At 37.9% G+C, this 43206-nt stretch carries 29 protein-coding genes and 2 pseudogenes (1 of these 31 running past the window's edge); 18 read left to right on the top strand and 13 right to left on the bottom strand.

Annotation, left to right across the window (positions count from 1 at the left end; translation table 11 throughout):
* Positions 1-205, bottom strand: a 205-nt coding sequence (locus tag BM121_RS16300; protein ID WP_175495466.1) for a transposase, incomplete at its 3' end; no start/stop codon positions are given.
* 473 nt (positions 206-678) lie between these two features.
* Positions 679-1302 (bottom strand): YesL family protein, encoded by a 624-nt coding sequence (locus tag BM121_RS16295; protein WP_091484717.1) that lies wholly within the window; start codon positions 1300-1302, stop codon positions 679-681.
* Positions 1303-1508: 206 nt separating this feature from the next.
* On the opposite strand from BM121_RS16295, the gene ade reads away from it, so the two are divergent.
* Entirely contained in the window at positions 1509-3269 is a 1761-nt protein-coding gene (gene ade, locus BM121_RS16290) for an adenine deaminase (RefSeq protein WP_091484715.1), read from the top strand.
* 624 nt (positions 3270-3893) lie between these two features.
* Here the strand turns inward: ade and BM121_RS16280 are convergent.
* From BM121_RS16280 to BM121_RS16260, 5 genes are all read right to left on the bottom strand, one after another.
* Positions 3894-4721, bottom strand: coding sequence for a carbohydrate ABC transporter permease (locus BM121_RS16280; RefSeq protein ID WP_091484713.1), 828 nt, complete (start codon positions 4719-4721; stop codon positions 3894-3896).
* Positions 4718-5626 (bottom strand): carbohydrate ABC transporter permease, encoded by a 909-nt coding sequence (locus BM121_RS16275; RefSeq protein WP_091484712.1) that lies wholly within the window; start codon positions 5624-5626, stop codon positions 4718-4720. Before BM121_RS16275 ends, BM121_RS16280 begins: the two co-directional genes overlap by 4 nt.
* 122 nt (positions 5627-5748) lie before the next feature.
* Positions 5749-7050 (bottom strand): ABC transporter substrate-binding protein, encoded by a 1302-nt coding sequence (locus BM121_RS16270; RefSeq protein WP_091484711.1) that lies wholly within the window; start codon positions 7048-7050, stop codon positions 5749-5751.
* Positions 7051-7245: 195 nt separating this feature from the next.
* Positions 7246-9009 carry a sensor histidine kinase gene (locus tag BM121_RS16265; protein WP_091484710.1) on the bottom strand — a complete coding sequence of 588 codons (1764 nt, stop codon included), beginning with the start codon at positions 9007-9009 and terminating at the stop codon, positions 7246-7248.
* A gap of 11 nt (positions 9010-9020) precedes the next feature.
* Positions 9021-10550, bottom strand: coding sequence for a response regulator transcription factor (locus BM121_RS16260; protein ID WP_091484727.1), 1530 nt, complete (start codon positions 10548-10550; stop codon positions 9021-9023).
* A 258-nt stretch (positions 10551-10808) separates the two neighbouring features.
* On the opposite strand from BM121_RS16260, the gene BM121_RS16255 reads away from it, so the two are divergent.
* From BM121_RS16255 to lacZ, 16 genes are all read left to right on the top strand, one after another.
* Entirely contained in the window at positions 10809-11666 is an 858-nt protein-coding gene (locus BM121_RS16255; RefSeq protein WP_091484709.1) for an NAD-dependent epimerase/dehydratase family protein, read from the top strand.
* Between the two features lie 13 nt (positions 11667-11679).
* Positions 11680-12663, top strand: coding sequence for an aldo/keto reductase (locus BM121_RS16250; protein WP_091484708.1), 984 nt, complete (start codon positions 11680-11682; stop codon positions 12661-12663).
* Positions 12664-12915: 252 nt separating this feature from the next.
* The gene (locus tag BM121_RS16245; RefSeq protein ID WP_091484707.1) at positions 12916-14484 is read left to right on the top strand and encodes an FMN-binding glutamate synthase family protein; all 1569 of its coding nucleotides are present in this window, start codon (positions 12916-12918) and stop codon (positions 14482-14484) included.
* Positions 14485-14527: 43 nt separating this feature from the next.
* Positions 14528-15718, top strand: coding sequence for an ROK family transcriptional regulator (locus tag BM121_RS16240; protein ID WP_091484706.1), 1191 nt, complete (start codon positions 14528-14530; stop codon positions 15716-15718).
* 93 nt (positions 15719-15811) lie between these two features.
* On the top strand, positions 15812-16651 hold the full coding sequence (locus BM121_RS16235; RefSeq protein WP_091484705.1) for a helix-turn-helix domain-containing protein: 840 nt from the start codon (positions 15812-15814) through the stop codon (positions 16649-16651).
* Between the two features lie 68 nt (positions 16652-16719).
* The gene (locus BM121_RS16230; protein WP_091484704.1) at positions 16720-17802 is read left to right on the top strand and encodes a DNA alkylation repair protein; all 1083 of its coding nucleotides are present in this window, start codon (positions 16720-16722) and stop codon (positions 17800-17802) included.
* A 286-nt stretch (positions 17803-18088) separates the two neighbouring features.
* Positions 18089-19390 carry a sugar ABC transporter substrate-binding protein gene (locus BM121_RS16225; RefSeq protein ID WP_091484703.1) on the top strand — a complete coding sequence of 434 codons (1302 nt, stop codon included), beginning with the start codon at positions 18089-18091 and terminating at the stop codon, positions 19388-19390.
* Positions 19391-19461: 71 nt separating this feature from the next.
* Positions 19462-20775: a carbohydrate ABC transporter permease gene (locus BM121_RS16220; RefSeq protein WP_091484702.1), complete on the top strand. Its 1314-nt coding sequence runs from the start codon at positions 19462-19464 to the stop codon at positions 20773-20775.
* On the top strand, positions 20775-21617 hold the full coding sequence (locus BM121_RS16215) for a sugar ABC transporter permease (RefSeq protein ID WP_091484701.1): 843 nt from the start codon (positions 20775-20777) through the stop codon (positions 21615-21617). Before BM121_RS16220 ends, BM121_RS16215 begins: the two co-directional genes overlap by 1 nt.
* Before the next feature lie 24 nt (positions 21618-21641).
* Positions 21642-22724: a glycoside hydrolase family 53 protein gene (locus BM121_RS16210; protein WP_091484700.1), complete on the top strand. Its 1083-nt coding sequence runs from the start codon at positions 21642-21644 to the stop codon at positions 22722-22724.
* A 4-nt stretch (positions 22725-22728) separates the two neighbouring features.
* Positions 22729-24780, top strand: coding sequence for a beta-galactosidase (locus tag BM121_RS16205; RefSeq protein WP_091484699.1), 2052 nt, complete (start codon positions 22729-22731; stop codon positions 24778-24780).
* A 726-nt stretch (positions 24781-25506) separates the two neighbouring features.
* The gene (locus BM121_RS16200) at positions 25507-26271 is read left to right on the top strand and encodes an IclR family transcriptional regulator (RefSeq protein ID WP_091484698.1); all 765 of its coding nucleotides are present in this window, start codon (positions 25507-25509) and stop codon (positions 26269-26271) included.
* 19 nt (positions 26272-26290) lie between these two features.
* Positions 26291-27439, top strand: a complete 1149-nt coding sequence (dgoD, locus tag BM121_RS16195; RefSeq protein ID WP_091484697.1) for a galactonate dehydratase — start codon at positions 26291-26293, stop codon at positions 27437-27439.
* An 11-nt stretch (positions 27440-27450) separates the two neighbouring features.
* Positions 27451-28404, top strand: coding sequence for a sugar kinase (locus BM121_RS16190; RefSeq protein ID WP_091484696.1), 954 nt, complete (start codon positions 27451-27453; stop codon positions 28402-28404).
* Between the two features lie 21 nt (positions 28405-28425).
* On the top strand, positions 28426-29052 hold the full coding sequence (locus BM121_RS16185; RefSeq protein ID WP_091484695.1) for a bifunctional 4-hydroxy-2-oxoglutarate aldolase/2-dehydro-3-deoxy-phosphogluconate aldolase: 627 nt from the start codon (positions 28426-28428) through the stop codon (positions 29050-29052).
* A 14-nt stretch (positions 29053-29066) separates the two neighbouring features.
* Entirely contained in the window at positions 29067-32189 is a 3123-nt protein-coding gene (lacZ, locus tag BM121_RS16180; RefSeq protein WP_091484694.1) for a beta-galactosidase, LacZ type, read from the top strand.
* 338 nt (positions 32190-32527) lie between these two features.
* Here the strand turns inward: lacZ and BM121_RS16175 are convergent.
* The 6 genes and pseudogenes from BM121_RS16175 to BM121_RS16150 form a co-directional block, all read right to left on the bottom strand.
* Positions 32528-34291: pseudogene (locus BM121_RS16175) on the bottom strand (vitamin B12-dependent ribonucleotide reductase); the annotation flags it as partial.
* Positions 34292-34753: 462 nt separating this feature from the next.
* A pseudogene (locus tag BM121_RS16170) lies at positions 34754-35548 on the bottom strand (ribonucleotide reductase N-terminal alpha domain-containing protein); the annotation flags it as partial.
* A gap of 176 nt (positions 35549-35724) precedes the next feature.
* Positions 35725-36771 carry an aldose epimerase family protein gene (locus tag BM121_RS16165; protein WP_091484691.1) on the bottom strand — a complete coding sequence of 349 codons (1047 nt, stop codon included), beginning with the start codon at positions 36769-36771 and terminating at the stop codon, positions 35725-35727.
* A 17-nt stretch (positions 36772-36788) separates the two neighbouring features.
* Positions 36789-38282: a UDP-glucose--hexose-1-phosphate uridylyltransferase gene (gene galT, locus BM121_RS16160; RefSeq protein WP_091484690.1), complete on the bottom strand. Its 1494-nt coding sequence runs from the start codon at positions 38280-38282 to the stop codon at positions 36789-36791.
* A 2-nt stretch (positions 38283-38284) separates the two neighbouring features.
* Positions 38285-39277, bottom strand: a complete 993-nt coding sequence (galE, locus tag BM121_RS16155) for a UDP-glucose 4-epimerase GalE (protein ID WP_091484689.1) — start codon at positions 39275-39277, stop codon at positions 38285-38287.
* Positions 39278-39775: 498 nt separating this feature from the next.
* Positions 39776-40939: a galactokinase gene (locus BM121_RS16150; protein ID WP_091484688.1), complete on the bottom strand. Its 1164-nt coding sequence runs from the start codon at positions 40937-40939 to the stop codon at positions 39776-39778.
* A 334-nt stretch (positions 40940-41273) separates the two neighbouring features.
* On the opposite strand from BM121_RS16150, the gene BM121_RS16145 reads away from it, so the two are divergent.
* Positions 41274-43206: the beginning of a 5'-nucleotidase C-terminal domain-containing protein gene (locus tag BM121_RS16145; RefSeq protein ID WP_091484687.1), read on the top strand. Its footprint extends 2747 nt past the window's final position; only the first 1933 of its 4680 coding nucleotides appear in the window; the start codon lies at positions 41274-41276; its stop codon lies off the right edge, out of view.

The raw sequence follows: 43206 nt of genomic DNA, 5'->3' as shown, positions 1-43206 counted from the left end.
AATGTCGGTCATAGTAGCCATTTCGTTGATCTTGACGTTCTTCTGATCGTTCATAATGATCTACTTTTAAATAGGCATCCCGTTCTTTTTTCATATACTCATTCAAAATCAGAACCATGGAGGACTTCACCACTGCCTCCATATTAGAGTTCATCACGGAATCTTTTAATTCCTCCATGTTTAGGTTAAAATGTAATTGGGTCATTATTAATTCCTCCTCTTTGTTTATCGTGGTTGAAAACATTGTATCATGAGGAATTAATAATGACTTTTCTTTTTACACAATTATATGGACTTAATCCGCCTCGTGCTGTTCCCATAGGAGTCTCCGTATTCTACCTCCGCTAATAATGAATTTCTGATGATTGAAAGGATAAAATCCATGGAATATACATCTCGTGGATTTCTTCTCACTTAATCAGAAAACCATACGAAGCTGCGGAAAAATACGACACTCCTGTGGGAAAGGAACAGTCTGAAGACCCCGCAGTGAGCGTTATTTGCTCGCGAGGAGGCTGAAGCGTTCCCCACGGAAAGGGAGTGTTTTTCCGCAGAGTTGGATTAGTACGCATCTCCAACAAAATGTTCAGATAAAACACAAAAGTTATTTCGCAATTTATGTTTTGTCTGAACATTTATATACATTTCTATTAAAAAACAATTGACCTGATGAAATGGTCAATTGTTTTTTGCTATTTGTTCTTTTTTTGTTTCAACTTTTTTAAAGGCATGATAGCACGTACCCATAATAATATATCCTGCTAAACTTCCGCCAAAGAAGAATAAAGAACCGGGAAACAACCACATTACATATATGACAGCTGCCGATCCAAGTACCATGGATATATTGTGAAACGGATGAATCATCATGACTAGAAATGCATTTTTCCAAACATCGATAAATCGTAGTTCAAAGTGAACATAAGTTGGTATGACATAAAGTAAAGTTAACGAAATCGCTAACATAAAAACATATAAAGGAATTTTTATAATGTCATAAAAACCACCCTGAGTCATGTCCATGAATTGGAGATTAATATAAAATAATAGACCAATAAGATAAAAAACCAATCCAAATAGGTTACTTCTTAAAAATTCCTTTTTATATGTATTCCAAAATGTTGCAAAAACAGGTTCTTCCGTATTACCTATAATCCATTGTCTTATCAAGGTAAACATTGCAACAGTTGCAGGAAAAAATCCAAAAATAACGAGCCCGACTATTGTAAAAGCCATCCATAAAATGTTGACATAAGCGAATCTGGTGATCCATTCTGTTGCTCCAAATAATGAATTGCGCATACTTTCTCCCCTAGCGTCATAGTATATTTACATTTTACCATACTGTCACACTGTTCAGAAAAGAAAAACATTGACTGTAAAACCGTTTCAGTCGTAAGATAGTGAAAACATGTATAAGTCCAAACCGTAGGGTATAAGCGCGACCGTAAATTGTGCGGTAATTTTGCCATATAGTAACTTTCAACATATAGAGAGGAGAATCGGTAATGAGTAGAGCATTATTGAGAAAAGTAGCACTAGGAGAGGCATATGCAGACCTAGTGATACAAAATGGAACATTAGTTAATGTGATGACTAGAGAATTACAAAACAATGTAGATATTGCGGTAAAAGGTGACCGGATTGCATCGATAGGGAAGACAGATCATTTAATCGGGCCTGGAACAAATGTAGTAGACGCAACAGGCAAATATGTGGCTCCAGGGTTGATGGATGGGCATATGCACGTGGAAAGTACCATGTTATCCGTTACTGAATTTGCCAAAGCTGCCTTAAAAAAAGGGACAACTGCGATAGTAATGGACCCACATGAAATTGCTAATGTACTCGGTACGGAAGGTGTAAGATTAATGCATGAAGAAGGCAAAAGGTTACCATTAAAGGTTTTTACTACTTTTCCTTCCTGTGTCCCTGCCACTAATGACCTCGAAGATGCCGGTGCAAATTTAAATGAGGAAGATATTGAAGAGGGATTAAAATGGGAAGACGTTATCGGCTTAGGTGAAGTAATGAACTTTCCTGGTGTTGTCTATAATGACTCGAAGATGATCAATGAAATAGAAGCAACGATGAAAGCCGACAAAATTGTAACCGGACACTTTCCAGATGGATCAAACGGCATGCTCCAAGCTTATATTGCTTCTGGTGTTGATTCCTGTCATGAAACGGTGGCAAAAGAACAAGCATTGGAAAAGGCCCGTTTAGGTATGCATATTATGATACGTGAAGGATCTGCTTGGCAGGATGTCAAAGAAGTAATCAAAATCATTACAGAAGAAGGAATTGATTCTTCTAATGTATCGTTGGTAACGGATGATATATATCCGGAAACCTTAGTAGAAAAAGGGCAGCTGAACCATGTTGTACGTCGTGCGATTGAAGAAGGCGTTGATCCTGTGGTAGCAATTCAAATGGCTACGATCAATGTAGCGCGTTATTTTCATATCGATAAGCAGTTTGGCAGCATTACACCAGGCAAAATAGCTGATATTATTTTGCTGGATGATTTAGCTGATGTTGATGCATCTACGGTGATAACGAATGGTGAAATGATTGTTTCCGATCAAGAGCTAGTAAAAGAAATACCAGCTTATAAATATCCTGAGCATGCTAGAGATACGGTGAAATTACAACGTGCATTACAGCCTGATGATTTTAATATATCTACAGAACAAAAAGGGCAGGTTGAGATTAACGGTATTCGGATTATGGAAAATAATGCACGAACAGCAAAAATGACAGCGACTTTGCCCGTAACAGATCATCTGATCAATACGGATTTAGAACAAGATATTGTACAGCTTGCTTGTGTTGAGCGTCATAATGGTACTGGTCAGATTTCATTAGCATTTGCTCAAGGTTTTGGTTTGAAGTCAGGTGCTGTTGCTTCAACAGTAGCACACGATAGCCATAATTTATTAGTGATGGGTGTTAATCAGCAAGATATGGCTTTTGCTGCCAATCAGCTAGCAGAATCAGGTGGTGGTATGATTGTCGTGGAAGATGGTGAAGTGTTGGCACATGTTCCGATGCCGATAGCGGGCTTAATGTCTGATCAACCAATTGAAATAGTAGTCGAACAAGTTAGAGCACTAGAAAAAGCGTGGCAGCAATTAGGTTGTACGATTCATGCCCCATTCATGACATTTTCACTTATTGCCTTACCAGTTATCCCGGAAATACGAATCTCCAACCGAGGTTTGGTCGATGTAACGAAATTTGAATTAATGGATGTAGTGAAAGGATAAGTAACCGGGACAGCATAACATGCGAAACAAGTATACAGTCATAGACGCCAACCAACCTCCGGTGATTGCTAAGGCGCAGGTTTTGAAGGCGGCCGGACGGTTGTACCAGGTATTAGTGAAGGATGGGAGATACACTGTATTCAATCTTCTCCAAGGTATTATCAAGGATAGACCAGTTTGTAATAGGACTAGGGCGAGAGCTAATACCATTAACCATTTTGATGGCAGAAAAGGCTTAATCATAACTTTGAAACTTTTAATTCTTGTTATATTTCTTAGGTGTTCTGGATTAATTATCAGTGATAGTTACTACATCAAATGAAAATGTGGATTTCACTGAAAACACGATTCTTCGTATAATTGTCATTGAAAGTGTTGGTATAAAAAAGGGGGCTTCTTCTATAAATATGTGAATCTGAGGAAGATATCTTTTTCTCTCGTACTAAAAAAGTCATTCAAAAAAGCATTCTCGTTAAAGAATGCTTTTTTTGATGTTTAAGAAAAAAACTAAATAATAATACATCCTCCGGACACCACTTTCGCTGCTACAATTTTTGCTACTATTGTGGCATCACCAGGTAATGGCTGGCTCCTTTGGCTGCATATTCCTATTGACTTTATTCTTTATCCTTTTACAGAGCCCATCATACCAGCAACAAAGTGTCTCTGCATTAAGAAGAACACAAGAGCTGTAGGGAGCGTAGCAATGACGATAGCTGTCATAATCACTCCATAGTCAGGCGTGTATCCTGCACCTAAGTTGGAAATCAACAACGGTATGGTTTGCTTTTCTGGTGATTGAAGTACAACTAATGGCCATAGATAGTTATTCCAGCTATTCATAAATGCAATAATAGCTGCTGCTGCATAGGTTGTTTTCATCGTAGGCATATAAATTCGGAAAAAGATGCCCCATTCACCCAAACCATCGATTCTCCCTGCCTCTACTAACTCTTTCGCAAACATTTTCGTATTCTGTCTGAAGAAGAAAATGAAAAATGCTGTAATAATGGTCGGTAGGAAGGCTGCTGCTAATGTATCCAAACCGATCAATGGGGCATCAGCAGATATCTGTCCGAACAAACGATACAATGGAATCATAATCGCAGCAAATGGAATCATCATCGACAAAATCAAAATATTAAATAATATATCTTTACCTTTTGATCGATAAATTTCAAAACCATATCCAGCTAAAGAACCAATTAATAGTGTTAAAACAGTCGTGATAACGGCTATTAAAAATGAATTCCATAACGCTATACCAATTTGTGTCTGATCCAGTAGTTTGTTTAAGTTCTCAATAAAATGAGTACCGGGAATCAATCGGCCACTTGTTACATCAACCGATTTGTTTGTCATACTTATTAACATCCATATAAAAGGAAAAATAGACACTAGAGCCGCTACACTTAAAAATAGGTAAGTAAAAACTCGTTTTATCTGTTTCAATCTCGATCACCTGCCACTCTAAATTGAATAAAGGATAGGATGACAACTAAGATCAAAATGACATAAGATACTGTAGCTGCATATCCAAAGTCTGGTGTATACTCAAACGATAAGTTATAAATATACATTGAAATAGTCATAGTGGCGTTACCAGGCCCACCACTTGTAATATTCATTACTTCATCAAATAACTGTAAAGTACCAATGGTTGATACTATGGAAGTAAATAAAATGATTGGTTTTAATAAAGGTATCGTAATAAAGAAAAACTGTTGTATAGCAGAAGCACCATCAATTTTGGATGCTTCATACATGGATTTATCAACATTCTGCAAAGCGGATAGATAGAAAATCATATTGTAACCGGTCCATCTCCATGTGATGGCTATAATGATGGTTATTTTGGCTAAGAATGGATCAGAAAGCCAATTGAGTGGTTCAGAAACCAAATTCATATTCAGCAAAAAATCATTAACTAAACCATCATTACCGAATAAATATTTAAAAATAACTGCATATGCTACAAGGGAAGTAACAGCCGGTAAAAAGATTGCAGTTCGGAAAAAACCTTTAAATTTCAATGTAGGATCATTTAATAACACGGAAAATATTAATGCTAAAACAATCATAACGGGGACTTGTATTAACAGATATAATATCGTATTTGTTAAAGCAGTAATAAAAGTCGGATCATTAAATAATCTTACATAGTTATCTAAACCGACGTACTCCAGGGTCGAGCCCATACCTGATTGTAAAGATAATAAAAGCGCCTGAACCATTGGGTAAAAATAAAAAAGAGAAATTCCCAATACAGATAAAATGATAAAAAGCCAACCAATATAGTTTTTTCTGAATTTTTGTGCAAATGTCCTTTGCTGTGTTGGGTTAGAAGTTTGACTCATGATAATCCCCCTCCTCATTAATGAGATTGTTCATTGCTAACTATTTCATAAGGAAGAAGAAAGCCCTGGGACAAGGGTTCACTCATGAAATGATGAGCTAGTTCCCAAGGGCTTTATTCTACTTACTTAAATTGGTTTTCTGCTTGTGCTTGTGAATCTGATAATACGTCTTCTAGGCTTTTGCCATCCAAGTATTGTTGAATTTCTGCTGATAAGATATCTTCAATACCATAAGTGTTCATGCCGTAATCAACTTGTGGGATTTCTTCCATCCATTGGGAGAAATCATGTACGACTTGTTGATTATTAAAGAATTCATTTTCGAATTGGTATGCATCTCCTTCAGATGCTGGAATGTAAGTACCAAGTGCTCCAACTTCTTGAACTAAGTCTTGATAAAAGTCCACATTAGAACCAAAAGTTCCACCTAAGAATTCAGCTGCTTTTTCTTTTCCATCAATATTCAATACATAGAAGGAACTACCACCTTGGTTTGATGCATTTACTGCACCTTCCATGTCTAATCGAGGTGTAGGAGCTACTCTCCATTGGCCAGCTTGAGATTCTTCTGCTTCCACACTAGGAGCAATCCAGTTACCAGCAGGAACGGATGCTACATCACCACTATTAAATGCTGCTAAATACTGACTCCAGTCAGAGTTTAATTTAACAACGTCATTTTCCATTAATTCTTTATAGTTTTCTAAAGCCAATTTTAATGGTTCATTACCTTCGAGTTGAATCGACCCATCTTCTGTTGTGTACCATGTACCGGTTGTTTGCATCATGACCCGCAGAATACCTAGATCGTTAGGGTCTAGAGAAAGCATCGCTTGACCTGTTTTTTCTTTTACATCTTTTGCAATTTCAACATATTTACTCCAAGTAATATCCACTAAGTCATCATGAGTATAGCCTGCTTCTTCAAGGTAATCTGTACGATAGAACAAACCTGTTACACCAGTATCGAATGGAAGTCCGTATTGTTTTCCATCATGGCTTGTTGGTACTAATTTGTACGAGGCAAAATCTTCTTTATTAAAATAGTCACCTATTGGATAGAAAGCATCTGGGTAAGATTGCAAAAAGCTTTGTGCACGTTGGTCTTCAATTAATACAATGTTTGGCATACCTTTCATTGTTCCTGAACTTAAGCCAGTATTAAGTTTCTGTACAATATCATCTTGGGCATTTTCGATGATTTCCATATTGAAATCATCTTTGTCATAATGTTCTTTAGCAAGTTCTAATGCTGCAATATTAAAGTTTGGATCCCAAGCCCATGCAGTAATACCTGCATCATCTCCTTCAGATGTATCATCACCGCTCTCTTCATCGTCACCACCGGAGCATGCTGCTAATACTAATGCTGTTAAAAGCGCTACCATCAAAAGCCATAACTTTGTAGATAATTTTTTTCTCACTTTAAAACCCCCTCAAAATTTTCGTAAGTGTGAAATCGTTTTCAGCACTGTAATGTAAGTGTAACAAAAAAGACTAAAGACCTCTTGGACGATCTTTAGTAAAAAATGAAACTATTTTTAGAATATACAATTCTAATGAAATTTATTATGAATTTATTTAGAATTTGTATTTTTTTTAGGTATTTGATATTTGGATTATGATTCTTTTACGGGTAACGTAATAATTACTTTAGTACCTTTTGCTGGTTCACTGTCTATTTCTACACCGTAATTTCTTCCATACAATAATTGAATTCTCTCATGGACATTTTTAACGCCAATTCCACTGAACAGTTGCCTTTTTTCTTTTGCTTTGATTGTTTTATTATCTAATCGTTCAGGTATCATGCCATCACCATTATCAATAATCTCACAGATTAGGGAATGTTCTTTTTGTGCAATTAGTATTTGGATAAAACCAGTTTTTTTCTTTGTAAAGGCATGGAAAAAAGCATTCTCAATAAAAGGTTGGATAACAAGCTTGGGTAAATAAAGCTGCAAACAGTCGGGTGCCACCAAATAATTAACTTGAATGCGGTCGCCATATCTTGCTTGATTAATCTGTACATAATTTTTAAGGTTTTCTATTTCTTGTTCAACTGTTATCGTTTCATCGATATTACTTAATGAATTTTGAATCAATGAAATAAAGGAATCAATGGTGTCAGATGCTTTCTCCTTTTTCTCCTGACGAATCATAAATTTAATAGAAGCTAGTGTATTATAGATAAAATGCGGATTGATTTGGTGCTGTAAGGTTTCTAATTCTGCTTTCCTTTGCTTTTCTTGTGTATTCATCAAAATTTGAACATAATCCTGCAGTTCATTCAGCATATAATTGAAGGCTTTTGCAATTTTTCTTGTTTCATATCCTCCTGTTTCTTTTAATGGCTTATTAAATTGATACCTGGCCATATCTGAAATTTGATGGACTAGCTGACTAATAGACACGGTCATCTTTCGTAATATTAAGAAGGTAACAAGAACTGCCAAGCTAACAATAGCAATACTAATCAATACTATTTCACTGGTATCAATGACATTATCAGCGATTACTTCCTGATCAATTAAATTAACAAGATAGATATCGAGGCTGGGAATATACTCGGAAAGGAGGATGTAGTTTTGGCCGAATATATCCACTTTGTGATATTGGGAATTTTCATTTTTAAACTTTTCTGCATAACCTAACAATTCTGGAGACGATTCTCCGATCATTTCTTCCTGATTACTAGAGATAATTTGACCGTTTGGTGTTACTAACAATACGTTATTTCCAGCACTAGTGTAACTTTCATAGAACTTTTTCAAATCTCTTTCCGTTAATGAAAAAAATAAATAACCGTATATATCGTCTGATCTTAATTTTAAAGCTTTAGAAGCAATAATCATCGGTACACCATTGGTAATCTCTGAATCTTCAAATTGATACACAATGTCATTAGGACTTTCTTTTACACGCTGTATCATTTCATGATTGGCTAATTTTTCTCCGGTGACTGGCCATTTGATATAATTCATATTAAATATATCCTGTTGGTTGCTCATGATGAGCATATTGGCATCATTAGGATCTACTTCCGCATAAATCTGTTCCATTTCACTGGTCATATGATAATAAAAAATCGATTGATTAATAGCATTTTCGTGCTCTTCCTGAAGCAACTGTTTTATCGTACCATTCGTATCGACCTCCAGTGAGGCTGATACAATCGAATCCGTAAACGAATTAAATCTTTCCGTGATTTGATTCATGATTTTTGAATTGGTAATGCTGAAGGTATCCATAAATAAATTACTCGACATACGAATACTGCTATAGGTGATGGATAGCGATACGGCGATGATACTGATTACCATAACCAAAAAAATCTTCATAAATAAATTGTTTGCTTGCACAATACGGATTAACTTCTTCATATAGAAAAGCCTCAATTCATCGGTTTGTTTTCTTTGCGGTAAGTGCTTGGCGATTTAGCCGTCAACTTTCTAAAGACTTTTGTAAAATAACTTGGGTCAGAATAACCTACTGCTTCACTAATAGTAGATATAGGCTTATCCGTTTCCTCCAACATCTTCATTGCGTTCTTGATACGCACATGATTCAAATACTCACTGAAACCCTCCTGATGATGTTTGCTAAAATAGCTGGACAAATAGGAAGGGTTAAAATGGAAATGATCCGCTAACGTACTTAATGTTAAATGACTATCATAATGATCCTCAATATAATCCAATAACAGCTGGATGTTAGAGATTGTATCTGCATCAGCAGGTAGCACTTTTTTCTCCACCTTGACTAAAACTGTATCGAATATCGAAATTGCTTCTCGTACATGAAAAGCTTCGTTGATTTCTGAGAAATAATGATATTTTTCTGCCTCGAGTTCCTGGATATCATACTTCATGTTGCCAAGTAGAACAATGATATTAAACATAATGTTTTCCAGCCATGATTTAAATTCAAAAACATCTGTTTCATATTGATTGGAAAGTAATCCTATATGTTCATTCAAGTAGATGAAAGCTTCCTGGAATTGTTTTCGTTTAAATAAATAAATCATATGATTTAAGTCAAACTCGGCTTTTTTTTCTGTTGCTTCAGGTAAGTTATCATAGTAAAGGAATGTACGATCTGGTAAATAAAAATGGTACTGTTGTATGATGAGATGGCTTGTTTCATAAATGGTTTTAAGTTCATCGATAGCCCGAAAAGGTGTACTGAGAATCCATTTTATACTAGATGAACCTGTTTCCGTATCACATGCATGAATAGCACTTTTTAATTTTGGTAGTTCGTCGGAAGCGAAATTTGTTAAAAACAACATACTATGTTCCTGTATTGGAATGTCATGGGTTACTATATTCGGTAGATGTTGTTGCAGTTGGTCTTTTATTGCTGTTTTTGATAATTTGCTATTTTCTTTTTTATTCCCAAATGCCTCTATTAAAACAAACGTATCGTATGGAAATTGTTTACGTGCAAAATCCATATCACGTATGGATTGATAACCTTCTATAATTTTTTTGCATATCTCTCTCATCGATGATTGACTATCGTTTATACTTGCTGACTTTTGTTGCTTTTGGGTAACATGATTTAATGTTTGCAATAATTCCTTAGTATTTAATTTTGGCTTAAGAATATAATCAGCTACGCCATTTTGAAATGTTTGTCTTACGTAATCAAAATTTTCAAAGCTGCTTAATACAATAACTTCGGTATCAGGATAGTTTTCCTTTACCTTCTTTACTAACTCAATACCATCCATTCCGGGCATCACGATATCGGTAATGATGATGTGAGGACGATATAATTCCATCAATTTTATTGCTTCCTCACCATTTGAGGCTTCACCAATAATTTTATATCCTTCACTTTCCCATTCAATATAATTTATAATTCCCTGTCTTATTAGCATTTCATCATCGACAATCAGTATTTTATAAAATTCTTTCATTAATGGCATAGTCCTCCCTTGGGAACGATTTGTAAATATTTTACCCATTTGATTAACTATTATATTTTCTATCATATCAAACAACAAGGTATTGTTCGATGATCAATGTTGTGAGGAGATTTTAAATGAGTATACACGATGATGTCTAGTAACAGGCGATCTAAGCGTTACGTATGAGCGGATTCTTTTTCATCTCTATTAAAAGTACGTATAATAATATGTGAAAACGCAAACAAAGTAGGGGAAGGTGGGATCAATATGGTTAAAGTTGTTATTACAGGTGGAAGTGGTTTATTAGGTCCTTCTGTTATTCAAGAATTTTTAGATCATGATTATGAAGTAGTAAATGTGGATCAGAAGCACCCTGAAGATCCAAAATGCAGAACGATTATTACTGATTTAACCAATCTTGGTGAAGTCTATGGTGTTCTGGAAGATGCAGATGCTGTCGTTCACTTAGCAGCGATACCGGTGGCCTATTCGCATCCAAACGAAGTAACATTTCAAAATAATGCGATGTCTACTTATAACATCTTAGAAGCAGCAGGCAGATTAGGCATCAAAAAAGCAGTGATTACTTCTAGTGAATCATCTTATGGATTTGTGTTCAGTAACCAAGACTTACAACCTTTATATGTACCTATCGATGAAGAACATCCACAAATGCCAGAGGATAGTTACGGTCTATCAAAAATAGTAAATGAAAAAACTGCAGAGATGGTTCATCAGCGTACAGGTATGCAAGTTGTATCGATGCGGGTTGGTAATGTAATTACACCAAAGATGTATGAAAACTTCCCTGAGTTTATACATAAACCGGAATTACGCAAGCCGATATTATGGAGTTATATTGATGCACGCGATGCCGGTGCAGCCTACCGGTTGGCAGTCGAAAAAGATGGACTGGGAACGGTAGCGTTAAACATTGCTGCTGATAATACCAGTATGGATATTAAAAGTGAAGAACTGATGACAACCTGTTTTCCGAATGTAGCAGACTTTCGTGAGCCGATAGAAGGGTATGAAACATTACTAAGTAATAAAAAGGCGAAAGAAGTATTAGGTTGGCAGCCTGTTCACAACTGGCGTGACTATGTGAAAACAAACGATAAATAAAAGGAGAGATATCATGCAATATCGTCAATTGGGAAAAACTGATATGAAAATAAGTGAGTTAAGCTTTGGTACCTGGGCAATAGGTGGTGCATGGGGGCAGACGAATGATAAAGAAGCATTAAACGGACTGGCTCGCGCAATGGATGCAGGGGTAAACTTCTTTGATACTGCTGATGTTTATGGTGACGGTCATAGCGAGGAATTACTTGCAAAAGCAACAAAAGGAAAAGAAGATAAGATTCATATTGCAACAAAATTTTGTCGTGCTGGAGATGTACATGATCATAAGACTTATTCAGAAAAATCGGTAACTAACTATGTAGAAAACAGTTTAAAAAGACTACAACGTGAACAATTAGATTTGGTTCAAATTCATTGTCCACCAATTGAAATTATTCGTGATGGTGCAGTGTTTGAAGTATTAGACAAATTACAGCAACAAGGAAAAATTCGTCACTATGGTGTAAGTGTGGAGACAGTTGAAGAAGGGTTACTTGCAATGGAAAATCCTAATGTAGCAGCTTTACAAGTGATCTTTAACATTTTCCGTCAGAAGCCAATCACAGAATTATTCCCAATTGCACAAGAGAAGAATGTTGGTATATTAGCAAGAGTGCCATTAGCTAGTGGGTTGTTAACCGGTAAATTCTCCGCTGCTCACCAGTTTGAAGACGATGATCATCGTAAGTTTAATCAAAATGGTGAAGCATTTAATGTAGGGGAGACCTTCGCTGGTTTAGCTTTTGACAAAGGGGTAGATTTAAGTAAACAATTGGAATGGATTGCAGAAGACAGAGGCAATATGACGAGAGCAGCATTGAAATGGATCTTAAGCCATGAAGCTATTTCTTCCGTGATTCCAGGTTTTAAAACGGTAAAACAAGTAGAAGATAACCTGGCCGCAGTTGATGTCCCTGAATTCTCAGAACAAGAGTTAGACAAGTTGCGAAGCTTTTATAAAAATGAAGTGCACGATCATATTCGTGGCGTCTATTAATACAATGAGGTATGGAAAAATTTTTTCCATACCTTTTCATTTGGGTACCAAAAAAACTAAATCATCATGCACAAAATCGAAAAACTGCGCCGTAACTGTGGCATGACTTTCCTTCACTTTTATTGGGAAGAGTGTTCATTCAAGGCAGCGGCAAGATTTGTTGAATAAATCAAGATAATCAACAAATCTATCAAGAAAGCACCAAGGTTTGTCATACATATTCTTAAAGAAATAATAGAATGGAGGGGGAATATGGCGGATATCGCTGCAATTATTTTATTAACGGCTGTATTGGTTGTTTTAATTATTCCAGGAGTACTTATGTTAATCGGCTTTTTGGCAGACCGAAGCCAAAAAAGACACGCGGTCTTACGTAATTATCCCTTAATAGGAAGAGTCCGTTACTTTCTAGAAAGTATTGGACCGGAATTGAGACAGTACCTTTTTACAGACGATGATACGGGGAAACCTTTCTCAAGGAAAGATTATCTTAATGTTGTCATGCCAGCAAAGTATAAAAAAAGATTAGAAGGATTCGGCTCCAAACGAGATTTTGACCAGCCAGGTTATTATATTAAGAATACTATGTTTCCGAGATTAACAGAGGAACTATCTATTGATCATGAACCAAGAGTGGATACAAAAATATATCACATTGATAAGGAAAACCTTTTTTCTAGAAAAGAACACCATGAAGCAAAGCAGGTATCTCCCTATTTATTGGGAAAAGAACATGCAATAGTTATTGGACCTAATACGAAAAATCCTTTTCATGTTAGAGGATTAATTGGTATGTCCGGGATGAGTTTTGGTGCACTTGGTGAAAGAGCGATAACCGCACTCTCAATCGGATTGGGCCGTGCTGGTGGTACATGGATGAATACTGGTGAAGGTGGCTTATCTTCCTATCATTTAAAAGGTAATGTGGACCTTGTCGTACAAATTGGTCCAGGTTTATATGGTGTCCGTACACCAGATGGGGAAATGTCCTGGGAGGAATTAAAAAAGAAGGCAGCTACAGATCAAGTAAAAGCTTTTGAACTTAAACTGGCACAAGGCGCGAAGACGCGTGGTGGTCACCTTGAAGCAGAAAAGGTAACAGAAGAGATTGCAGAGGATCGAGGGATTGTACCATTTCAATCAAACGATAGCCCCAATCGATTTCATCAATTTTCAGATGTTTATGGTTTGCTCGATTTTGTCGAAGAGATCCGTGATGTAGCAGAAAAACCTGTTGGCATTAAAATAGTTGTCGGGCAAGAAAGTGATGTACAGCAATTAGCTGAAGCAATCAAAGAAACAGGGAAGAAACCAGATTTTATTTCGGTAGATGGTGGAGAAGGTGGAACAGGTGCTACTTATCAAGAGTTAACGGATAGTGTAGGGCTTCCAATCAAATCTGCTATTCCCATATTACATCAAGCATTACTTCAAGCTGGTGTTCGTGATCAAGTGAAAATTATTGCATCGGGTAAACTGTTTACGCCAGACCGAATTGCTTTCGCTTTAGCACTGGGAGCAGATTTGGTACAGGTAGCCCGAGCATTCATGATCACAACGGGATGTATTATGGCACAAGTTTGCCATACTAATCATTGCCCAGTCGGTGTTGCAACTACAGATCCGAAACTGCAAAAAGGATTGGATATTGAAGAGAAATCTTATCGTGTGTCCAATTATGTAATATCAACTAGAGAAGGGCTGTATAATATAGCGGCAGCTGCTGGTTTAGAATCCCCAACACAATTACTAGAAAAGCATGTTGCTTACAAAGATCTATACGATGTAGTATATGAGAATCACTTAATGACGAATAAATAATGTGATATACTTATTTAAGTATATTAAGAAAGTTGGGGAAAACATGCAACGTGGAAGCTTTCAATGGATGAAATCAATCAATAAATCGATTATTTTAAATAAAATACGCACGGAAGGATCTATATCACGTGCGCAAATTGCTAAAGAAACACAGTTAACACCACCAACTGTTGGAACGATTGTGAAAGAACTGTTAGAGCAAGGGTTAGTAAAAGAAAGTCAGCTCGGTGTATCACATGGTGGAAGGAAACCAACGATGTTAGTGCTTAATAAGAAAGGTTTTCATATTATCGGTATTGACGTAGGTCCAAGTGATATTCGTTTTATTATTTCAGATCTTTCAGGGGAAATTGTAGATGAAATGGAACAAGAGATAATACAAGAACTACATAAAGACAATTTTTTAAACATGCTGACAACAGGAGTAGAGCAATTAATAACCGATAATTCAACCTTGCAATTTATTGGAATTGGTGTAGCCATGCATGGTGTAGTAGATTCAGAGCAAGGTATTTCGATATTTGCACCTAATTTAAACTTACGTGATATACCTATAAAAAATCATTTAGAAGCAACATTTGATATGGATGTAAAAGTAGAAAATGATGCGAAAGCCTTAGCATTGGGAGAAGCATGGTTTAATAATCAAATGTCGAATAAGAGTATGATTGCGGTTAATGTGGGTCGAGGTATCGGTGCTGGTCTCGTCATTGACGGCAAATTATATAGTGGAGAACATGGTATTGCAGGGGAAATCGGTCATATGACATTGGATTTGCATGGTAAACCATGTACATGCGGGAATAATGGATGCCTACAGACTGTCGCTTCGGGGCCTGCTATTGGAGAAAAAGCTTTAGAATTACTGGAGCAAGGCCGTAATACCAGCTTATCTGGGTATAATGAAACAATAACAGCTGAAGTGGTACATCGAGCGGCAATCAAAGGAGATCCATTAGCCCAAAATGTATTAAAGGAAGCGGGGAATTATTTAGGAATTGCTCTGACAAATTTAATTCATGTCTGTAATCCTAGTACGATTATTATTGGCGGTGGTGTTTCAAAAGCGAATGCCTTTATTCTTGATCCAATAATTGAAACAATCAAAACAAGAACCATCTCGGAACGAGCTCAGGCGACACCAGTATATCTATCTAAGTTAGGAGAATATGGTTCCTCACTTGGGGCAGTAGCACTAATTTTGAGTGAATTATTCGTGCCGATAGTAGAATAAAAAGGTGTATCTAAAACTTTGGGGATTTTTGAGTATCAGTTTATAGTATAATAGCAGGTATAAAGAACTATACATGAAGAAAGTTGTGATAATGTGGCTGAGAAAAAACGATTTACTTTTTCCGTTTCTGAAAACCCTCTACCCTTATATATTGAAAGTATTGGCTATAATCCTTATGAACTGGATTTTAATCGACCGGAAGGATATCCCTATTATCATTGGTTACAAACGATGAAGGGAGAGGGGATCATTGAATTAGCAAATCAATCCTTTTCTATACCACCAGGCAAAGGCATTTTGTTAACGCCATACACACCTCATAAATATTACTCCGATCATGATGCAAATGTCCATTGGGAAACATATTATATTACTTTTACAGGAGCAGCGATAGCCCCGATTTTGAATGCATTAGATATGAACTATTCTGCTTTCTATGAGGAGAATAAAAATATTTCTTTTAACAGACATATGGAGAAAATTATCAGTAAATTGGAAGAATACCAGGATCCGCATCATTTAGCGCATGAAATTTCGGCTGACCTCTATCAATTTTTAATGCACTTGAAAAAATATGGTCAAATGAATAACAAACTGTCTGTCTTGCAATCTTTTGAAAAAATAAGAGGTATTGTTGAATGGTTGGAGCAGGTCTATCCACAAGACATAGGTTTATTGGAAATGTCAGAAAAAGCACAAGTAAGTTCTCAACATTTAAATACGATGTTTCATGATACATTTGGTATTAGCCCCTATTCTTTCCTTGTACAATTGCGTATTCGGGAAGCAAAACGTATTCTAATCACTATACCCGATTTGTCTTTGAAAGAGATTGCCAAACAAGTTGGATTTAATGGTGTCAGTCACTTTGTAACAACATTTAAAAAGCGTGAAGGTATCACACCTTCCACTTATCGGAACCTGCATCAATAATGGTGCGGGTTTTGTTGGAATATGGAAGTGTGTCAATACAATAAAACAGCGAAAGGAAAACTGTAATCATGTCCACACCTTTAAAAGATATGTATAGCTCAGAGTTTTTTGAAAGATTTACTGCTAAGGTAAAATCACATTATCCATTATTTGATAAAACAAGATTTATCGAAACTATCTTCGATGAAAACTGGAAAGGTCTTGAGTTAAAGCAAAGGATGCGGCATATATCAATAGCCATTTTTGAGACTTTTCCACCGTCCTATGAAGAAGCAGTTCAATTGTTAATGAACATGGCACCTCAGTGTCGTGGGTTCGAGTATTTATTTTTTCCTGATTTCGTCGAAAGGTATGGGATAGAATATTGGGATACTTCAATGACTGCACTAGAGGAGTTTACCAAGTATTCTAGTTCCGAATTTGCAGTAAGGCCGTTTATTATTAAAAATCCATCGAAAATGATGGAACAAATGCTAGATTGGTCCAGACATGAAGATGAGCATGTTAGAAGGTTAGCAAGTGAAGGGTGTCGACCGAAACTTCCATGGGCAGCACCTTTGAAAAGATTCCAAAATGATCCGAGTGAGATTATTCCAATATTAGAAGAATTGAAACAAGATCCTTCTAAATATGTACAAAAAAGCGTTGCGAATAACCTGAATGATATCTCCAAAGATCATCCGGCATTAGTGAAGCAAATTGTACATAAATGGAGCGGTAACGATTCCGTCACAGACTGGATTCTGAAACATGGAAGTCGTAGTTTATTAAAAAAAGGAGATGTCGAAGCACTTCGTCTTTTCGGCTACGTGTCAGCTAAGGAGATTACTGTCGAAGATCTAGTATTGTCACAAGAGCAATTTTCGCTTGGTGATACGATGGAATTTAGTTTTCAGATAAGAAATGAATCAACTCAACCCATCAAATTAAGAATTGAATATGCAATCGATTTTGTAAAGGCAAATGGAAAACAAAACAGGAAAATATTTAAACTCTCTGACAAACATTATTCGGATGAAACCGTAAGCATCCTAAGGAAACATGCATGGAAAGATCTATCAACAAGAAAACACTATAGTGGAGTACATACAGTAACGATTGTAGTAAATGGAGAAGAAAAGGCTAGTACAGAGTTTGTATTGCAAACATGAGTTATAAGTAGAAACGTGGACAGTAGATGAATCCCACAGATCCATCTGCTGTCCATTATTGTGTATATATCACGGTGCTAATCGTTCGTAAAACCCTCACTTTATACTTATGACAACCAAGATTAAAATAATATGTGAATAAATAACAGCTAATCTCTAACTTTTAAAGTCCATGTTTCATTATTTGAAAGTAATATAGAATAATTTGATATATAAATCATGATGAAATCGCTTTATAATGAAGTTTGTAGAGATAATTAAGTTAATTTATTAAGGAGGTCATGAATTGTTTAAAAAGAAAACTTTATGGGGTTTGTTATTGATGGTAGGATTCATACTTTTACTTGCAGCATGTGCTCCAGAGCGTGAAGGTGCCGAAGAAGCTACCGGTAATGACGAAGGATCAGACGGAACAGAAGAAGCAGAAGGTACAGAAGAGACAGATAAGCCAGAAGAGCTAGTAGTATGGATTAATGATGAAGATATTGCTGAAGATATTTCAGTAGAACTGTTTGAGAAATATACTGAAGAAACAGGGATTGAAATTTCTTACCGGAGGGTTCCGATGCCTGATCAGGTAGAAGAATTAGCATTAGCTGGTCCTACTGGTGACGGTCCGGATTTATTCTTCCAGCCTCAAGATCGTTTAGGTGATGTTATCGCTCAAGGTTTAGCAATGCCGATCGATTATTCGGAGGAAGAAATGAATGGGTTTACAGACGTTGCAATTGACGCATTTACCTATGATGGAGATGTTTACGGTACTCCAGTAGCAGTAGAAACATATTTCGCTTTTTACAATAAAAGTATTGTTGATAGTGCTCCAGAAACTATTGATGAGGTAATGGAAATGTCCAAAGAAGTAACGGACGCCAGCAATGATAAATATGGCTTTTTAGTATCACCAGAATTTTATTATTTGTACTCATTTATGAATGCTTATGATGGGTATGTATTTGGTGAAGAAGATGGTGTATATGATCCAACTGATATTGGCTTAGATAATGAGGGGTCAATTGAAGGTTTATCCAAATATCAAGAATTTATTAACGAGGGCTTAATTCCAAAGACATTAACAGTAGACGTATTAGATGGTCTGTTTGTTGAAGGTAAGGTTGGTATGGTATTTAGTGGACCTTGGAATATGCCAATTTATAAAGAAGCACTTGGTGATGATGTTGCAACAGCACCACTTCCATCCATGAATGGTGAAATTGCTCCATCCTTTATCGGGGTAAAATCATGGTTAGTGTCCTATTATAGTGATCACCCGAAATGGGCAGAAGATTTAGCTAAATTTATGACGAACGACGAAAATTCTCAAACTTACTTTGATGTAACTGGTGAATTACCACCAAGACCAGAAATTCTCGATGCAGTAGATGATCCACTGTATAAAGGATATACAGAACAAGTGCCAAATGGTACTCCAATGCCTAATATCCCACAAATGGCTCAAGTTTGGGATATGGATATTGCGATTGAACTGATTAATAACGGTGCAGATGTCGAAGAAGCGGTAACAGACACTGTTCAAAATATTAAAGATAATATTGATGTATCTGGTGGTTCATCAGCCGATGAATAAACTACTTAGAGTGGAAAAGTTCAACTTTTCCACTCTCCATTTAGTACTTATTTTAGAAAGAGGTGGTATCTATGCCCCAACATCAAGAACAAAAGCAACTAACCAATAATCAGAAAAAGTTTAATCCAAATGTAGCGATGGTACTCTCCATTTTACTTGCAGGTTTAGGTCAAATCTATAACAAGCGCTATATGAAGGGAATTTCTTTTATTATATTGGAAATTGCCTTTATCCTAGCGACTTTTGATTTTCTTTGGTTAGGGCTTTGGGGAATTATGACGCTAGGAACGATCCCGGGTGTCGATCACTCGATATATTTACTCGTATATGGAATTGTTTCCTTAATTATAATAGCTTTCGCAGTAACCTTGTATGTATTTAATGTACGGGATGCGCACAAGCAAGCAATCTTATTAAACAATGGAAAGCAACCGCCATCGTTTAAACAAGCTATAAGAAATGGGTATGATAAAGCATTTCCGTATATTATGACAGCTCCTGGTTTAGTGTTGTTAATTTTTACAGTTGTTTTTCCACTATTATTTGCGGTTGCCTTAGCGTTTACAAACTATGATCTTTATAATTCTCCACCGCGAAATCTGGTAGAGTGGATCGGATTTAATAATTTTAAAGACTTAGCAACCATTCCAATTTGGCAGGATACGTTTATTAGTGTATTTAGTTGGACGATCATCTGGACTCTTGTTGCTACTTCCTTCCAGATCGTTGTTGGCTTGGTTTTAGCTGTTTTAGTGAATGACAAGCGTGTGAAATTCAAGAAAACTATACGTACGATCCTAATTTTACCATGGGCAGTACCAGGATTTGTTTCAATTTTAATCTTTGCAGCAATGTTTAATGATGAATTTGGTGCGATCAACCGAGATATTATTATACCGTTGATTGGCGGGGACGGGCTGCCGTGGTTAACAGATCCAACCTACACTAAGATTGTATTGATTATGATCCAAACGTGGTTAGGATATCCATTCGTATTCGCACTGTTTTCAGGGGTGCTTCAGAGTGTTTCGTCTGAATGGTATGAAGCAGCCGAAGTAGATGGGGCAACACGTTGGCAGAAATTCAGAAACATTACCTTGCCACACGTACTATTTGCAACGGCGCCATTGTTAATTATTCAATATACGACTAATTTTAATAATTTTAATATTATTTATCTCTTTAATGAAGGTGGACCAGCAGTTCAAGGGCAAAATGCAGGTGGTACAGATATCTTGATTTCATGGGTATATAAATTAACCTTTGATACGAACAATTACAGCATGGCTGCAGCGATATCCTTAATTATTGGTTTAATTGTTTCGATATTTGCCTTCTTCCAATTCAGACGTACAAACTCATTTAAAGAGGAGGGGAACATCTAATGAGTCCAAAATTAAGGTCAGCACTGGAGTTAACAGGAATATATGCTATTTTTGCGTTTATGACAGTTATTATCCTTTACCCGATTGTTTGGGCTATTGGAATGTCATTAAACCCTGGACAAAGTCTTTACTCCTCATCTATTATTCCAGAAAACTGGTCATTAGAGCATTACAAATGGTTGTTTACCGACCCAAGAAGTAATTATGTAACATGGTATAAGAACAGTATGATTGTTTCAGGCTGTGCAGCCTTGTTCTCTGTCATTATCACGTCGGTTGTCGCATTTTCATTTTCCAGATATAAATTCGCTGGGAGAACATCTGCCTTATATACATTCTTAATCTTGCAAATGTTCCCTGTAATGATGGCAATGGTAGCTTTGTATATTTTCTTACACTTGGTAGGATTACTAGATTCGTTAACAGGCCTAATTCTGATTTATGTTGGAAGTCAGATTCCTTTTAACGCTTGGCTTGTTAAAGGGTACTTAGACACGATCCCGAGAGAATTAGATGAAGCGGCTCGTATTGATGGAGCAGGTCACTTTACTGTATTTTGGCGAATTGTGCTGCCACTGGCGAAACCGATTCTTGCCGTTGTTGCATTATTCAACTTTATGACACCACTATTTGATTTTATTTTACCGTCCATTGTATTAAACAGTCCGGAGAATTATACAATTGCATTAGGGTTATTCAACTTTATTAATGATCAATTCTCTAATAACTTTACAAGATTTACAGCTGGTGCCATTTTAATTGCGATACCAGTAGCGGTTGTCTATTTATTTTTACAGCGTTATTTGATATCAGGTTTAACAGCAGGTGGAACGAAAGGATAATGAACAATTTTGGGGGATTTATATATGACACAGAAAGATTTTATAAAGGGTGTCGATTTGTCATTTGTCGATGAAGTTGAGACAGAAGGCGGTCAGTATTATGAAGATGGTAAAGCAGATGATGTGATAAAAATATTACATCGCGCCGGAGTTAATGCTGTTCGTTTACGATTATGGCATACACCCACTGGGGGATATTGTAATTTAGATAGAACGTTAAAGATGGCAAAAAGAATCAAAGCCTACAACATGGATTTTTTGTTAGACTTCCATTATTCCGACTATTGGGCAGATCCGGGTAAACAGACAAAACCGATAGCCTGGGAGAATCTAAGTTTTGACGAGCTTGTTGAAGCAGTATACAGTTATACCAAAGAAGTGATCGAAGCATTTAAATCAGAAGATGTATTACCAGACATGGTTCAGATTGGTAATGAAATCACGAATGGCATGTTGTGGGAAGAAGGCAAGATATATAAAGAAGAGAATATCGGGGAAGTTGAAATTTGGGACGGTATTATTCCGCTTATAAAAGCGGGACTTGATGGTGTGAAAGCTGTGACAACAGAAGCTGATCAAATAAAAACAATGATTCATATTGACCGAGGGGGAGATAATCCAGGCTCGCGCAAATTCTACGATCAAATGGCAATATATCAGCTTGATTATGATGTGATCGGTCTGTCCTATTACCCTTGGTGGCATGGTCCTTACGAGGATTTTGAAGCAAATATGGAAGATGTCGCAACTCGTTATCAGAAAGAAATAATAGTGGTGGAAGTTGCCTATCCGTGGATTGTGCCAGGTGAGATTCCGGAGGTAGATGATGCACCGGATTTCCGGGAACATCTTGTACCGGGATATCCAGCCACGCCCGAGGGTCAAAAAGCTTATTTGGAGAAGTTAATCGAAACAGTGAAGCAAACGCCAGACAATTTTGGTAAAGGAATTTATTATTGGGAGCCTTGTTGGATTCCTTCCAAACAGGAATGGTCAGTCGGCCATGAAAATAACTGGTCTCATTTAACCTTATTTGATTATGAAGGAAACAAATTAACAGGATTGGAAGCCTTTCAAGAAAGTACTAACACAGAGGAAGATAGGTGATAACATGAAATTCGAGCCAGTAAGTGAACAAATACCAAAAATGCTACATGGGGCAGATTATAATCCGGAGCAATGGGAGAAGTATCCGGAAGTTTTAGCAGAAGATATCCGTTTAATGAAGCTTGCGAATTGTAATGTGATGTCAGTCGGCATCTTTTCTTGGGCAAAATTAGAGCCGGAGGAAGGGACATTTACATTTGAGTGGATGGATAAATTGCTTGATACTTTTCATGAAAATGGCATTTATGCTTTTCTGGCAACTCCAAGTGGAGCAAGGCCGGCGTGGATGTCTGAAAAGTATCCGGAAGTATTACGAGTAGGGGCAAACCGTGTACGTAATCTGCACGGTATGCGCCATAATCACTGCTTCACATCGCCTGTATATCGTGAAAAAGTAGAGATTATGAATAGTAAATTAGCTGAACGTTATGCCGATCACCCAGCAGTTATTGGTTGGCATGTGTCTAATGAATATGGTGGTGAGTGCCATTGTGATTACTGCCAAGAAGCATTTCGTGGATGGTTAAAGACAAAATATCAAACATTAGATGCACTAAATGCTGCGTGGTGGACAACGTTTTGGAGTCATACGTATTCGAGCTGGACTCAAGTTGAATCTCCTGCACCACACGGAGAAACAATGGTTCATGGACAAAACCTGGATTGGAAACGTTTTGTCACCGATCAAACATTAGATTTTTATCGTCATGAGGTGAAACCGTTAAAAGCAGTTAAACCAGATATGCCGGCAATAGCAAACTTCATGGAAACGTTTGAAGGATTAAACTATGCGAAATTTTCTGATGACATAGATGTGATTTCATGGGATTCGTATCCGACATGGCATGATCAACAAGATGACTCCTATCTTGCCGCTTATACGGCGATGAATCATGACTGGTTCCGTTCTTTAAAAGATGGTAAGCCATTTTTACTAATGGAAAGTACGCCGAGTTTAACGAATTGGCAGCCAATCAGTAAACTGAAAAAGCCGGGGATGCATGTATTATCATCTCTACAAGCGGTAGCGCATGGCTCTGACTCTGTACAATACTTCCAATGGCGTAAAAGTCGTGGTTCCAGTGAGAAATTTCATGGTGCGGTTGTCGACCATGCAGGGCATGAGCATACACGTGTCTTCCAAGAGGTCACAGAGCTTGGCGAAGGTTTAGCTAAATTAGATGAAGTAGTAGGAACAACGGTTGACGCAGAAGTGGCGATTATTTTTGATACCGAAAATCGCTGGGCAGTAAAAGATGCCCAAGGACCGCGTAATGCTGGTGTTCATTATGAGCGTACAGTTACAGAGCACTATCAGGCATTTTGGGAGCAAGGTATTGCCGTTGATGTTATTGATTCTGAAAAAGACCTTTCCAAATATAAATTAGTGGTTGCGCCGATGCTTTATATGGTGAGACCTGGAGTTGGCGAAAATATTGATAAATTTGTCCGAAATGGCGGGACTTTCGTCACAACATACTGGTCTGGGATTGTTGATGACAATGACCTTTGTTTCCTTGGTGGATTCCCTGGACCACTGCGTAAGACGTTAGGAATCTGGTCAGAAGAAATCGACAGCTTATATGATGGCGAAACAAATCGTATCAAAGTAGTAGGCAATAATGAGTTAGGCTTACGTAGTGAATATGATGCAAAAGAATTGTGTGACCTGATCCATTTAGAAGGTGCACAAGCTTTAGCACAATATGGAAGTGACTTTTATGCGGGCAGACCTGCATTAACAGTTAATCACTATGGTGATGGAAAAGCTTATTATATCGCCTCCAGAAATGATCAGGCGTTCCATCAAGCCTTTTTTGAAAAGTTAGCAGATCAGCTATCATTGAAACGGGCAACAGGTGGTTTATTACCAAAAGACGTCAGTGCACAAGTCCGTACAGATGGCGAAAATGAATTTTTGTTTTTAATGAACTTTTCGAATGAGCCAAAAGATATTAAGCTAATCGGTCAAACCTATCAAGATTTAATAACAGAAAGTGAAGTATCAGAACTTGTTTCATTAACTGGATTCGATGTCAAAGTATTAAAAAAATAAACGTGAAAAAAGGGTATTCCTAGATGAGGAATACCCTTTTTAAGTAATTAAAGAAAGTATAAAATCCTTGGTATAACAGCGTTTTGAAATGTATAGAGTGCTGGGCACAGCTCCGGAAAAATGCTTCGCTTTCCGCGGGCATGGCTTCAGCTAATTTTTTAAAATAAAATGGATCTTCAGCTCATGCATTCTAGCGCCGTGAGTCTTCGCATTTTTCCTACGCTTTAAGGATAGGCTCTACACCTATGGTGACAGCTAATATGTTGGCTTTTTATAGCGATAGAAAATAGGGTTCTACATGATGCAGTAAACGCAAAAATGATGCTATATAATAAGTTGTAGAACATAACAATAGAGCAGGCCGACCGTTTCGACTCCTGGGGAATTAGCGTGTTCTGAAGATCCACTTTGAAAAGCGTTTTTCTTTTCAAAGTTAGCTGAAGAGCATGCCCCCGGAAAGCGAACCGTCAGCCGAAGCGGTTGCCGTAGCAGATGAAAACATTTCATCATTTCTAACTTTTCGGGGTCACCTTACTTTCCCGGTTTTTCTTAAGAAGTAAAAAACATGATTCACTTATGTTGCATTGAATCGGTAAATCACGTCCATAGCTCATTATTAGATAACTGCTTGACGAATAGGGAACTACACGGGTAAAATAAAAGTATTCCACAAAGAAGAATATAATTCCACAATACGGAACGAAGGAAGGGTTAGGTGAAGAAATTATGTCCCAAGTTCAATCAGTAGAACGCACCTTTTCTATATTAGAAATATTATCAAAATATCCAGAGGGTTTGAGCATAGGAAAGTTATCAAAGGATTTAGAACTGGCAAAAAGCACTGTGCATCGTCTTTTAAGCACATTAATGGCAAAAGGCTATGTACAGCAAGACGAGCAAAGTGGTCATTATCGTCTCGGTATCCAATGCCTTGTTTTAGCAGGCTCGTTATTAAATCAATTAGATATCAGAACAGTTGCTAAAGAAGCATTACATACTTTAGCGAAAAGCTCAGGAGAGGTGGTTCATCTTTGCATTCATGACAAAAATGAAGTCGTTTACATTGATAAGGTGGAAAGCGATCAAACATTAAGAATGTATTCCCAAATAGGAAGAAGAGCTTTAATGCATTGTACAGGTGTTGGAAAAGCCTTACTCTCAGGCTTCACACAAGAACAATTAGAGGAGTTGATTGTAGAAAAAGGACTACCTGAATTTACAGAGACCACGATTACAGAGCAAGCCGATCTCGATAATGAATTAAGAACAATTAAAGCAAGAGGATATGCGATTGATGAACAGGAACATGAAAAAGGTATTCGCTGTATTGCAGCACCCATTTATGATCATGACTCTAAAGTTGTTGCTGCTATCAGTATTGCAGGACCTGCTGATCGAGTGACAATGGAAAGGGTTAAAGGCGATTTAGCACAAGCGATGTTAGATCAAAGTAAACATATATCTGCAAAATTAGGTTATATCAACAATTAATGGAAAGGTGTGTTGGAGGATGAAAGTAACCAATATCGAAACATTTGTTGTAGCGCCGAGGTGGTGTTTTGTAAAAGTCGAAACAGACGAAGGTATAACAGGATGGGGAGAGCCTGTTGTGGAGGGAAAAGCAGCCACTGTTGAAACAGCAGTTCATGAGCTGTCTGACTTTTTAATAGGGAAAGACCCTATGAAGATTGAGGATCACTGGAATGTTATGTATCGTGCCGGCTTTTATCGAGGGGGTCCGATCTTAATGAGTGCTATCGCTGGTCTGGATCAAGCACTATGGGATATTAAAGGAAAGTACTTTGATGCACCTGTTTATCAACTGTTAGGTGGGGCTTGTCGCGATTCGATTCGAGTTTATTCCTGGATTGGCGGTGATCGGCCAAGTGATGTTGGAGCAGCTGCTCAAAAAGTAGTAGAGGCCGGTTTTACCGCAGTGAAAATGAATGGAACTGAAGAACTGCAATATGTTGACAGTTATGAAAAAATTGATAACGTTGTCGAACGAATTGCATCTGTACGTGAAGCAGTTGGTGATTATATCGGTATTGGTATTGATTTTCATGGAAGGGTTCACAAACCAATGGCTAAAATACTGGCAAAGGAATTGGAACCATTTCGTCCGATGTTTATCGAAGAACCGGTTTTACCTGAAAACAATGAAGCATTAGCGGAAATAACGAAGCATACATGTATTCCGATTGCGACTGGTGAGCGGATGTATTCTCGTTGGGATTTTAAGCCGTTATTCGAATCTGGCCATGCGGACATTATTCAACCAGACATATCACATGCAGGTGGGATTACCGAAGTGAAAAAGATAGCTTCGATGGCAGAAGCGTATGATGTCGCTGTTGCCCCACATTGTCCACTAGGACCGATTGCTTTAGCTGCTTGTTTACAAATGGATGCAACCGCTCACAACGCATTTATTCAAGAGCAAAGTTTAGGGATTCATTATAATAAAGGAAATGACTTATTAGATTACATTACAGATAAATCAGTATTCGCATATGAGGATGGTCATGTCAAAATTCCTCAGGGTGCAGGTTTAGGTATAGAGATCAACGAAGAGAAAGTAAAAGAAATGGCAAAAGAAGGACACAGATGGAGAAATCCTGTTTGGCGTCATCAGGATGGAACCGTTGCAGAATGGTAAGGAGGATTCCGATGGATGTCGTAACAATTGGGGAAACAATGGCATTATTGACACCTGAAACTACAGGAAAGATGAGATATGCATCTCATTTTTCGAGAAAGTTTGCTGGTGCAGAGACAAATGTGGCAATTGGTGTTACAAGACTCGGTTTTCAGGCTGGATGGATCAGTCGAGTTGGTGAAGACGAATTAGGGAAGGCTATGAGCTCTTTTGTTCGTGGTGAAGGAGTAGATACTTCTCAAGTGAAAACAGATTCGCAAGCACAGACAGGGCTTTATTTCAAAGAATTGCGCAGGGAGCAAGACGTACGTGTCTATTACTACCGAGCGGGTTCTGCCGCTAGTAAGCTAGGGCCGGAGGATATGGAGGAAGACTATATTGCAAGCGCCAAATATCTGCATATAACCGGTATTACACCTGCTCTAAGCGAAACCTGCTACCAGGCAGTCAGACAAGCGATCGAATATGCCAAGAAACATAAGGTAACAATTATCTTTGATCCAAATATTCGTGAAAAATTATGGGAATCTAAAGAAAAGGCAAAACAAGTGTTATTGGAAATTGCGGCAGAAGCAGATATCGTTTTGCCTGGAGTAAGTGAAGCGAAGTATTTATTTGGTGAGCATGACCTTGAGCGTTATGCCAGTCTTTTTATCGAAAATGGTGCGGAAGTCGTCATACTGAAAGAAGGCAGTAAAGGGGCATCCTATTTCACAAAAGAGGAACATGGATTTGTACCTAGCTATCAGATCGATCGAGTTGTTGATCCCATTGGTGCAGGAGATGGATTTGCTGCAGGGGTGATATCAGGGTTATTAGAAAATCTCTCTCTTGAAAAAACAATTGCAAGAGCTAATGCAATAGGTGCTATGGTTACCATGGTAAATGGTGATGTGGAAGGATTACCAGAAATGGAAGAGATGGAACGATTTGTTCAGGATACAAAAGAAGATGTTAGCAGGTAATACGAAAGGAGTTCACATTCTATGGAGATATTGCAAAACATTTATCAGCATAAATTAGTAGCGATTATTCGCGGTGTACCGACAGAACATATCCTTAATGTGGCAGATGCACTTCATCAAGGAGGAATCAGAACATTAGAGATTACGATGGATACGCCTAACGTGTTGGGAGCAATAGAGCAGGTAAGGAAAGAATTTGATGGAGAATTGATAGTTGGTGCTGGCACCGTATTAGATGCAGAAACAGCTCGGGCGGCAATTATGGCCGGTTCGCAATTTATCTTTTCTCCAACCGTTGATGTTAACACGATTAAGCTAACCAAAAGGTATGGCGTTGTTAGCATTCCAGGAGCGATGACCCCGACAGAAATAGTAACAGCCTATGAAACTGGTGGTGATCTTATCAAAATCTTTCCTGCTACTAGATTGGGACCGACTTATATCAAGGATATTAAAGGCCCTTTACCACATATTCCATTAATGCCAACAGGTGGAGTAAATCTCGATAATATATCCGAATATTTTCAGGTAGGAGCCGTGGCAGCAGGACTGGGCAGTTCTTTAGTCAAGAAACAGCAGAACTACTCTAAAGAGGATTTACAAGCGTTAAAACAAAGAGCAGAACAATTTGTAGCGAAAGTTAGATGAATGGAGTGAGCAAGATGACAAAAGATTGGGAAACACTGTCTGTATTACAGCGAAACCGGGAAAGCGCCCGGTCATCCTATATTCCTTTTACTAATCCAGAAGCAGCATGGACTAATCAAAGAACCCATTCCGATCGCGTTCAGTTGTTGAATGGTACATGGAAATTCACTTATTTTGACACTCCCCAACAAGTGCCGGATGATATTTGCGAAGGGGATGTCAGTGATTGGGATGAATTGATTGTACCATCTAACTGGCAAATGAACGGTTACGGGATTCCGCATTATACAAACAAGCAATATCCATTCCCGATTGATCCACCGAAAATCCCGACGGAAAATCCAACAGGTATTTACCGTCGAAATTTTTATATTAATCCATCTTGGGACAAGCAGCATATATTTCTCCGCTTTGAAGGCGTAGACAGTGCTTTTCACCTTTTCATCAATGGCAAGGAAGTAGGATACAGCCAAGGGAGTCGTATTCCTGCAGAGTTTAATGTGACTGATTACGTGCAATCTGGAGAGAATTCGATTGCTGTGAAAGTATATCAATGGTCAGATGCCAGCTACATTGAGGATCAGGATATGTGGTGGCTCAGTGGAATTTTCCGTGATGTTTATATACTGGCACGTTCACCCTATCATGTACAGGATTTTTTTATTCAAACGGAGTTGGATGAAGATTATCGCAATGCAACCTTAAAACTAGAAACCGTTCTAAATGAACAGCCGGCAGAAAACTACAACATAGAATTTCAGTTATTTGATCGAAATCGGTCATTGGTTGAGAAGGCAGAGGCTACTATCGATCAACAGAAAAGCGAGAAAATAGTAGAAATAGAAGCTCCATTGAAATGGAGTGCAGAAAATCCATCCTTATATCAATTGTTAATTATATTAAAAAAAGAGGATCAAATCATAGAAGTGATTCCGGTAAAAGTCGGTTTTCGCTCGATAGAATTAAAAAAAGGTTTACTGCTGGTTAACGGAAAAGCGATCAAATTAAAAGGGGTGAACCGTCATGATCATCACCCAGATTTCGGCAAAGCAGTCCCGTTTGACTGGATGGTCGAAGATATAAAAATGATGAAACGGCATAATATCAATGCCGTGAGGACGGCCCATTATCCAAATGATCCACGTTTTTACGCCTTGTGTGATGAGTATGGATTGTACGTCATAGATGAAGCAGATCTGGAGTGTCACGGTTTTGAATATATTGGCAATCCTCATTTGATAAGTGATGATCCAGAATGGCAGGAAGCCTATCTTGACCGAATGATTCGGATGGTTGAACGGGATAAAAATCATCCATCAATTATCATGTGGTCATTAGGAAATGAATCAGGCTACGGTCAAAATCATGATGCAATGTATCAGTGGACAAAGATGCGCGATCCGTCACGTCTTGTTCATTATGAGGGTGAATGTCGTACCATTATGAATGGCAGTAATATGGATCCAGAAAAAGACCCGATATCTTCTGACGTTTTTACAACGATGTATACAGATATTAAAGTTTTAGAACAGTTAGGAAAGAAAGATTTTCTGCAAACACCTCATATTCTTTGTGAGTACGCCCATGCGATGGGGAATAGCCCTGGTGCCTTAAAAGAATACTGGGAAACATTTTACCGTTATCCAAGACTGCAGGGCGCTTTTGTATGGGAATGGATGGATCACGGCATTCGTAACACGACAGAGGATGGGGAAGAATATTTTGCCTATGGCGGAGATTTTGGCGATGAGCCGAATGATTCCAATTTTGTGATGGATGGTTTAGTCATGTCTGACCATACACCATCCCCAGCATTAATCGAATATAAAAAAGTATTAGAGCCGGTGAAGATAGGGTCTGTTGATTGGGATGCGAAGACAATTCGCGTAACAAATCGCTATGATTTCATCGACTTAGATCATCTTCAATTAGTATGGACAGTTGAAGCGGATGGCAAAATAGCAGAAAGTGGATCGGAAGCTCTTTCTGGGATTAAGCCTGAAGAAACGAAGGAAATTCCTATCGATTTTTCTGAACCTGAAAATGTACTTGCAAATACAGATTATAGTCTCCATGTAAAAGCAGTATTAGCAAAGGATATCGAATGGGGGCATGTTGGTTATGAAGTTGCATTTTCACAATTTGAGATGCCTGTGAAAGCAATACAACCAGCAGTGGAACGACTGCAATCAGGTACATTGGTTATAAATGATCACCGGAATCAGTTAGATGTACGGGGAAATGATTTCGTTCTTTCTTTTAGCAAAATTACCGGACTTATGGAGCAATGGAGCTTTCTTGGTGAAAAAGTCATTGAAAGTACACCGAAATTAAATTTTTGGCGTGCACTGATTGATAATGATATGTACGAAACAAAACAATGGAAACCAGTAAGCAATAAAATATACTGGAAAAAATATGGTTTGCACTGGTTACAGCACCGACTTGACGATTTTAACTTTCAGGTTTCTGATGATAAAAAACAAGTACAGGTCATAGCAAAAGTAAGAATGGCACCACCTAAATTAGCGTGGGCTATCTTAACAACCTATACTTATGATGTCTATGCCTCTGGAGATGTACAGGTTACGGTTAATGGTCAATTAGATGGGGAGGCACCGGATACATTCCCACGTATTGGCTTGCAAATGAAAGTACCAGACGCACTCGATCATCTAAAGTGGAATGGCAGAGGACCTGGTGAAGCTTATGTCGATAGTAAAGAGGCTAATCGGTTTGGAGTCTGGCAAGGCAAAGTCGATCAGCTATTTACAAATTATTCTGTACCACAAGAAAATGGTAATCGCCATCAGGTGAAATGGATGTCCCTTTACAAAGAATCAGGTGCAGGACTTCTAGTAACAGGGAAGCCAACCTTTGATTTTAGTGTCCATCGTTATGATATGGAAAATATCGATCAGGCAAGACATACACATGAATTGATCAAGCAGGATAGTCTCACCCTAAATCTTGACTATAAACAGCATGGCTTAGGTTCTGCAAGCTGTGGTCCAGATGTTTTAGAGAAATATGAATTACGTGCACAGGACTTTGCATTTGCAGTTCGACTTGTTCCTTTTTCATCTAATGAGGATCCGTTACATGTAGCCAAAACTACATTGCGTAAGAGATTATAATTTTTCTGGACACTTTCAGTGGTTATTTGGATACTTTTATGTATTTACTGGTAATTAAAGAAAGTATAAAATCCTTGGTATAACAGCGTTTTGTCTTATAGAAGCGACATAAATAAAGAGTGTTTTGAAATGTATAGAATGCTGGGCACAGCTCCAGAAAGCGAAACGGTCAGCCGAAGCGGTTGCCGTAGCAGATAAAAACATTTCATCATTTCTAACTTGGTTAGAGTACATTATCCTGGTTTATAAATCTTACGTTTTTTAGAATAATCTGGACACTTACACAAAAACCCGCTTCTAGATCTAATGATCTCGAAGCGGGTTCATTTATTTCACTTTTACAAGCCACATTTAAGCTGTGCACCACAATTAGTACAAGTATTACATCCACCAATATCTTCGACGCTACCTTTACGGCAGACAGGGCATGTTTCGCCAACTTCAGAGCCGATCGACATGTCTGTTTTATCTAATTCGTTTACTGTATCCACGATAACTACTTTCTTTTCTTCATCTTCAAATAGTTCTGTTTGTTCTGAAAAGGTATTTTCCTCTGCTTTTAGTGTTAAGACTTGGGAATCACGGCTTCCATCCACATAAACCGTACCACCTTTTGCACCACCGCGGTATAAGCGACGATAAACTTGCTCCACTTGTTCGACTTTATATCCTTTTGGTGCATTTACAGTCTTGGAAATAGAGCTGTCTACCCAGCGCTGAATCACGCATTGTGTATCTGCGTGTGCCTCTGGTGGTAAACTCATAGCTGTTACAAACCATTTAGGTAAATGATCTGGATCTTGTTCTGGATTGTTGTCTAAATATTCTCGAACAATATCTGCTTTTACTTCGATAAATTTACCTAATCTTCCGCTTCGATAGTAGGTGAAAGAGAAGTAAGGTTCAAGTCCGGTAGAAACACCAACCATGGTACCAGTTGAACCTGTTGGCGCAACGGTTAATAAGTGTGAGTTACGAATACCGTACTTTAAAACCCCTTCTCGAATATCTTCTGGCATACCTTGCATATAACCAGTAGAGATAAAGTTTTCACGTAAGCTTCGTGTTTCCTCTTCTGTCTCACCAACTAAGAATGGGAAGCTACCTTTTTCTTTTGCTAATTCAATGGAAGTACGATAAGCGGTTGTCGCAATTGTTTCGAATACCTTATCTACTAATTCATCACCTTCTTTTGAGCCATACTCTGATTCACAATAAATCAGTAAGTCATGAAGCCCCATGACACCTAAACCGACACGACGCTCGCCTAGTGCTTGTACACGATTTTCTTCAAGGAAGTAAGGTGTTGAATCAATAACGTTATCTTGCATGCGCACGCCGATTTCAACCGTTTGTTTTAATTTATCAAAGTCTGGTGCTTTCTTTTCTTTGTCCGCTACATTCGCTAAGTTAACGGCAGCTAAATTGCAGACAGAAAACGGAGCGAGTGGTTGTTCCCCACATGGATTTGTTGCTACTACTTTTTGTCCATACGCAGTTGCGTTTGTTTGCTTATTGGCATTATCAATAAAGAAAATACCAGGTTCAGCAGAGTAAGTGGCACAAACATTAATTAAGTCCCATAATTCTTTTGCTTTGATGCGCTTATAAACTTTCACACCAAACCCTAATTTTTCCCACTCTCTAACATCGCCGACTTCATGCCAATGCTTGTTATAGTATTCCATTTCTTCTGCCGTATAATTTTCTACATCAGGGAAGCGTAAGTCGTATTCAAGGTCTTGCTCAACAGCCTCCATAAATTCATCGGTAATACAAACAGAAATATTCGCACCTGTTAAAAAGTCACGGTTGTGAACAGAATAGGATCCACCATTGTGTAATTCTGCTTCTGCTTTTTCAATATTGGCATCGGAGAATCCACCTTGACCTGGCATGTTTTTAAAATTGACAATACCTTGGTATAGTTGTACCTCTTCAGCAGAAAGTGGTGTGAAATTTAATTTATCACTTGCCAATTGCTGAATGATTTCGTCTTCGGTATTTTCAATTAAATAACGTAATATTCTTGGATTTTGCATCTTCGAGATGATAAATTCAATCACATCAGGGTGCCAATCGTTTAACATAATCATTTGAGCCATATAAAATGTTGCGTTGATTCGTTACATCAACTCTCTAAGTCACCTTAGAGTTCAGACCATATCTTGTATCTTTAGATACCCTCGCGCTTCGGAAGTACTTACTTCCTACTCTACTCCCTTCCACGAAAAACGTGTGGTTTCGATGGTCGTTGAACCTTCTCCATTTTACAGGAGCTTGGCTGCTGATTGTCTTTTTTGACTTGTTATTTTTGAGCATTCACGTTTACCGTTTCCGGTTACGTTGTAGCCAACAAGTTTTGTATAATGCTTTTCACATAATCAAAGTTGTTTATTATGAGATATTTTATATTCACACAGTTTACAACTCTGATTATTTTTAGCATCATACATTTTCATGATAATCTCCCTTGTTATAAGTTAAGGTCTCAATTACCATTTATAACTTAAAGAGTTCCCAGCAATTCACGAGGTTTTTTTATAGACGAGGCACTCAAATTTACCACGTCTTGATCCGCCTTGCTCAACAAGGTGTGTCAATTTGGCGATATCGTCCAGCCAAGAGACAGAGCCGGATGATTTACCATTTACACCTCTAGCTAACGCATTTCGAGGACGAAGTGTTGATCCGTTGGTACCAACACCGCCACCACGAGACATGATCTCCATTACTTGCTTACGATGATCACTGATACCTTCTCGGGAATCTCTTACAAAAGGCATTACATAGCAATTGAAATACGTTACATCTGTATGCGATCCTGCTCCGTATAGGACACGTCCTGCTGGAACAAAGTTTAAGCTAGACAGTTCCTGATAGAAATGTTCGAATGATTGATCTTGTTTTTCTTTGGTTGTTTCTACTTCTGCAAGACCTGTTGCATTACGTTTTGCAATTTGTTCGTAATAGACTTCTAACGGTTTATCTATAATGCTTAAAGAACGTTCAATCACACCAGTTTCACGCTCTGCATCTTTTTCTAACACATGAACATAATCTTTATCTATTTGAATACGGGCTTTGCGGTTTGTTTCATTAATTTCTAAAATAGTACCAGTACCTCTTGCAGGGAATTTAGGGTCTTCTTTAATAGTTAAGACGACAAAGTCTCCTATTTTTAAAGTCTTTTTTTCTGTATCTTTGAATGCATATCGGTCCAGCATAACAAGTCGTGATACACCCTTATGTGTTGTATGCATGTCAGGTGTAATCGGGTGAACTTGTGGAAATGTTTTAATATCCTCGTTCAGCTGTTCCACATTGATTGCCAATGACTGGTCTTTCGTTGATTGCATTGGGTGATAGCCTCCTTTATCTATATATGTGAAAAATGATAACTAAATTAAATCTATTATATCGTATCAGAATCGATACGTTTTCTCAATATATAGTGTTTTTTAACAATTCACATTACTATATATTGAAAAAGGCGTAAAAAAGACACTCTCTAGGTAAAAGAGTGTCTTTTTCCTTATTCTATTATATCAAAAATGAAAGTAGTTTTGGCAAAATATTTTTCATCCTTATCTAACCAGATGGATGGAAACCCTTCATGATGTATTGATGCAGGTGAACCTTGTGTTTCAAGACATAGGCCCAAATATCTTACCGATTCACGTTCACGTAATGTTAATCCTTCAGGCAGATTATTAGATGTATACATAACAACACCAGGTTGGTCGGTAATGACCGTTAACCGGCGACCGCTTTCTTTCTCTCGAACAACAGCACTTTCCTGTTTGGAGTGGTCAAAGATAAAATAATGATCATAGCCATGATTCGCCACAAGATTTTGCTTAAAGTCGGATGTAATACCATCCTTCATCAAACGGCCATTACGGAAATCATAAACTGTATCATTTACATCTAGAATGTTGCCAGTTGGAATTAACTCTTCATCCAATTCAACGAATTTACTGCTGTCTAAAGTAATTTCATGATCTGTAATATCTGATTGCAAATTACCGCTAAGGTTAAAATAAGAATGGTTGGTACTTGTTAAAACGGTTTTTTGATCGGACATCCCCTCATAGGTAATGGTAAAAGCATTATCATTATTCAAGGTGTACGTTACAGTCATGTTTAGTTTTCCAGGATAACCATTCTCACCATCTTCACTTTGTAATGTCAATGTTAATCCTGCTTCCTCATTATTTTCAAAAGGAACAACCTTCCAGATCGAATTATGAAAACCTGGTGAACCACCGTGTAAATGGTGTGTTCCTTCATTTTTTGGCAATGTATAGGTCTTGTCATCGACTTCAAACTGTGCATTTTCAATTCGCCCAGCCACACGGCCGACCAAGGCACCGAAAAAGCCTGGATTTTCAAGATAACTTTCATAGTTTTTAAACCCAACGACGACATTTTCCAGCTTTCCATCACGATCTGGTGCAAGAATCTTTGTAATGATACCACCAAAATCAAGAATGGAAATAGCCATGCCATTATCATTGAGTAAAGTAAACTCTTTCCATTGCTGGTCTTTCACTTTGACTACATCTGTTTTTACTTCCATAACCCGTATCCTCCTACTTATCCTACATTTAAGTGTGACAAAAATCGTTTTAATGCATCTCTTCCGATCTGATCTGTTTTATAGACACCAGCATCTTCCAAGACACGAGCGAATTTTTGTCCTAATGCATCTTCTACTATTTTGTTTACGTTGTCTTGTGTAATATTGGAATGTTTATCTTTAATAGATTGTACCCAATCCTGATGATAATCTGCAACCGTTACCTGTTCATTAAGAAGATGATTTTTGATTGATTCCAGTTCATCTTTTAAGCGGGGAGGAAGTACTGCAAGCCCCATTACTTCGATTAGCCCAATGTTTTCTTTCTTGATATGGTGTACATCCTCGTGTGGATGGAAGAGACCCATTGGATGTTCTTCTGTCGTACGATTGTTACGTAATACAAGGTCGATTTCGAATAATTCCCCCCGTCTGCGAGCGATTGGTGTGATGGTATTATGTGGCGTGTCATCTGTATATGCAAGGATATCTGCATCAGGATCACTGTATTCTCGCCATTTTTGTAAAATGTAATCAGAAGCATCTACCAGTTTGTTACGATCAGCATGACGGAGGCGAATGACCGATAAAGGCCATTTGACCACAACTGCTTCAACATCTGAAAAAGCATTCAGTGTAAAGCTGAATTCTTCTTCAGCATTTGTCATGGCAAATGTGTAATGACCGCCCTGATAATGGTCGTGTGATAAAATACTTCCTCCGACAATCGGTAAATCAGCATTTGAACCAATGAAATAATGCGGGAACTTTTCTACAAATGCCGTGAGGCGAGAAAATAAATCCCGGTTAATTTTCATTGGGCGGTGTTCTTTTGCGAACAGAATACTATGCTCATTGTAATAGACATACGGAGAATATTGTAAAAACCAATCTTCTCCTTCTAATGGAACCTCAATGATCCGGTGATTGGAGCGAGCAGGATGACCGATACGTCCTACATAGCCTTCATTTTCTGCACATAATAAACACTTCGGATATGCGACATCCTTTTTCATTTCTTTTTCGCGCTTAATTTGTTCCGGATCCTTTTCAGGTTTTGACAGGTTTATTGTAATATCTAAATCTCCATAGTCTGATGATGATTTGAAATGAATATTATGAGCAATTCGTTTGGTTTGAATATAATTGCTATCTTTACTCAATTGATAGAAATAGTCCGTCGCTTTTTCTGGTGACTCTTGGTATTTTAGATAAAAAATTTGGTTTACTTCCGAAGGCTTTGACATAAAAACATCCATTATTTTGGCTGTTAATTGTTCTCGTTCATCCAATAAGCCTTCGATTAACCCTTTTTTTACGGCTTGGTCCGCTAATTCTTCTAGCATATCCGGAATATCTAGGTTAAGCAGTTCAGCGTCTTCCTGATAGTTTGCTTCATTGAGAAGTCCTAACACCTGGTTCCGTGTATAAATTCGGTCTCTAGTTTGGATCAAATCTTTCTCAATGGCTTTATTGACTAATGCGTTAACTAAGCTTGAGATGTTGGACATGATTAATCCTCCTTGTAGCCTGTTGGGTTCGCTTGATGCCAATTCCACGCGTCGGTTATGATGCGATCAATATCTGTTCTTGTTGGGTTCCAGCCAAGAATACGTTTGGCTTTATCTGATGCGGCAATTAACGTACTAGGATCGCCAGCTCTTCTCGGTGCAACTTCTGCCGGAATCGGATGATCTGTTACTTTTCGTGATGCATCAATGATCTCTTTTACAGAGAAGCCTTGACTGCTTCCAAGGTTAAAGACATTACTATCTCCACCTTCTTTTAAATATTTAAGTGCCAATATGTGAGCATCTATTAAATCTTCGACATGAATGTAGTCGCGAATACATGTACCATCCGGTGTATCGTAGTCCTCACCGAAGATAGAAATGTGATCTCTTTGGTCTAATGCTACTTGTAAGACAATGGGGATCAAGTGTGTTTCAGGGCGGTGGTCTTCACCAATTTCTCCTGTACTGCGAGCGCCGGCAACATTAAAGTAACGAAGTGATACAAAACGGATATCGTGTGCTGCTTGGGTCCATTTCATCATTTTTTCCATCGTTAATTTTGTTTCTCCATACGTATTTGTAGGGTTTGTTACCATTGTTTCTGTAATTGGAACTTGCTCAGGTTCCCCGTATGTTGCGGCGGTGGAAGAGAAGACAATATGTTTGATATCGAATTCTGTCATTGCCTGTAGTAATACCTGGGTACCGTAAACATTGTTATCGAAATATTTTAGTGGATCCTCCATAGATTCTCCTACTAAAGAGTTCGCTGAAAAATGGAGTGCTCCATCGATTTTTTCGTGTGTAAATACTTCACGCAAGAATTCAATATCACGAATATCACCATTATAAAAAGTAGCGTCAGGATGAACCGCTCCACTGTGGCCTGTTAACAAGTTATCAATCACCACTACCTCATACCCTTGATCAATTAATTGATATACGGCGTGCGAACCAATATATCCTGCTCCACCTAAAACTAACACACGCATTTGTCATCATCCTTTCTAATTTTAAAATAGTAACCATTCACCAAAAACATAAACTATGAAATTATACTTTTTAGACTTGCTTTCATCCATTCTTTTATTGATGAGTGCTTGATCGTCACTGCGGAAAAATACCCCCTTTCACCCAAGGGTACAAGTGCAACATCTACTCAAACAAAAATCGCTTTCTTAGTGTTTTCTATGCCGGGGCTCAGGCTTTGAGCTAACTTGGTAAAGAAAAAGCACTTTACAAGTGTATCTTCATCGCTTAAGTTCCTTCAGGAGTGTCGCATTTTTCCGCAGTTCAGAATAGTGTTCTGATAAAGTGACAGGAAATAAAAAGAATACATATCCATGGGTTCTGTTCTTTCAATAATCACAACACTAAATTAAGCGCAGTATTCTGCCGGAGCATTTCCAAACACTCATCATTAATCAGAATGGGAGGAAGCTATACTTAGTTCGCAGTTTGTATCTACCAGTAAGAAGGGTGGGTTAAGCCTAAAGTGTAATTTCCTTGGCTCCGTCTCCGATGGCTGCTACATAAAAGGTTGGCGCATAGCCTACTTTTTCCTGATAGGCTTTGTCAATTGCTGCTTTTACAGGTTCTACTTCAGATTTTTCTACGATAGCTATCGCACATCCACCAAATCCAGCACCTGTCATGCGGGCACCAAGGACTCCTTTTTGTTGCCAGGCTGTTTCTGCAATAGTATCGAGTTCTATACCTGTAACTTCATAGTCATCCCGTAATGAAATATGGGATTGATTCACTAACTCACCAAATGTTTTTAGCTCACCAGCTTTTAATTTTTTCAATGCATCGATGGTTCTGGCATTTTCGTATACGGCATGTTTGGCACGTTTTTGATTCGATTCATCTCTAATCAATGAACGATTTTCCTCGAATTGCTTCGGTGTTAACTCGCCAAGGTTGCTAATATGAAGCTCTTTTTGCAAGTCGGCTAGTGCCGCTTCACATTGATTGCGACGTTCATTATATTTTGAATCCGCCAATTCTCGTCTTTTGTTCGTGTTGATAATAATGATATCATGATTTTCCAATTTTATTGGTGCATATTCATAATGTAATGTATCACAGTCTAATAACATGGCGTGATCTTCTTTTCCCATACCAATTGCAAATTGATCCATAATACCACTGTTGACACCGATATAATCGTTTTCTACTTTTTGCCCGATTTGGACCATGCGAATACGGTCTATATCCAGCCGATAAATATTTTCTAATAATACACCGGTTACAAGTTCAATCGAAGCGGAAGAGGAAAGACCAGCACCGTTTGGAATATTTCCATAAAATAATACATCAAACCCTGTATCAATGTTAAATCCTTCTTCCTGAAAGTAAAGAATCATTCCTTTGGGGAAATTCGTCCAATCGTCTTCTTTTTTGTAAGCAAGGTCATCAAGTGACACTTCCTTTATCCCCTTATCAGGGAAGTTATCTGAATAGAGACGTAACGTTTTATCTTGTCTCGGTATTGCTAATGCATACGTACCGAAGGAAATAGCAGCAGGGAAGACATGCCCGCCATTATAATCTGTGTGTTCACCTATCAAGTTAATTCTGCCTGGTGCAAAAAATGTTCTGGGTTGTTCATTTGTTTGGAAAATATCCTGGAACTTTTCGACTAAATTCATTTTATTTATCACCCTTTGAAATATTTTGTCGACTTAATTAAATTAATTTATTAACTATATTGTACGTGATTTTAGTCAGAGATACAAGAATAACAATGTAAATAATTTATCTCGGTGAATAACACCATTTCAAAACTTCGAAGAATCAAGGAAGTATATAGCAAAAACTCATACTAAAAATCAATAAGAGACGAAGATATTCCCGTTAAGGTCTCGCTTTATTCATGAATTTACAAAAGTTAACACAGACTTTACCGTGAGTTTAATTAATTCATATTTTCAATTGTTAGAATTAAGTAGGTGAGATACATAATCTAATAGAGGAGGAAAATTGATGAATGAGCATTCAAGAATAAAAATAACGAGTTTGTTCTTAGCATTTTTACTTGTTTTTACTCAGCTATCCAGTGCATTTGTACCATTAGTAGAAGTGAATGCACAAGAGACAGAGGCACTTTCTGTAACGGAGGCTTTGTCAGAAAGTCATGATACAGAAGTAATAATGGAAGGGTATATCGTTGCCCCTTTTAATAGTCAGTATGCAATTAAAGTAGCGGAAGAAAATAATCAGGATGCAACGTCTCTGATTGTAAAGTTAGAAACAGATCAACGAGATCAATTTAGTCCAGAGTTAAATGAAGCAGCATTAGGACAAAAAATTATCGTAACAGGAACAAGGGATGTCTACTCTAATCAGGAATCCATTGAATCTGTAACAAGTATTGAGTTTGTGGATGGTGACGTAATAGAGGATGAAGATCCGAGTGAACTGGCGATAGAAGATGCTCGCCAGCAAACAACAGGCAGTGTCGTAACCATTGAAGGAGTGGTAACGTCTAGTAATCTATCAGATCCAAATAGTGACCAATTATCCACTTATATACAAGATGAAACAGCAGGTATTAACCTTTTTGCTTTTGATGAAACTGCTTTCCCGACACTTAATGAAGGGGATCGTGTCAAAGTAACAGGTGAAATAGATGTTTATAATGGATTAATAGAGATTATACCAAATGATATGGAAGTTCTAGCAAGTGGTGAAGCATTACCATTCCCAACAGCTATCACGCTAGCAGACTTAAATGATGAAGCAGCAGCTGAGCCGTTAGAAGGCCAACTAGTTTCTGTTTCAGGATACATTCAAAGCATTCCGTCTGATCCTGCTGGTGGCGGCTATAACATTTCTTTACTAGACAGTGATTTTAATAGTACGACATTAAGAGTAATGGAAGGAACATTAGATGTCACGACATTAGAAGAAGGAAATTGGTATGATATTACAGCTGTTTTAAGTCAATACAATAGCTATCAAATTTTGCCGCGAAAAGCTAGTGATCTATCATTAGCAGAAGAGCAGCCAGAGGCACCAGATGCGGGTGGCGAATATACTTCAACTGTTGAATATGTTTCTGATGGAGACACGATTCGATTAACGACACCAGTTTTAGGGGCGGATCGAGTACGTTTTCTTAACATCGACACACCTGAAACAAGTGTATCTGGAGCAAATGGTGCAGATGAGGCGAATCAAAAAGAACATGGCCAATATGCAACAGACCGTTTGAAAGAATTGTTACCAGAAGGTTCAGAAGTAACATTGAAAATTGGTGAAGAACCAACTGATCAATATGGTAGATTACTAGCAGAAGTTATTAATGAAGATGGTATTAATACCAATATGCAAATGGTTGAAGAAGGTTACGCGAGTACCTACTTTATCTGGCCTATTGGTGATGAAACGACATATCAAACGTATCAAGATACTGTCAAAGAAGCGATTGATAATGAATTAGGTATTTGGAATCCAGCCAACCCGTTGACCGAGTTACCCTTTGCATACCGTGCGATTACAGAAGGTGGCGATTTCCACCGTTATGTAGGTAATTCAGATACAAAAGAGTATGTAGAACCAACGGCATACGAAGAAGTTCCTGTGGAAAAACGTATCTTCTTTGCAAGTGTGGAAGAAGCAGAGACACAAGGTTACACAGCAGCAGTAGAGGCGGAAGAACCATCTGATGAGCTGCTAGAAGTACAAATATTAAGCATGAATGACTTACATGGTAAGATTGATCAGGAATATTCATTGGATGTAGATGGTGAAGAAGCTGTTTATGGCCGTATGGATTATACAGCGCAAGCTATTAAAGAACGTGAACAAGAAAATGAGAACACATTACTTGTTCATGCTGGTGATATGATTGGTGGAAGTTCACCAATTTCCGGATTACTTCAGGATGAGCCGACCGTTGAAATAATGAATGAAA

The sequence above is a fragment of the Gracilibacillus orientalis genome (assembly GCF_900114645.1).
GTDB classification, from domain to species: domain Bacteria; phylum Bacillota; class Bacilli; order Bacillales; family Amphibacillaceae; genus Gracilibacillus; species Gracilibacillus orientalis.
Note: the sequence above shows the minus strand (reverse complement) of the source record. Positions and strands in the feature narration are given on the sequence as shown.

Bases quoted from the DNA above. Each gene is read 5' to 3' on its own strand.
- BM121_RS16200 (WP_091484698.1), top strand. From the start codon at position 25,507: ATGTCCCAAGTTCAATCAGTAGAACGCACCTTTTCTATATTAGAAATA.
- BM121_RS16230 (WP_091484704.1), top strand. From the start codon at position 16,720: ATGTCCACACCTTTAAAAGATATGTATAGCTCAGAGTTTTTTGAAAGA.
- lacZ (WP_091484694.1), top strand. From the start codon at position 29,067: ATGACAAAAGATTGGGAAACACTGTCTGTATTACAGCGAAACCGGGAA.
- BM121_RS16260 (WP_091484727.1), bottom strand. From the start codon at position 10,550: ATGAAAGAATTTTATAAAATACTGATTGTCGATGATGAAATGCTAATA.
- BM121_RS16295 (WP_091484717.1), bottom strand. From the start codon at position 1,302: ATGCGCAATTCATTATTTGGAGCAACAGAATGGATCACCAGATTCGCT.
- BM121_RS16165 (WP_091484691.1), bottom strand. From the start codon at position 36,771: ATGGAAGTAAAAACAGATGTAGTCAAAGTGAAAGACCAGCAATGGAAA.
- BM121_RS16240 (WP_091484706.1), top strand. From the start codon at position 14,528: ATGCAACGTGGAAGCTTTCAATGGATGAAATCAATCAATAAATCGATT.
- BM121_RS16220 (WP_091484702.1), top strand. From the start codon at position 19,462: ATGCCCCAACATCAAGAACAAAAGCAACTAACCAATAATCAGAAAAAG.
- dgoD (WP_091484697.1), top strand. From the start codon at position 26,291: ATGAAAGTAACCAATATCGAAACATTTGTTGTAGCGCCGAGGTGGTGT.
- BM121_RS16205 (WP_091484699.1), top strand. From the start codon at position 22,729: ATGAAATTCGAGCCAGTAAGTGAACAAATACCAAAAATGCTACATGGG.
- BM121_RS16210 (WP_091484700.1), top strand. From the start codon at position 21,642: ATGACACAGAAAGATTTTATAAAGGGTGTCGATTTGTCATTTGTCGAT.
- galT (WP_091484690.1), bottom strand. From the start codon at position 38,282: ATGTCCAACATCTCAAGCTTAGTTAACGCATTAGTCAATAAAGCCATT.
- BM121_RS16255 (WP_091484709.1), top strand. From the start codon at position 10,809: ATGGTTAAAGTTGTTATTACAGGTGGAAGTGGTTTATTAGGTCCTTCT.
- BM121_RS16275 (WP_091484712.1), bottom strand. From the start codon at position 5,626: ATGAGTCAAACTTCTAACCCAACACAGCAAAGGACATTTGCACAAAAA.
- BM121_RS16215 (WP_091484701.1), top strand. From the start codon at position 20,775: ATGAGTCCAAAATTAAGGTCAGCACTGGAGTTAACAGGAATATATGCT.
- BM121_RS16185 (WP_091484695.1), top strand. From the start codon at position 28,426: ATGGAGATATTGCAAAACATTTATCAGCATAAATTAGTAGCGATTATT.
- BM121_RS16150 (WP_091484688.1), bottom strand. From the start codon at position 40,939: ATGAATTTAGTCGAAAAGTTCCAGGATATTTTCCAAACAAATGAACAA.
- BM121_RS16190 (WP_091484696.1), top strand. From the start codon at position 27,451: ATGGATGTCGTAACAATTGGGGAAACAATGGCATTATTGACACCTGAA.
- ade (WP_091484715.1), top strand. From the start codon at position 1,509: ATGAGTAGAGCATTATTGAGAAAAGTAGCACTAGGAGAGGCATATGCA.
- BM121_RS16250 (WP_091484708.1), top strand. From the start codon at position 11,680: ATGCAATATCGTCAATTGGGAAAAACTGATATGAAAATAAGTGAGTTA.
- BM121_RS16265 (WP_091484710.1), bottom strand. From the start codon at position 9,009: ATGAAGAAGTTAATCCGTATTGTGCAAGCAAACAATTTATTTATGAAG.
- galE (WP_091484689.1), bottom strand. From the start codon at position 39,277: ATGCGTGTGTTAGTTTTAGGTGGAGCAGGATATATTGGTTCGCACGCC.
- BM121_RS16245 (WP_091484707.1), top strand. From the start codon at position 12,916: ATGGCGGATATCGCTGCAATTATTTTATTAACGGCTGTATTGGTTGTT.